Annotated in this window: 55 protein-coding genes and 2 pseudogenes (1 of these 57 cut by a window edge); 16 read left to right on the top strand and 41 right to left on the bottom strand. The window is 67.3% G+C overall.

Annotation, left to right across the window (positions count from 1 at the left end; translation table 11 throughout):
* Window positions 1-37 carry the start of a 30S ribosomal protein S2 gene (gene rpsB / locus ABZX65_RS29340; protein WP_355346489.1) on the bottom strand. Its footprint begins 902 nt before the window's first position, so only the first 37 of its 939 coding nucleotides appear in the window; the start codon lies at window positions 35-37; its stop codon lies off the left edge, out of view.
* A 265-nt stretch (window positions 38-302) separates the two neighbouring features.
* On the opposite strand from rpsB, the gene ABZX65_RS29335 reads away from it, so the two are divergent.
* Window positions 303-974 carry a peptidoglycan DD-metalloendopeptidase family protein gene (locus ABZX65_RS29335; RefSeq protein WP_355346486.1) on the top strand — a complete coding sequence of 224 codons (672 nt, stop codon included), beginning with the start codon at window positions 303-305 and terminating at the stop codon, window positions 972-974.
* Here the strand turns inward: ABZX65_RS29335 and ABZX65_RS29330 are convergent.
* The 6 genes and pseudogenes from ABZX65_RS29330 to ABZX65_RS29305 all read right to left on the bottom strand — a co-directional run bounded on the left by ABZX65_RS29330 (window position 937) and on the right by ABZX65_RS29305 (window position 5,992).
* A complete protein-coding gene (locus ABZX65_RS29330; RefSeq protein WP_355346483.1) occupies window positions 937-1,524 on the bottom strand; it encodes a helix-turn-helix domain-containing protein in 588 nt (195 codons plus the stop codon). The two genes, ABZX65_RS29335 and ABZX65_RS29330, sit on opposite strands and share 38 nt — an antisense overlap.
* 30 nt (window positions 1,525-1,554) lie before the next feature.
* The gene (gene whiG / locus ABZX65_RS29325; protein WP_355346480.1) at window positions 1,555-2,391 is read right to left on the bottom strand and encodes an RNA polymerase sigma factor WhiG; all 837 of its coding nucleotides are present in this window, start codon (window positions 2,389-2,391) and stop codon (window positions 1,555-1,557) included.
* Window positions 2,392-2,672: 281 nt separating this feature from the next.
* Window positions 2,673-3,839, bottom strand: a complete 1,167-nt coding sequence (gene dprA, locus ABZX65_RS29320) for a DNA-processing protein DprA (RefSeq protein ID WP_355346477.1) — start codon at window positions 3,837-3,839, stop codon at window positions 2,673-2,675.
* A 194-nt stretch (window positions 3,840-4,033) separates the two neighbouring features.
* A pseudogene (locus ABZX65_RS29315) lies at window positions 4,034-4,669 on the bottom strand (ATP-binding protein); the annotation flags it as partial.
* Between the two features lie 229 nt (window positions 4,670-4,898).
* Complete coding sequence (locus ABZX65_RS29310) at window positions 4,899-5,108, bottom strand: DUF397 domain-containing protein (RefSeq protein ID WP_355346474.1); 210 nt, start codon at window positions 5,106-5,108, stop codon at window positions 4,899-4,901.
* The gene (locus tag ABZX65_RS29305; protein WP_355346471.1) at window positions 5,108-5,992 is read right to left on the bottom strand and encodes a helix-turn-helix transcriptional regulator; all 885 of its coding nucleotides are present in this window, start codon (window positions 5,990-5,992) and stop codon (window positions 5,108-5,110) included. The genes ABZX65_RS29310 and ABZX65_RS29305 overlap by 1 nt, the downstream gene beginning before the upstream one ends.
* A 252-nt stretch (window positions 5,993-6,244) precedes the next feature.
* Here ABZX65_RS29305 and ABZX65_RS29300 point away from each other — a divergent pair, with 252 nt between their 5' ends.
* From ABZX65_RS29300 to ABZX65_RS29290, 3 genes are read left to right on the top strand one after another with little or no spacing between them, the layout of a single operon-like run.
* The gene (locus tag ABZX65_RS29300; protein WP_355346468.1) at window positions 6,245-6,559 is read left to right on the top strand and encodes a hypothetical protein; all 315 of its coding nucleotides are present in this window, start codon (window positions 6,245-6,247) and stop codon (window positions 6,557-6,559) included.
* 23 nt (window positions 6,560-6,582) lie between these two features.
* Window positions 6,583-7,164: an ATP-binding protein gene (locus ABZX65_RS29295; RefSeq protein ID WP_355346465.1), complete on the top strand. Its 582-nt coding sequence runs from the start codon at window positions 6,583-6,585 to the stop codon at window positions 7,162-7,164.
* A complete protein-coding gene (locus tag ABZX65_RS29290) occupies window positions 7,161-7,439 on the top strand; it encodes a helix-turn-helix transcriptional regulator (RefSeq protein ID WP_355346462.1) in 279 nt (92 codons plus the stop codon). The genes ABZX65_RS29295 and ABZX65_RS29290 overlap by 4 nt, the downstream gene beginning before the upstream one ends.
* 94 nt (window positions 7,440-7,533) lie before the next feature.
* Here the strand turns inward: ABZX65_RS29290 and ABZX65_RS29285 are convergent, their stop codons facing one another.
* Window positions 7,534-8,136: a TetR/AcrR family transcriptional regulator gene (locus ABZX65_RS29285; RefSeq protein WP_355346459.1), complete on the bottom strand. Its 603-nt coding sequence runs from the start codon at window positions 8,134-8,136 to the stop codon at window positions 7,534-7,536.
* 177 nt (window positions 8,137-8,313) lie between these two features.
* Window positions 8,314-9,351: a TetR/AcrR family transcriptional regulator gene (locus tag ABZX65_RS29280; RefSeq protein WP_355346456.1), complete on the bottom strand. Its 1,038-nt coding sequence runs from the start codon at window positions 9,349-9,351 to the stop codon at window positions 8,314-8,316.
* 174 nt (window positions 9,352-9,525) lie between these two features.
* On the opposite strand from ABZX65_RS29280, the gene ABZX65_RS29275 reads away from it, so the two are divergent.
* From ABZX65_RS29275 to ABZX65_RS29250, 6 genes are all read left to right on the top strand, one after another.
* Window positions 9,526-9,864, top strand: a complete 339-nt coding sequence (locus ABZX65_RS29275) for a hypothetical protein (protein WP_355346453.1) — start codon at window positions 9,526-9,528, stop codon at window positions 9,862-9,864.
* Window positions 9,865-10,117: 253 nt separating this feature from the next.
* A complete protein-coding gene (locus ABZX65_RS29270) occupies window positions 10,118-10,321 on the top strand; it encodes a hypothetical protein (protein WP_355346450.1) in 204 nt (67 codons plus the stop codon).
* 201 nt (window positions 10,322-10,522) lie between these two features.
* Entirely contained in the window at window positions 10,523-10,681 is a 159-nt protein-coding gene (locus ABZX65_RS29265) for a hypothetical protein (RefSeq protein ID WP_355346447.1), read from the top strand.
* 5 nt (window positions 10,682-10,686) lie between these two features.
* Window positions 10,687-12,864: a hypothetical protein gene (locus ABZX65_RS29260; RefSeq protein ID WP_355346444.1), complete on the top strand. Its 2,178-nt coding sequence runs from the start codon at window positions 10,687-10,689 to the stop codon at window positions 12,862-12,864.
* Between the two features lie 76 nt (window positions 12,865-12,940).
* Window positions 12,941-13,594, top strand: coding sequence for a hypothetical protein (locus ABZX65_RS29255; protein ID WP_355346441.1), 654 nt, complete (start codon window positions 12,941-12,943; stop codon window positions 13,592-13,594).
* 105 nt (window positions 13,595-13,699) lie between these two features.
* Complete coding sequence (locus ABZX65_RS29250; RefSeq protein ID WP_355346438.1) at window positions 13,700-14,380, top strand: replication-relaxation family protein; 681 nt, start codon at window positions 13,700-13,702, stop codon at window positions 14,378-14,380.
* A 367-nt stretch (window positions 14,381-14,747) separates the two neighbouring features.
* Here ABZX65_RS29250 and ABZX65_RS29245 read toward each other — a convergent pair whose 3' ends face one another.
* The 5 genes from ABZX65_RS29245 to ABZX65_RS29225 all read right to left on the bottom strand — a co-directional run bounded on the left by ABZX65_RS29245 (window position 14,748) and on the right by ABZX65_RS29225 (window position 20,360).
* Window positions 14,748-15,446: a hypothetical protein gene (locus ABZX65_RS29245; protein WP_355346435.1), complete on the bottom strand. Its 699-nt coding sequence runs from the start codon at window positions 15,444-15,446 to the stop codon at window positions 14,748-14,750.
* Window positions 15,447-15,486: 40 nt separating this feature from the next.
* Entirely contained in the window at window positions 15,487-16,890 is a 1,404-nt protein-coding gene (locus ABZX65_RS29240; RefSeq protein WP_355346432.1) for a site-specific integrase, read from the bottom strand.
* Window positions 16,890-17,117, bottom strand: a complete 228-nt coding sequence (locus ABZX65_RS29235; protein WP_355346429.1) for a helix-turn-helix domain-containing protein — start codon at window positions 17,115-17,117, stop codon at window positions 16,890-16,892. Before ABZX65_RS29235 ends, ABZX65_RS29240 begins: the two co-directional genes overlap by 1 nt.
* Before the next feature lie 80 nt (window positions 17,118-17,197).
* Window positions 17,198-18,019 (bottom strand): replication-relaxation family protein, encoded by an 822-nt coding sequence (locus tag ABZX65_RS29230; protein ID WP_355346426.1) that lies wholly within the window; start codon window positions 18,017-18,019, stop codon window positions 17,198-17,200.
* A gap of 118 nt (window positions 18,020-18,137) precedes the next feature.
* Window positions 18,138-20,360 carry a TraM recognition domain-containing protein gene (locus ABZX65_RS29225; protein ID WP_355346423.1) on the bottom strand — a complete coding sequence of 741 codons (2,223 nt, stop codon included), beginning with the start codon at window positions 20,358-20,360 and terminating at the stop codon, window positions 18,138-18,140.
* Window positions 20,361-21,296: 936 nt separating this feature from the next.
* Between ABZX65_RS29225 and ABZX65_RS29220 the strand changes: the two genes are divergently transcribed.
* Complete coding sequence (locus tag ABZX65_RS29220; RefSeq protein WP_355346420.1) at window positions 21,297-21,653, top strand: hypothetical protein; 357 nt, start codon at window positions 21,297-21,299, stop codon at window positions 21,651-21,653.
* 97 nt (window positions 21,654-21,750) lie between these two features.
* Here ABZX65_RS29220 and ABZX65_RS29215 read toward each other — a convergent pair whose 3' ends face one another.
* The gene (locus ABZX65_RS29215) at window positions 21,751-24,027 is read right to left on the bottom strand and encodes an SGNH/GDSL hydrolase family protein (protein ID WP_355346417.1); all 2,277 of its coding nucleotides are present in this window, start codon (window positions 24,025-24,027) and stop codon (window positions 21,751-21,753) included.
* Window positions 24,028-24,312: 285 nt separating this feature from the next.
* Window positions 24,313-24,651: a hypothetical protein gene (locus ABZX65_RS29210; protein WP_355346414.1), complete on the bottom strand. Its 339-nt coding sequence runs from the start codon at window positions 24,649-24,651 to the stop codon at window positions 24,313-24,315.
* Between the two features lie 170 nt (window positions 24,652-24,821).
* Here ABZX65_RS29210 and ABZX65_RS29205 point away from each other — a divergent pair, with 170 nt between their 5' ends.
* Window positions 24,822-24,956 carry a hypothetical protein gene (locus tag ABZX65_RS29205; RefSeq protein ID WP_355346411.1) on the top strand — a complete coding sequence of 45 codons (135 nt, stop codon included), beginning with the start codon at window positions 24,822-24,824 and terminating at the stop codon, window positions 24,954-24,956.
* A 58-nt stretch (window positions 24,957-25,014) separates the two neighbouring features.
* Here ABZX65_RS29205 and ABZX65_RS29200 read toward each other — a convergent pair whose 3' ends face one another.
* From ABZX65_RS29200 to proS, 16 genes and pseudogenes are all read right to left on the bottom strand, one after another.
* Entirely contained in the window at window positions 25,015-26,511 is a 1,497-nt protein-coding gene (locus ABZX65_RS29200; RefSeq protein ID WP_355346408.1) for a recombinase family protein, read from the bottom strand.
* A gap of 55 nt (window positions 26,512-26,566) precedes the next feature.
* Window positions 26,567-27,571, bottom strand: a pseudogene (locus ABZX65_RS29195) (ATP-binding protein); the annotation flags it as partial.
* On the bottom strand, window positions 27,571-27,933 hold the full coding sequence (locus ABZX65_RS29190; RefSeq protein WP_188281212.1) for a YraN family protein: 363 nt from the start codon (window positions 27,931-27,933) through the stop codon (window positions 27,571-27,573). The gene ABZX65_RS29190 and the pseudogene ABZX65_RS29195, both read right to left, overlap by 1 nt.
* A gap of 247 nt (window positions 27,934-28,180) precedes the next feature.
* Window positions 28,181-28,507, bottom strand: coding sequence for a DUF2469 domain-containing protein (locus ABZX65_RS29185; RefSeq protein ID WP_188281213.1), 327 nt, complete (start codon window positions 28,505-28,507; stop codon window positions 28,181-28,183).
* Window positions 28,508-28,547: 40 nt separating this feature from the next.
* On the bottom strand, window positions 28,548-29,027 hold the full coding sequence (locus ABZX65_RS29180) for an NUDIX hydrolase (protein WP_355346595.1): 480 nt from the start codon (window positions 29,025-29,027) through the stop codon (window positions 28,548-28,550).
* A gap of 5 nt (window positions 29,028-29,032) precedes the next feature.
* On the bottom strand, window positions 29,033-29,797 hold the full coding sequence (gene lepB / locus ABZX65_RS29175) for a signal peptidase I (protein ID WP_355346404.1): 765 nt from the start codon (window positions 29,795-29,797) through the stop codon (window positions 29,033-29,035).
* A 97-nt stretch (window positions 29,798-29,894) separates the two neighbouring features.
* Window positions 29,895-30,821: a signal peptidase I gene (lepB, locus tag ABZX65_RS29170; RefSeq protein ID WP_355346401.1), complete on the bottom strand. Its 927-nt coding sequence runs from the start codon at window positions 30,819-30,821 to the stop codon at window positions 29,895-29,897.
* Window positions 30,766-32,052 (bottom strand): signal peptidase I, encoded by a 1,287-nt coding sequence (gene lepB, locus ABZX65_RS29165; RefSeq protein WP_355346398.1) that lies wholly within the window; start codon window positions 32,050-32,052, stop codon window positions 30,766-30,768. Before lepB (ABZX65_RS29165) ends, lepB (ABZX65_RS29170) begins: the two co-directional genes overlap by 56 nt.
* Complete coding sequence (gene lepB / locus ABZX65_RS29160) at window positions 32,045-32,806, bottom strand: signal peptidase I (protein WP_355346395.1); 762 nt, start codon at window positions 32,804-32,806, stop codon at window positions 32,045-32,047. Before lepB (ABZX65_RS29160) ends, lepB (ABZX65_RS29165) begins: the two co-directional genes overlap by 8 nt.
* A gap of 32 nt (window positions 32,807-32,838) precedes the next feature.
* Entirely contained in the window at window positions 32,839-33,189 is a 351-nt protein-coding gene (gene rplS, locus ABZX65_RS29155; protein WP_093716565.1) for a 50S ribosomal protein L19, read from the bottom strand.
* A gap of 140 nt (window positions 33,190-33,329) precedes the next feature.
* Entirely contained in the window at window positions 33,330-34,151 is an 822-nt protein-coding gene (trmD, locus tag ABZX65_RS29150; protein ID WP_355346392.1) for a tRNA (guanosine(37)-N1)-methyltransferase TrmD, read from the bottom strand.
* 1 nt (window position 34,152) lies between these two features.
* The gene (gene rimM, locus ABZX65_RS29145; protein WP_355346389.1) at window positions 34,153-34,824 is read right to left on the bottom strand and encodes a ribosome maturation factor RimM; all 672 of its coding nucleotides are present in this window, start codon (window positions 34,822-34,824) and stop codon (window positions 34,153-34,155) included.
* A gap of 114 nt (window positions 34,825-34,938) precedes the next feature.
* Window positions 34,939-35,178 (bottom strand): RNA-binding protein, encoded by a 240-nt coding sequence (locus tag ABZX65_RS29140; RefSeq protein ID WP_355346386.1) that lies wholly within the window; start codon window positions 35,176-35,178, stop codon window positions 34,939-34,941.
* Between the two features lie 2 nt (window positions 35,179-35,180).
* Entirely contained in the window at window positions 35,181-35,633 is a 453-nt protein-coding gene (gene rpsP, locus ABZX65_RS29135) for a 30S ribosomal protein S16 (RefSeq protein WP_355346383.1), read from the bottom strand.
* A gap of 149 nt (window positions 35,634-35,782) precedes the next feature.
* Window positions 35,783-36,373 carry a hypothetical protein gene (locus ABZX65_RS29130; RefSeq protein WP_188281222.1) on the bottom strand — a complete coding sequence of 197 codons (591 nt, stop codon included), beginning with the start codon at window positions 36,371-36,373 and terminating at the stop codon, window positions 35,783-35,785.
* A 198-nt stretch (window positions 36,374-36,571) separates the two neighbouring features.
* Window positions 36,572-37,984 carry a proline--tRNA ligase gene (proS, locus tag ABZX65_RS29125; protein ID WP_355346380.1) on the bottom strand — a complete coding sequence of 471 codons (1,413 nt, stop codon included), beginning with the start codon at window positions 37,982-37,984 and terminating at the stop codon, window positions 36,572-36,574.
* Window positions 37,985-38,196: 212 nt separating this feature from the next.
* Here proS and ABZX65_RS29120 point away from each other — a divergent pair, with 212 nt between their 5' ends.
* Window positions 38,197-39,072: an SAM-dependent methyltransferase gene (locus ABZX65_RS29120; protein ID WP_355346377.1), complete on the top strand. Its 876-nt coding sequence runs from the start codon at window positions 38,197-38,199 to the stop codon at window positions 39,070-39,072.
* Window positions 39,073-39,288: 216 nt separating this feature from the next.
* Entirely contained in the window at window positions 39,289-39,795 is a 507-nt protein-coding gene (locus ABZX65_RS29115; protein WP_355346374.1) for a DUF402 domain-containing protein, read from the top strand.
* A gap of 64 nt (window positions 39,796-39,859) precedes the next feature.
* Here the strand turns inward: ABZX65_RS29115 and ABZX65_RS29110 are convergent, their stop codons facing one another.
* From ABZX65_RS29110 to ABZX65_RS29085, 6 genes are all read right to left on the bottom strand, one after another.
* Entirely contained in the window at window positions 39,860-40,384 is a 525-nt protein-coding gene (locus ABZX65_RS29110; protein WP_355346371.1) for a GNAT family protein, read from the bottom strand.
* A gap of 72 nt (window positions 40,385-40,456) precedes the next feature.
* Window positions 40,457-42,025: a signal recognition particle protein gene (ffh, locus tag ABZX65_RS29105; RefSeq protein WP_355346368.1), complete on the bottom strand. Its 1,569-nt coding sequence runs from the start codon at window positions 42,023-42,025 to the stop codon at window positions 40,457-40,459.
* A 135-nt stretch (window positions 42,026-42,160) separates the two neighbouring features.
* Entirely contained in the window at window positions 42,161-44,596 is a 2,436-nt protein-coding gene (locus ABZX65_RS29100; RefSeq protein ID WP_355346365.1) for a [protein-PII] uridylyltransferase, read from the bottom strand.
* A gap of 70 nt (window positions 44,597-44,666) precedes the next feature.
* On the bottom strand, window positions 44,667-45,005 hold the full coding sequence (locus ABZX65_RS29095; protein WP_355346362.1) for a P-II family nitrogen regulator: 339 nt from the start codon (window positions 45,003-45,005) through the stop codon (window positions 44,667-44,669).
* Window positions 45,002-46,339, bottom strand: a complete 1,338-nt coding sequence (locus ABZX65_RS29090) for an ammonium transporter (protein ID WP_355346359.1) — start codon at window positions 46,337-46,339, stop codon at window positions 45,002-45,004. The genes ABZX65_RS29095 and ABZX65_RS29090 overlap by 4 nt, the downstream gene beginning before the upstream one ends.
* A gap of 373 nt (window positions 46,340-46,712) precedes the next feature.
* Window positions 46,713-48,197 carry a hypothetical protein gene (locus ABZX65_RS29085; protein ID WP_355346356.1) on the bottom strand — a complete coding sequence of 495 codons (1,485 nt, stop codon included), beginning with the start codon at window positions 48,195-48,197 and terminating at the stop codon, window positions 46,713-46,715.
* A gap of 311 nt (window positions 48,198-48,508) precedes the next feature.
* Here ABZX65_RS29085 and ABZX65_RS29080 point away from each other — a divergent pair, with 311 nt between their 5' ends.
* On the top strand, window positions 48,509-49,207 hold the full coding sequence (locus ABZX65_RS29080) for a bifunctional DNA primase/polymerase (RefSeq protein WP_355346353.1): 699 nt from the start codon (window positions 48,509-48,511) through the stop codon (window positions 49,205-49,207).
* A gap of 161 nt (window positions 49,208-49,368) precedes the next feature.
* Here the strand turns inward: ABZX65_RS29080 and ftsY are convergent, their stop codons facing one another.
* Window positions 49,369-50,577 carry a signal recognition particle-docking protein FtsY gene (ftsY, locus tag ABZX65_RS29075; RefSeq protein WP_355346350.1) on the bottom strand — a complete coding sequence of 403 codons (1,209 nt, stop codon included), beginning with the start codon at window positions 50,575-50,577 and terminating at the stop codon, window positions 49,369-49,371.
* Window positions 50,578-50,893: 316 nt separating this feature from the next.
* Here ftsY and ABZX65_RS29070 point away from each other — a divergent pair, with 316 nt between their 5' ends.
* Window positions 50,894-51,880 carry an LLM class flavin-dependent oxidoreductase gene (locus tag ABZX65_RS29070; protein WP_188281234.1) on the top strand — a complete coding sequence of 329 codons (987 nt, stop codon included), beginning with the start codon at window positions 50,894-50,896 and terminating at the stop codon, window positions 51,878-51,880.
* Between the two features lie 72 nt (window positions 51,881-51,952).
* On the opposite strand, the gene ABZX65_RS29065 is transcribed toward ABZX65_RS29070, so the two are convergent.
* Window positions 51,953-53,368 carry a sugar porter family MFS transporter gene (locus ABZX65_RS29065; RefSeq protein ID WP_355346347.1) on the bottom strand — a complete coding sequence of 472 codons (1,416 nt, stop codon included), beginning with the start codon at window positions 53,366-53,368 and terminating at the stop codon, window positions 51,953-51,955.
* 108 nt (window positions 53,369-53,476) lie between these two features.
* Window positions 53,477-55,900, bottom strand: a 2,424-nt coding sequence (locus tag ABZX65_RS29060; protein ID WP_355346344.1) for an AAA family ATPase, incomplete at its 5' end; no start/stop codon positions are given.

Raw genomic sequence — 55,900 nt, 5'->3', positions numbered from 1 at the left:
CGCTCTCCAGCAGCTCCCGCATCGTGACGACGGCCATGGCCGTACTCCTTGAGGTACTCGGTTATCGCGACCGCCGGACGGCGGTCGCGCCTGACGTCCCGACGCGCCGTGCCACGAGGGACCGAGGGGCGCGGCCACCGTCCCGATGAGGGGAGTGGGTGGCGGGGCGTGCGAAGTCGACCCGGTGACCCGGATCGCCAGAGAAAGTGTACGGGACCGGTGGAGTGCCGGGCGACACCCGAGTTATCCACAGGCCAGGACCATGATCATCTTTCGCCGCCCGGATCCGGGATGCTCGTGCCATGGCACTTCACACGTGGTTGACGGTGGTGATGACAGCTCTGCTGACGGCCCTCCCCGGCGGCACGGGGACGGCGGGCGGCACGGGGACGGCGAGCGGCGCCGGTACGGCGGGCGGCGCGGGGTGCGCGGGCGCCGGCTCGGACGCGCGCTGCTGGCCCGTGACAGGGCCGGGAGTACGGGGGCGGCCGGCGGTGCTGCGCGCCTTCGAGCCGCCCGCGACGCCCTATGCCGCGGGACACCGCGGGGTCGACTTACGCGCGGGGCCGGGGAGCGTGGTGCGGGCGGCGGCTCCCGGCGAGGTGACCTTCGCGGGGAAGGTGGCGGGCACCGATGTCGTCGTGCTGCGGCTCGACCGGCCGGACGCGAGCCTGCGCGTCACCTATGAGCCGGTACGGGGGACGGTCGCGGTCGGCACCCGGCTCGCCGCGGGCGGGCCGCTGGGAGTGGTGACCGACTCCGCCGTCCACCGCTCACCCGGTTGCCTCCACTGGGGCCTCCTGCGGGGTGACGTCTACCTCGACCCGTTGACCCTGCTGCCGCCGTGGCTGCTGCGCGCGGGGCCCTCCCGGCTGCTGCCGGTGTTCGGCGCGGCGGCGGACGGGACGGAACGGAAAGCGGAGGCGGCAGCCCGGGTCAGGGGCGGCCGGTCACCCCGTGCAGCGCCATCGTGACGGCCGACTCGGTGATGTGGACGGGGTCTTCTGCGGCGCCGAGTTCGATCCGGCGGACCGCGGCGTCGACCACGCCTTGCAGGAGCATGGCGGTCAGGCGGGGCTCGGCGTGGCCGAGGGCCGCGAGGGCGGCGCCGACCATCGTGACCAGGCCGCCGTGGGCGGCGCGGATCTTCTCGCGGGCGCCCGCGTCCAGTTCACCGGCGGAGATCGCGACGACGGCGCGGTGGCGGCGGTCGCCGACCAGCGCGAGCTGGCTGCGTACGTAGGCCTCGATCTGACCCTCGGCGGTGTCGGCGGCCTGCATGGCGGCCTCGACCTCGGCGGCCCAGACGGGGAAGTCCACGGCGCACAGCTCCTCGACCACCGCGGCGCGGGAGCGGAAGTACTCGTAGACCGAGGAGCGCGCCAGTCCGGTGCGCTCGGCCAGGGCGGGGAAGGTCAGCGCCTCCGTGCCGCCCTCGGACAGCAGCGAACGCGCGGCGTCCAGCAGGGCCTGGCGCTGCATCGTCCGGTGTTCGGCCACCGAGGCCGCTCGAATCCTGGGCATCCCACCACTGTAGACACTGTGCCGCGCCTGTCACCGCCCGACGTCGGCCAGCTTTGCCCGTAGTTGGAGGACGGACTTGGTGTGGATCTGGCTGACCCTGCTTTCGGTGACGCCGAGTACCTGGCCGATCTCGGCGAGTGTCAGGCCCTCGTAGTAGTAGAGGGTGACGACGGTCTTCTCGCGTTCGGGAAGGGTGTTGACCGCGCGGGCGAGCAGTCGGCGCAGCTCACGGTCCTCGGCGACCTCGACGGGGTTGTCGGCGCCGGTGTCCTCCAGGGTGTCGACGAGGCTGAGCCGGTCGCCGCCCTCGCCGCCCGCGTGCAGGAGGTCCTCCAGCGCGACGACGTTGGCCAGGGACAGCGCGCTGAACACCGCGTGCAGGTCTTCGATCCCGACGCCCATCTCCGCCGCCACCTCGGGCTCGCTCGGAGTGCGGCGCAGCTTGGCCTCAAGGGTGGCGTAGGCGCGTTCGACGGCGCGCGCCTTCTGCCGGACGGAGCGCGGGATCCAGTCGAGCGCGCGCAGTTCGTCGATCATGGCGCCGCGGATACGGGTGATCGCGTAGGTCTCGAATTTGATCGCGCGTTCCGGGTCGAACTTCTCGATCGCGTCGATGAGTCCGAACACCCCGGAGGAGACGAAGTCGGCCTGCTCGACGTTGGCCGGGAGTCCGACGCTGACCCGGCCCGCCACGTACTTCACCAGCGGCGAGTAGTGCAGGATCAACTGCTCCCGCAGCCGGGCGTCCCCCGTGGACTTATAGGTCCGCCACAGTTCGTCGAGCGACGTGGGGGCGGCTGGCCGAGGGGAGGTGCGGGGGGCGGTCGCCGCCGTCGCCCGCTCGGACCCGGGGGTGTACTGGGGCATGTGCCGTTTTGAGCCGTTCTGCCGAGACGTGGGCGGGAAATCGAGCCTCCGCGAGCGTAGCGTGACCATAGTGTCGCTTATTGCTACATCATCCGTATGGGACATGCGCAGATACGTTCCTCTACCGGTGCGCGCTCACCGGACCGGCTATACCGCCCGGTACGGGGCCCGCGCGGGAGCCCCTCGGGTCATCATGGTGGGCCGCCGGGCCGCCCACGGCCGGTCCTACGATCGTCCCAGGTCACGGCGGTTTCCTGTCACCTGATGGTGTGTCGATGGCGTCAACCCTCCCGACGCGGCGCGCCGTCGTGCGCGGTACGGACCAACTTCCACCGCCCGTCGTCGCGTTCGACGAAGCCGAGGGCCTGCAATTCGTAGAGCCGTCTCAGCGTGTCGTCGCTGGTGGACCCCACGGCGAGGGCGATCTCCTCTTCGCAGGCGTCCCCTTGACCGGGGAGCGCTTCCAGTACGCGGGCCGCCGCCGGGTCGAGCAGATCGCGCGGCAGTACGGGTCCGCGGCGGGCGGGTGCGAGGTCGGCGCCGATCTCCCCCACCATCTCGATGACTTCGGCCGCGTCGGTCACCACCACGGCGTCCCCGCGCAGCAGTTCGTGCACCCCTTCCGACAGACCGCTCGTGCAGGGCCCCGGCACCCCCATCGTCACCCGCCCCAACTGGGCGGCCCGCCGCGCGGTGACCAGGGAACCGCTGCGGTAGCGCGCCTCGACCACCACCGTGCCGCGGGTCAGGGCGGCGATCACCCGGTTCCGCAGCACGAATCTGCTGCGGGTGGGGTGGTCGCCCGGCGGCAGTTCGCCGACGAGCAGGCCGCGTTCGGCGATCTCGCCGATCAACTGGGCGTTGCCCGGCGGGTACGGCACATCGACGCCGCTGGCCACCACGCCGATGGTGGCGCCGCCCGCCCGCAGCGCACCCCGGTGCACCACACCATCCACCCCGTAGGCGGCTCCCGAGACCACCACCCAGCCCGCCCGTGCCAGTCCCCCGCCGAGCCGCGCCGCCATGTGGGCGCCGTAGTCGGTGCAGGCCCGTGCGCCGACCACGGCCACCGAGCGCAGTGCCCACAGCCGTAGCGACGGCTGCCCGCGTACCCACAGGCCGTACGGGCGCTGCGGCCCGAGGTCGTCCAACTGCCCCGGCCAGTCGGCGTCCTCGGGGCACACGAACCGTCCTCCGGCTCGGCGTGCGGCCTCCAGATCCCCCTCGGGGTCGGCCCGAACCGACCGCGTCCGGTATCCGTCGGTCCGCCGCGGACCGGCTCCGGGCAGCGCCTCCCCCTCCCGTAGCGCGCGCAGCACCTCTTCGGCTCCCCTCTCCCGCAGCGCCCGCCCCACCACCTCGTCCCCGGGATCCGCGATCCGCGTGATCGCCACCCGCGCCAACCGCTCCGCCTCCGGCACGGCAGCCGCCAAGGCAGGTACCGCCAAAGCGGGCACCGTCGGCGGGGGCACCGCCAGCGTCGGTGGACCGGCCCCACCGGCCGCGGGGCCGATCTGAGAGCCATCGGCGGCCTGCGAACCCCGGACCCTCCCTGCGCCACCCTCGGCGGCTGAACCAGTGGCCGTCTCCTCCCCCGGCGGCCCGGCCCCATCGGGGCCCGGCGACCCCCTCCGCCGCCGCATCACACGCCTCCCGCTACGGGCACCCCGCGGCTGACACCGGTCCTGAGGTGGAGCGCCTGGAAGACGTCGTCGACGTGGGGGCGGTCGTGGCCCGCGAGGTCGGCGAGGGACCAGGCGACGCGCAGGACGCGGTCGAGGCCGCGGGCGGTGAGCAGGCCGCGTTCCATGTCGCGCTCGGCGGGGTGCAGGGCGCCGGGGGCGACGTGCCAGCGGGTGCGCATCTCGTGGCCGGGGATCTCGCTGTTCAGCTTCCAGGGGGTGTCCCGGTAGCGGGTCGCGGCACGCTCGCGGGCGGCGACGACCCGGGCGGCGACGGTGGCGGTGGATTCGCCGGGGCCCTGGCCGAGGAGGTCGGATCTGCTGACGGATTCCACTTCGACGCGCAGGTCGACGCGGTCCAGCAGCGGCCCAGAAAGCCTGCCCTGGTAGCGGCGGACGGCGGTGGGCGAGCAGTCGCAGCCCTCGCCCAGCATCGAGTAGCGCCCGCAGGGGCAGGGGTTGGCGGCGAGCACCAGCATGAAGCGGGCAGGGAGCCGCATCACGCCCGCCGCGCGGGCGACCACGACATGGCCCGATTCGAGCGGTTGCCGCAGCGCCTCCAGCGCCCGCACGCTGAATTCCGGAGCCTCGTCAACAACGTGACTACGTATCCCTTGGGCACTGCCCAGTCTACCGACCCACGCCCCCTTGACCAGGCAAGACGACTACTACGGCGGCAACCGTGCCAGGGGGTAGCCAGATGCCCCCGTCCGCTCGTAGGCCACACAGGGAAGTACAGCCCATCAACGGACGATCGGTGAACGCTAGGAGCGCTCGACCTCCGAGCTAGGTCGAGCGCTCCTGTTGGCGGATACTTTCGCGCCGCTACTCAGGCTTGAACTCGCCGTCTGCGACGCCACCCTGGAACGCTGCCCATTCGCCCGGCGTGAAGACGAGCGCCGGGCCGTTGCCTTGATCCTTGCTGTCACGCAGGGCGACGCGACCATCGCCCAGGAAGGCGACCTCGACGCACTGACCGTTGTTCTGGGAACGGCTGGACTTACGCCACACCGCGCCCGTGAGGTCCGAACTCATCATTGCGCAAACTCCTTTGCCGCTTGTCGAAGCATGTTCTGAGTGTCCTTGGCGTCCAAGGCCGCGTCCCAGATCGACGTGAACGCCTGGTCGTACCGCTCGATCTCTTGCGGCTTGTCGAGGTACAGATCGCCGGTGAAGCCCTCCATGTAGACGGTGGGCGGCTCCGTTGGCTGTCCGTCACCGTTGACAGGGAAGCGCAGGGTTGTGAAGGGTCCGGACATGAGTCCGTGGTGCAAGCCCGCCGCGAACGGCACGACTCGCAGTGAGACGTTCGGCAGCTCCATCGTCTCTACCAAGCGGTGCAACTGGCGAGCCATTACTTCACCTCCGCCGACCGGTTGGCGGAGGACGGCTTCACCAAGCGCCAGTTCCAGGGTGGGCGGAGCCGTCACCCTGGTCAGCAGCTCCTGCCGTGCCATCCGGACATGTACTCGACGTTCGATCTCGTCGTCATCGACGTCGGGGTTGTCCTTCTGGATCAGCGCTCGGGCGTAGTCCTCTGTCTGGACGAGGCCAGGCACCAAGTCCTTGATGTACTGACGCAGGCTCGTCGCCGCTCCCTCCAGCCCGATGAAGAGGTCGAATCCTTCCGGGATCACGTCACCGTAGGAGTGCCACCAACCACGACCCTTCGTCTCCTTAGCCAGGCCCATCAGCGCCTCGGCCAACTCGGCGTCAGCGCCGTACACCCGACACATCGCCTCAACGTCCAGGCTGCGCATGGACGTTTGCCCCGTCTCGATGCGCCAGATCTTCTGATCCGACCACTCCAGGGCAGTTGATGCCGCGCGCACGGTCAGCCGCGCACGATTGCGCAGCTCACGTAGGTGTCGCCCCAGTTGACGGCGAGGCACGGTCGAACCGCTTGCCGCTTCCACCACTCGGTGTACCTCCGATCTGGAATCCAGCTTACATCCGAAATGGAAGCCTACATCTTCCCATTATGGAATGGGAGATGTGCGTTCGAAGATATGGCTTCCAGATTTCCAATCTGGAGTGTTGCATATCCGAGTAGTCCAATGCTTCACTCGGATCATCACGCAGGGCGCAGGTGGATTGACCCCTCGTGATCGAGGGCGGGATGCACGTGACACCGACCGTTGCCGCCCCTCCACCCACCATGAGGAGGCGGGATGAAGCAACCCATCTATGGCTACATGCGGGCATATGAGGGCACGCCCGAAGAAGAGATCATGAAGGACGAGTTACGGCTCTTCCGCTGGGCGCAGGTCGAGGGGTACGACCTGGCGGTCATCTACCAGGAAGAGCAAGAGGGCAGCATCGCCGTGCTGACCGACCTGATCCGAGAACTCAAGCTCAACGGTGACGCAGCCGTGGTGGTGCCGTCCATGGAGCACTTCGGCACTAGCCGAGTTCTTCAGGAGCATCTGTCGGCCCACCTCGTCCACTGTGCCGACGTAGACGTGCATGAAGCGAGCGACCAATGATGCCGCCTACTTCGAGACTCCAGTTGGTCTCCAGCACCCGCCTCGGAGCGGTACTCACGGCAGTGGGCTTGTCGCGGGGCTTCATCCGACAGACGCTCACCGCTTGGCAGCTCACCGATCAGATCGACAGCGCCGAGCTGATCGTCTCCGAGCTGGTCACCAACGCGGTTAAGGAGACGCGCGTTCCTCACTCCTCGCCAATGTGGGAGAGAGTCACGACTCACCCCGTCATCGGGGTGCAGCTTCGCTTGGTCGACACGAGCTTGTACGTCGAGGTGTGGGACCAAGGCGACGGTTCACCCCAGATCCCCGAGCAGTCGCTTGACGCGGAGGGTGGTCGAGGACTCTTTCTCGTGGAGTCCTTGAGCAAGCAGTGGGACATCTACCGCCCCGCGGTCGGAGGCAAAGTCGTCTGGGCTGAGCTGCTGCTCGACAAGCCGGTGAACCCGTCGCTTCTCGTGGAGGCACTGCCGCTTCGTGATCCCGGGACTCATGGCCCCGTGGCCGGCGAGGCGTTGGAGCTGGTGGACATGGCGCTCATGCAGCGCGTCTTGGATGGGCTGCGATTAGCAGTACGGCGCGACATGGAAGCAGTCACCGTATGACAACGGCTTACAAGCAGAAGCGTCGTCGCCCGAGCAAGCTCAACCAGGAACCAGCGGCGGTCACGTGGGCACGCGAAAAGGTTGGCCTCACGAAACGGGCACTGGCCAGAGCGGTTGGGATCTCCGAACAACTCATGAACGAGATCGAGTCTGGGTGGCGTAGTGCTACCCCTGCCAACCTGAATAAGATTGCCGACGTTCTCAACTGTCCGGTGGTGGTGCTGGAACGCAAGCGATGCACTGAGGGGATGCCGTGTAGCAGCGCTCCAACTTGAGAGGTTCCGAGACATACCCCGCAACGAAGAACACCCCGCTGTCCACAACGGACACGGGGTGTTCTTCGTTGTGGGGCGGGGTGGTGGGGGATGTCTACAGAAGGTGGTCGATCAGCAGCTTGGCTGAACTGTAGCCGGACTGTTCGGGGTGCTTCACGATCCGCGACAGCAGACCGAGAAGCAGGAACTCAGCCACATCCGACGCAGAGCTGAGTCGTGCGTCGTCGGCCCTCCAGTGTGCCACGAGCAGCCTGCCGAGGAGGTCGGCGAGCTGGTCGAAGTCGACGATGACGATCTCGCCACTCTCCACGGTTGCCTTGGTGGACCTGATGTCACGGCCCGCAGGCAGAAGTGCGACCGCGAGAGCGGGGCCTATCGACAGCACGTCGGCCAGCTTGAGGATGAAATATGTCATCTCGTCTGCGGCCGATCCCTGTGCGAGGGCCGTCTCGGCCGTGTCCACGATGGGAAGCAGCCGCGAGGCATACGCCCCGAGGACGACAGCTTGTTTGGTGGGGAAATAGCTGTCGATCGTCGCAGTGCTGACACCCGAGTCACGGGCGATGTCACCACCGACCACGCCATACCAGCCGTGTGCATCGAACAGCACCAGTGCGGCAGTAGTAATGCGGCTGATAGAACGCCTCCGCTTGGTGGCGGCGGCGCGCTGCTGCGAGGTAAGTTCTTCTGTTGACATTGCAACTCTCCGAGGTGTCGATTTGGACGAAGCACCCCGGCAACTAATGGAATAGTTGACGTAGCGCTTCCCCCAAAGACAGCGGAGAGGGCTATTGCTTATGCAGCAATCTGTGTATATTTATAACACATTTTAGCAATCAAAGCAATATCTACCCCTGGTGCTAACGAGTCGGCATTATCTATCCGACCATGCGTGCACCCGTTGCATCCAGCCCACTGGATCAAGTCCAGCATCGAGAAATTGCAAGGTCGCTTCGGCTTTTCCATCATCGGCTCTGTTTGACTTCTCGATCCCTACGAGCCCCCGATCTTCCACCGTGAACCTGGTAGTAAAGCGGCTGACTGTCACCTCTAGAATCGGCTCCCCGTCTTCCTCGTAAGTCTGCCACTCTCCACCCCAGGCGTCTGATTCATCGTCTTCTTGCCATTCGCGTGTGCGGCCGTCTCCGAACAACACCATACGAAAGACTCTGCCTGCGATGGTCTTAACGATCTGCTGCTGAAGGTCTGCTTTCTCTCGAAGCTGATCGAGATGAATTTGCAGCGTCGACAGGTCCGTCTCGGGAGAAGTGGCGCACAGCAGCTCGCTGCACACGTCATACGTGACATCGATGGGCGTACTAGGCCATGCTGAATGGTGAAGACTTAGCAGGAAGGCGTTTGCGTGGTAGAGGGCTGTCTGCGCGGGGATTCCCGTATCGAAAGCGCCTCTAACGAATCGGCCACTACCGGACAGGAACGGCTCACCGTCGAGGATGGCGAGTAGGCCAGTCATGATCCACCCGGCGGGCTCGTCGGTGATGTTGAAGCGTTCACTCCTCTCGGGGGTCGTCTCGAAGAAGGCTCGCACCATGGCCATGGTCAGGGCGCGGTGGTGGTGACTCACCTTGGCGACGGCGTGGACGTAGCGCACCAACTCGGCCACCCGATCCGGCGGGTCATAGGTGTGCTCGATGAAGGCAGTTGTGATCGGGTCGATGACCGGCGAGAGCAGCCGTTGATAGGCGATGTGCAAGACGTCGTACTTCGTTGGGTAGTGGTTGGAGATCGTGGCAGCACTGACACCAGCAGCTTCGGCGATCTGCTCAAGTGTGTAGTCGCCGCGTTCTTGCTCCCCGTACAGGTCGAGCGTGCCGTTCACGATCGCCTCGCGTGTACGCCTGCGCTTCGTCTCCGCCGCGCGCTGCCTAGGTCCTAGCTCCTCTTCGCCCATGCAGCCAGGCTACTCCAACCTGTAACCCACCCCAACTTTGGGCAACCCTAGGTTGGGGTTGACTTAAATTGGGGTCGGCCCTAGCTTGAAGAGGCGGAGCTGCCAGCAGGCCGGCTCGCCGTAGACGTGGACGTTCCAACGGCGCCTGCGTCACACCTAGATGGAGGGGAACCAATGGGCAGCGACCTGGTTCGTAGGGGCTACGACTTGCCGGAACGGCGTCCGCGCCGCGAAGCAGCCCGGCAGGCACGAGAGTTCGGGGAGATCCAGCACCGAGGAGAGCTGGACATTGCTCAGCTCGTCAACACCGGCAAACACGAAGAAGTGCGGGCGATCCTGCGCAAGCGGATCACCGAGGACGGCATCCAGGACGTCACGGACATCGCTCACCTCACGGTGGAACTGGCGGGTAACGACCCGTTCCTTGCCAGCCTGCTCGTTCCCATCGCCCAGGAGTTCGCTCGTACGACGGCACGTGACATCCGGGACTTCGGCCGTCGCAGGTCGCTCTGATGTCGTGGGTTGACGTGCTCTATGCGGGGATCGGGCCCGGCTTGTACTTCGGCGTCATCGGCATTTCGGCCTTGGTCTGTTGGATCGAGGATCTGGGCCGGGAGCGTAGGAGGCGACCGCTCACAGCCGCCCAGCAGTACCGCGTGATGCGCGACCGCAAGGAAGACACCATCCGTCGCCTGCACGAGGTGGTGCGGGAAACCCGTGGGCCATCTCGCCGGGACACGCGGCGACGGTAACGAGAAGGGTGTTCATGCATAGAGACACAGACACCGCTGACGGCATCTTCTACGTCTTCGGCGGCACGGTCAGGCTCTTCCGACTCTCCTGGTGGCTCAACCGCAAGTTCGGTTGGCACGTTCGGAACAACCACCCCGCCGTGATGCTCACTCGCTACGACCGAGGTCACACCTGGCGGATGTTGCCCGGCTTCTGCGGTGGACGGCAGCTCAGGTAAGGCGCGACCACAACGTAGTGCGGCGGCCCCTGTCGGCGAAGCCATGTGGTGGCGTCCATAGAGGAAGACAGCCGACCGCTGGCCATAGTCACCTCTACAGGGCACGACTTCGAGACGCGGGGCCGCAGCGTTGATCCCTCCGTTCCAACTCGCCGCCGGCCACGAGCCGTGGTCGGCGGGTTTCACCGGGGAGGTGCTGCTGTGAAGAAGGCTCGGAGCTACTTGCTACTGCTCTTGCTGGCCGCGTTCACGATCCACATGCTCTGGCTGGCCATCGCGCCGTTGGTGCCGTACCTCGTGAGTGGACTCGCCATCGTGCTGGTGCTCGGCTTCATCTACTACCGCATGACCAAGTGGTGACGGCCGTGTCCAAGAAGCGCGAGACCTACGACCTGACGTTCCCCACCGACATGAACGCCGACCAGGTCGCCACGTGGCTGCGTGCGATGAGCGGCACACTCACCAGCGGCCCCCGTCGACTCCTGGGCGTGTCGTGCATCGGGTTCGAGGTGGAGGCGACAGAGCACGGCATCTCGTACCGGCTCCAGGTACCCGAGAAAACGGCGCACTTCGTCGTCAGCCAGTTCCGCTCTATGTTGCCCGGCTCTACCGCTCAGCCGGCGGTGACCCTTGAACCTCGCTACCAGTGGACGACCGCGGTGGAGCTGGGACAGACGAACCCACGCCGCACGCTCGGCACCGTGAACCCCGACGCCACGGCGACGAGCATCCTGACGAACATGCAGGGGCTCGGCCAGGGTGAAGCACTGCTTCTCCAGTGGGTGGTGTCCCCAGCAATTCGGGAGCGTCTACCGCAGGCGCCGGCGGAGGGGATGACCCACGGTTCCACGGGGCGGCTCCTCGGTGGTCGGGTTGACCGGGACTTGGTCGCCGACCGTAGGGCGAAGCTCGCTGAACCCAACTTCCTCGGCGTGCTGCGAGTGGCCGTGAAGGCTCCTTCCTCTGCGCGCGGAGACCAGTTGCTTGCCCAGCTTCGTTCCAGCCTCGCCAGTGTCGGAGGAGCCGACAACCGCTTGAAGCGACGACTCGTGTCGTCCCGCCGGGTGGTCGAGCGCGTCCACCAGGCCGCCGTGCCCACGGTGTTTCCGGCCGTCCTCGCGGCCTCCGAGTTGGTTGGTCTGCTGGCCTGGCCGATCGGGAACCCGTACGTTGCAGGGTTGCCCGCGAGCCGCACGCGTCAGTTGGTCGCTACTGGTGCCATCCCTCGATCTGGCCGGGTGATCGCACGGAGCAACTTCCCAGGGAACGAGCGGTTGTTGGCGCTCTCGCCCGAAGAGTCCACCTGGCACCTGCAAGTCGTCGGCCCGACCGGCAGCGGGAAGACGGCGCTTCTTACCAACCTCATCGCCCAGGACATGAACGCCGGGCGTGGAGTGGTGCTCATCGAGAGCAAGGGGGACTTGTTCAAGGCGGTACTCGACCGTGTGCCTAAACACCGCGTTCACGACGTCGTGCTCCTGGACGTGGGAGACACGGACTATCCGGTTGGCTTCAACATCTTGCAGGGGTCGCCCTTTGTGGTAGCCGCCGATATCCAACGGCTCTTCGACCACCTGTACCCGCAGGACGCCCGAGGGGTACGCGTCCGGCAGGGCTTCTACCACCTGATCCTGACACTCATGATGTCGGCAGGGTTCTCCGAGCCGCTGACGTTCGCGGACATCGGGTCGCTGGCAGTGCCGAGACCGAACGAGGTCGAGTTCGCCCGCCGCCTGGTGGCCGGTGTCGGACACGTGGAAGAGCTGACTCAGTGGTGGGCCGGGGTAGATGACCGCAGCAGGGCCGCCCACTTCCAGCCGGTTATGGACCGGATCTGGCAGCTCAACAACCGGCGGTCGCTGCGGAACATCATCGGGCAGAGCGTCAGCACGATCGACCTACGCGACGTGATCCGAGAGAACAAGATTCTGCTCGTCAACCTCGGTCGTGCCACGGAAGGAAAGGAGACGGCTGGTCTCCTTGGAAGCCTGCTGCTGAACTCGCTCTGGAGCGCGGTCCAGGGAGGGGCAGCCAACCCGGCTCGACCTACGATGCTCTACCTCGATGAGTTTCAGGACTTCCTGAACCTCCCGATTGCACCGGCCGATATGTTCGCCCAGGCGCGTTCTCTGGGACTGGCAATGACCGTGGCGCACCAGTTCCTCGGTCAGCTCAGCCGGGAACTCCAGGACGCCACAGCCAACAATGCCCGCTCGACAGTCGTCTTCCAAACGTCTGCCGACGAGGCCAGAACATTTGCTCGCGGGTTCGGTGGCACTGTGACCGAAGCCGACTTCATGAACCAACGGCGCTTCGAGGTGATCGCCCGGCTCGCCACCAGCGATGGCGTCAGTCGTCCGGTTACCGGGGTCACACTGCCGCCGGGAGATCCGACGGGTCTTGCGGACGAGGTGCGGCGGTTGTCCCGAGCGACCTACGGCAGGCCGGCGGGCAAGGTGGAAGTGGAGATTCAACGGCGCCGCGGCGGTCAGCCAGCCCCGAAGGCTTCTACGCGACCACGCCGGTTCGGTGGACCACGGTAACCACCTGACTGGAACGAGGGCAGAGGTGTACCCTGCTCGGTTCGACACTCGGCGGCGCACAATCGGAGGTAGGGCGTTGGCAGACATCAAGAAGTTGGCGGAACAGTTGGACCAGTTGGTCGGCGAGTACGCCAGCCTCGTGCAAAAGAGTCAGTACGACGATGCTTCAGATTTCCCCGCTGAGATTCGGGTCATAATGAACCGCTTGGAATCTGCAATCGAGCGCATCACCGTACCGGGAAGTGTGTACAGGAGACAGCTAGAGCACTACAAGGATTTCGGCAACTCCTTCAAGCTACAGGAGTTCGTCGGCATCGCGGCTGCGCTGAGGGATGACCTCAAGGCTGGTCTGATTGAGTCTGTCGTGGAGCTGGTACACGCCGACACCTACAGTGATTACTTGGAGATGGCTGACGGGCTGCTGGACACCGGTCACAAAGACGCGGCGGCGGTCATTACTGGCACTTCTCTTGAGGTTCACGTGCGTGCGCTCTGCGTCAAGCACAGCATCGATATCGCCCTTCCCAGCGGAGCGCCGAAGAAGGCTGACGTCATGAACTCCGACCTAAAGAAAGAGGGTGTCTACGACACCCTCCAACAGAAGCAGATTACGTTCTGGATGGATCTCCGGAACAAGGCGGCTCATGGTGACTACGCATCGTATGACGCACAGCAAGTGCGCCTGTTCATTGATGGCGTCCGGGCCTTCATGTTGAAGTATCCGGCGTAGGCCAACCCCGTAGGGCAGGGGTGGGCTGGCCGTAGGTCTACCCCTGTACTAATAGTCGGTCTGACCAGCAAGAACGCCGTGGCCTATCAGGGCGGGAGGACGATCGTGGAACTGACCAACCGGGACTATGACGTTCTCAAGCTCACCCGCACCTTTTCTCAGCTCGCTTCTACGCACATCACGGAGCTGTTGTTCGCGGATAGGTCGCACTCGGTGCCGGACAAGGTGCTCGGTCGGTTGATGCGACTCGGCTACCTGTCGCGGGTGGGGCGCCGTGCCACTGGCGACAAGGGCGGAGCCGGAGCGTTCGTGTACCAGCTCGGCCGTGCTGGTCGTCTTCTCCTGGATGTGGAAGGGCGGCCCTCCCCAAACGTCAGCAACCACGCCCTCATGATTGCGGACACCTACCTTGAACTGCGGCGAGCGGAGAAGGCCGGCGTCCTCACCGTGAAGCACTGGGCCGTTGAACTCCCTGTTCCTCCGGTGGTACGGGCTGACCTCTTTGTGTCGCTGGACTTCCCAGGGCAGCAGCGCAGTAGTAGCTACTTCCTAGAGATCGACCTTGGGACAGAGGCCCCTGTGCGTATCCGGGAGAAGGTAGCGGGGTACTGGCGGGCAGTAGAGGCGAGCACAGAGGACTTCTTCCCGTACGTGGTGTTTGTTGTGCGTCAGCAGGTACGCAAGAACGAGATTGGACGCATCCTCCGAGGGTTGCCGGAGGAGCACCGGGAGATGGTGAGGGTCCTCCTGATCGGGGAGCTTATCCCGCAACTGATGCAGCTTTAGGATTGTTGTATTTAGTACAGTATTAACAGAGGTGAAGCGCATTGAATAACAGGGGTAGAAGGAGGATAATGGAAGGAGGGATAAATGAGGGATGTAACCATGAGGCGACGGGCAAGGAATCCACTACTTCCACAACTTTTATGGGGACCACAAAAACGAAAACATCGCGGCATCACCAACGTGGCAGTCCTGCGTGTTCCAGCACAACCAGCGATTTACGGTCGAACGATCGAGGATCTTTTGCTGGCGGCAGGCCTTACATGCGGAATTTGCCTATATCTTCTTCTACTCTACTGAAAACTAGTCTGCATAGAGTGTCCACTGGCTGTGGTCTCAACAGCCTCTGCGCCTAGGAGTACACGGACGATTACCGGGACTGCGGTCTGATCCTACGCTTTCCTGGTGCGAAGGCCGCATAACCTCTGTCGTGATCTTCTGGCTCTAAAGGAATGGTGTCCCATAACTTTGGATCAAATGGATCACAGCTCAATACTACCCATATCATCCAATCGCCGTTGCGCCGCTGAAAGTCACCGATGACATAGGACACTTCCTGTTCGGGTGGAATAGTTCTTACACCATCACTGACAGGTGCCCAGATATCCATCTTTACACGACCTGACCTTATTGCATCAAGCATGTCATCTTGCGTGAACCATAAGGCTGCTTTGTAAACATACACCGTTACAAATGCTCGGACCTGATCATGCGGAATCTCAACTTTATCCTTATAAGCTGTGCGCGTGAAGGGGGTTGCGACGTTCCAGTCAAGCCCGGAAAGGTCGAGCCAACTATTGTAGAGCAGCGTATTTTTGTTGAGGTTGGGTACCTCTTGCCGCAGTAGCGTCTGATCGACGTTCGATGCGCTCGTCGACTCCCTAAGATGGATTACATCAGTTGAGAAGCCTCTCTCTGGGTCACTTGAGTGGTATGTATTATGCAGAGTGGGGAGTTGTAGGTGTTTCTTCACGGGTTGAGTGATTATGAGTTGCCCCTCCTTGTCCTTGAACTGCAAAAATACAAATTCCTTCCCTTCGCGTTTGAGGTTGACGTAATAGCGATCCATGCCTTCATTGTATAGGGTCAATCCAATTGGTGGTAGGTCTCTAGGTTTTGACGGCTAAGTTGACGGCTACAATGCCGACAATCAGCGTTCGACGACGCACTCGCCAGTACGCGTCCACCTCTGTTATTCGAGCCTGCCAAGGGTGATGCGGGAGTCCAGATTCTAATTTTGGTACTGGCATTCGGGGGTTCGAATCCCTCCATCCCAGCCATGAAAAGTCACTGAATAACCTCGGTGATTTTTTTGTTGGCTCTGAAAACTGATCACTCAAACTCGTCATTTTTGAGGTTTGACGGCTAAGTTGACGGCTACCGTTGCCGTCGCCCTCAACGGCCGCAGGGAAGTAAGCACCTTCCATACTTTTCAACGCATCACGCCTGGAGTCCATCGTGTCGTGCTGATAGATCTGCTGAGTTATCGATACATGTGAGTGCCCGAGGATGAGCTGAGCGTCACGTGCAGGAACGCCGAGGTTCTTAAGGACAGTCGCGGCGGTATGGCGAACGTGGTGGAGCTTAATTCGTCGGAGCTTGTGACGAGCGCAGATGAACTGAAACGCTCGCGTGAAGTTATACGGCTCAATAGGGCGTCCGGACGACGACGTGAATATCAGGTCCGCGTCTGATATCGAGGACTGCTCTTCTCGGTGCAACGCCAGCGCTTCGGCAACGACAGTGACTAAGGGAAGGTCTCGCCGTCCCGCTTGAGTCTTGACCGGCCCCTGCTGAACTTCGCCACCAGCGCGGAAGACTTGCTGCCGGATGTGTAGTTCACGGCGAACTAGGTCGATATCTCCCCATCGAAGGCCGATAGCTTCTCCGCGACGGAGCCCGTAGAGAGCAATAAGGAGAAAGGCCGGATACCATTTGTGACCCTTGGCCACTTCCAAGAAGCGGCTTACCTCGCTAGGGGTCCACGGCTGGATCTCTGCACGCTGGAACGGCCGTACCTCCACCAAGCGCGCAACATTGCGAGTGATGAGTTCTTCGCGCATAGCTCGGGTAAGGGCCGAGCTTAGTATGTCTCGAAGTGTCTGCACCTTGCGAACGGAGTGTCCCTCTGTCGAGTGCTGATTGAGGAACCGCTGTAGGACCGCGACGGATAGTCTGGAAAAACTGAGGTGTCCTAGATGCGGCTTCAAATAGAGACGAACATTAGACTCATACAAGTCGTAGGTCGTGCCGCGACGATTTGGCTTCACGACCTCGGCAAGCCAGTAGTCCAAGTAGTCGCCCAGCAGCCACTTCTTGTCCGCAACAAGGATGCCTTGCTGGTTCTTCGCCTTAGCTTCGGTGAGCTTGCCGTGCACCTCGGCGCGGGTGACGCCATAAAGGCGCACCCGCTTTCGTGTTCCACTGGAGGTCTGGACGTAGACGGCACCTTCATACCGTCCATCCTTGCGTCGGTAAATCGTGCCTTCGCCGTTTGCACTACGGCGAGCCATCAGGCAAATGACTCCCGCGAGATCCGCTGTAGGTAGGTGCTCAGGGCTTCAGCCGGGATGAAACGTCTCCTTCCAATCCGCACACTGTCGAGGACACGCGATCGGATCAAGTCATAGAGCTTCCATTTAGAGATCCGCAGTCGCAAGTACGCCTCGCGCACCGTGAGAAGGAGCGGTGTATCGATGTCGCCGCGGAGGCCGTTGGGCTGGGTGTTTTCTTCGTTCATATAAGTTCCTCCTTTAGTTGTAACTCAAGTTGCTTTGCTTGTTAAGGCTCTCGGTGGACTTCGGCATTGTGGTTTCGTCATCATGCGGCGGCTCCTTGACTGCCGCCACTGAGCAGTTGCGCGCCGGTAGCAAGAAGACCGACTTCAAAGAGGGCTTGAGCATCGCTCGCCAGCTTGCGTATCAGGCCACCTATACGGTCTTGGCGCTGTTCGTTCTGCACCAGCCATACAACTTTCGGGAAGACTCCCCGAAGCTGCTGTTCTATGCCGGATCGCCAGTAGTCGATGTAGCGATCGTTCTTCCGTTGGATGGTTGGGAGGGTTTCGGTCGTGAGGTCAACCTCAACGAATGCGCTTCTCTCGACGGCGACTACGCCCAGACGCACAAACGCGTCCGGCTTGAGAATGACCAACTCACCGCCGAGCCCGGTGAAGTGTCGCCAGGCGGCCGGTTCAGCGTCGAATGTCAGGAGGTCGCCACCACCTTGACGGTGCTGTTCGACGGCTTGAACGTAGAGTTCAGCGACCGCGAGCATGTGGTCTTGGAAGTAGGGCTTGGTCTCCCAGACACGGCGTCGGCGACCACCAGCCGGGCCGTCTGCGTCGATGACCGCTTGTCCAAGACCACTCAGACCGTAGACGTAGCCGGATGATCCTGCCCGCAAGCCTCCGATGACGCGAGAGAGTCGCACCACCAGGCCGTGCTTCGTGAGTCGACTCATGAAGAGCTGAGCCCGCCTGGTTCTGGCACTGGGCGACCCATCGACGACGAGCAGCCGTTGGACCTGGCGCAGACTCAGAAGACGGACGCGCTGTAAGGCGGTGAGAAGCGAGAGATCCCGCTGACTGAGCCGCTGACGCAGCCGGGCCACCTGCGCGCCGGATGATCGTGACGATCTCATCCTGAGACACCTCGTAGTGATGAGAGATCCTTTGGTGCTAGCACGGGCTCAACAGAGAGGGACCGTCCACCGCGACCAACGCGATGAGAACGCCGATACGAACCATGGAGGCGATCCATTACGCAGCCCTCCGAGGGACCTGGCCGATCGGAGCGTCGGGCGTTGAAGACCGTCCCTGCCAGCGCTGGCGTAGCTCCTTGTCGAGGGCCTGGCCGTCCGCGCCGAACCGTGACGCGCTCCCGCGTCGTAGGTCGATGGGATCAACCAGCGCCGCGGCAGCCGGTGCAAGTGTCCGGATCAGAAACGGCCGGCTGGGTGTCTGGGAGACGAGGACTTCGGCGTACGCCTCGTGTGCTTGAAGCAGGGCGAGATCCTGCGCAGCAAGCCCGCCACCGAGCACGGCGGCCAGCGGTGCTCCGTCTTCGACGCTTGGCCGGAAGACCACGCGATTGCGAGCGTTGGCGAGGAGACCGGCCTTCATCTTGGGTGGGAGCTGCGCGAGGTGCTGATGGGCCACCGTGAGCGAGACACCAAGTCCGCGCGCCTGGGCGAACATGTCCCCGAGGTCTACCGGTAGCCGCAGGTAGTTCTGAACCTCGTCGATCACGACCATCACCGGGCGTCGCATGCTTGCCGGGATCAGCGCCTGCCGCTGCATCGTCTGCCAGAGCTGCGTCACCAGGAGCGCGCCGATCAGATCGGCCGTCTCCTCCCCGATGACGCCAGTGTTCAGGTTCACCAGCACGATGCGAGGACGTTGGAACAGCTCGTTCATGTCGAATCGAGGGGTCGTTTGACCGACGAGCCTTCTGATCGGGGTCCTGGTGAGAAAGGTCCTCGTCTTGTTGAGGACCGGCGCGATTACCTGTTGTCGCTCCGCTTCCGAGAGTGCGTCGTACCAGGCGAAGAACGGCGCCAACACCAGCGGGTCACTGACGACTGCGAGGGTCCGACGACGGAACGCCGCGTTGGTCAGCAGGACCGGAACGTCAGCGAGCGTGCCGTGGTTGCTCCGAGCCAGCGCAATGAAAGCGTGCAGGAGAACGTCACTACTTCGCGGGCCGATGCTGCGGCCGTACAGCTCGTGGAACAGATGCAACAGGGTGTCGGCTCGTTGCTCGGCATCTTCCGCTCGGCCGCGGAGCGGGTTGAAGCCGACGACCTCTTCGCCCTGGCCCGGTTCGATGATGACGACGTCCTCACGCCGCGCCGGCGGTACGCGTTGAAGGATGTCTTCTACGAGGTCCCCGCGGGGCTCAATGACCAGCACACTTCTTCCCGCCTGGATGTCGGCAGAGATGAGCTGACCGAGCAGCGTTGATTTGCCGCTTCCTGTCGGCCCGACGACGTGGAGATGGTGCAGGGCACTCTCCGTCGGCAGCGTGACGAGTTGATCCGGCTGACTTGGGTGCAGGCCGGCGCCGAGCACCCGCTCGGAGGGTGGAACCGTCGTACTCACCGGCACGAGGAGTTCCGTAGGTGCCGGGTACTGACGCCCCCGCGGACTGCGTAGTGAACCCGTACCTTCTACCGGCCAGCCGAGAACGGCGGCCAGCTCGGCGGCGTTGAGAACGCCAGACCACCGGGCGGTCGTCACATGGTCGAGGCTACGAACAGTGCGCATCGTCGGCCGGGTGATCTGTAGCTCTGCATGGGTGGCGCTCGTGAGTTGAAGTGCTTCACCAAGCATCCGCACGATGGCACTGGCGGTTCCAGCCTTCGGGGACCTCGCCCCGATCCGACCACGTACGGCAAACAGAGGCTCGGCGGCCTTCTTCCGCCACTGCCTCTCGTCGTCTGCCGTGATCTGAGCGGTAGCGACCAACCCGAGGGCGCGCGTCACGCTGAACTCGTCCGGTCGATTCCTTCGCTGCTGCGCTGGTCCGATGACCCACTGGACGACGGCCGATTCGTTCTTGGACAGACCGCTCATGACTTCGAGCAGACCCGCCGTGACGCCAGCGGCCATCTCGGTTCGGAGTGGTTGCGCGAGGCCAGACGGTTGAACGTTGGCAGCAAGCGCCGGGACCGGTCGGGACGCTTGGCCCTTGGGGGTGAGTACCAGGTCGGGAAGCTGTGCCTGGAGCTGGAGAGGAAGTTCTCCGCTGATGAGCGGATCGACTCCAATGAGCCAACGAACACTGTCGCCACGAGCGCGCAGTTCAAAGACGGCGGTCGGTGTCTTCCTGCGCCAGCCAACGAGAGGCCGATAGGCAAGCGGTTGGAGTGCTCTGACCACCTCGGCTGGTGTCAGCTCGTGAGGGAAGTACACCTCGAACCAGTGCAGCGCTCCGGAAAGCGGTCCACCTCCTGTTTTAGGGTTGCTATTGAGTAGAGGCATAGGCCCTCCTTTCGGTGTTTACATAACGTCCGAAAGTTCAGGCATCACAGAACAGACCTCACGTCACAATCGTGGGTTCGTATGCTCGTGCTGCACGCAACTTATCGCGGAAACCAGGGCGCTCGATCGCTGGCATCTTCTGCTAGCTACGATCGCTCTTACATTCCACTATGGGGAGCCACGAGAGGTGGTTCAATGACTTTGGCTGCAAGCACAACACCGAGGCGAACACTACCAACAGAGGTTGGATGACAGCGGAACGCGCGTCGGCTGGACTTGCTAAAGCCCCTATTTAATGGTGTCAGAAATAGTTGAGAGGTTCAAGTATTGAGATTTCAGACTACCTGTGTACCAAGATGGACCAGCCGAAGCTGGTCTCTTTGTTATCGCTTGACGGACGACTTACTAGCTAAAATGTAAGCGTGTGATGGAGTTCGTATAAGCCCCAGGCGAGTAGCAGTACTGAAGCTGCTCCCAGAATGTTAAACAAGGTGATAATCCGCCGAAGGGTCTCAGATTGAATCTTTCCTTGAAGGCGAAGCCAAGATAATGCCAAAAGAACCGCGTAGGGTAACACGTAGAGAAGGAGCAATATTTGTCCAGTACTTAAGGCCGCAAAGCTCATATACAATACAGGTATCGCCATAATGCACATGCTCACAATTAATGCTACTCGTCTGTTTTTCTCTGCTTCTAATTTCTTTTTATTGACCATAGGGTGAAGTATATATGACTGGAAACAAATGCGAAAGATTCTGAGGATGGAACGGGGGCTAGTCTCGTACCACTGTAACTACTTATTCAGTGAGCATGACGGGAAGGCAGAACGGCCACTTGTGAAATAATCGAGGCGCAACGTAGGATATTCTCGCCCTCCTTTTCCGAGAAACTCGTTTTGGTGTATATCGTTTCCGTTAAATACGTTAAAATAGCTTCATGACAACTACACGAAAGACCCAAACGAAGACATTAAACAAAAAGAAGATTCTGCTGATCACGGGAACTTTACTCGCTCTCGTCTGGCCATTTATTGCTGCCCCGTTTTCTGGCCATTTATTCTTTTGCAACATTGCATCTCCCGTTCCATGTGCTGATCACGGTAACTTAGCTGATACCCTGGCGCTTGGCCCAACCGTCATAGGTTGGTTTCTCATCATGCTCGGCATATTCTATGACTCGAAATTGGATCGCTCACTTAAAACGCTCATTATCATTGCGACAACCGCCGTTAGTTTCTTTGTTGCCTACGTATATGTAGGAATTGCAGGCTTCGTAGAGCTATGGTTTCGCTAGTAAATAATTGATTCATCTGGACATGAAGAAGCCCCCAATCCCGTACCGCTATTACGCAGTTCGATGGATTGAGGGCGTGGCTCTTCAGTTGCGCCATCTACCCGGCGTTGATCACCGGCCCGACAAGCGTGGCGTATCCCTGCTGCCCGAGGGCATTAGGGTGAAAGACGTACGCCTTGTTGCTGGCTATCTGGTCGATGTTCTGGAACCAGGAGGTGGTGTCAGTGCCGCATACCTCATGACCGACGAACGGTGAAGTGCTCCCGTCTGCGGGGATGTAGTGCAGTCGAGTGTTGCCGACTGCACCCACCGTCGTTGAGATCTTCTGGTCGAGCTGTCCCACGATGTAGCGAGCTGCCCGTGCGTTGCCGTACCGGGTAGTGCCCTGGGACAAGGTTGGACACCGGGTGTCGATGGGATCGGTGACCAACTTATTGGCCACGACCTGCGGGTACCCGATCACGTAGACCTTGGCATTCGGTGCCATGGCCAGAATGTTCTGATAGGCCGCAGTGAGCTTGGCCGCCAGGTCGCCGTTGATGTGGTTCAGCGCATTGGTGTATGCGGGAGTTCCAACATCGCACGAGCTATTGAGCGACGCGCAAGCGCTGGCGAAATCCGAGAACCCGATGTCGTTTCCCCCGATTGTGAGGGTTACGAGCGTCGTCGTGGTGTCCGGGAACCGGTCGAGCTGAGTCCCTTCGTTCCACTGTGCAACATCCCAGAGGTTGTCTGCGATCGCACCCGAGCACGCTCGGAATCCGTTCGCACCTAGGGATGGGATCTTGGCGCTGCTTCCGGAGAGTATCTCCGAATAGGCAACGCTGCTTCGGTGGCAAGTGTTCACGCCCGGGATGTCGGTACCCGCCAGGAACGGCGGGTTGCCTTCACCCGAGGAGAACGAGTCACCGATAGCCACGTAGGCAGAGTGGGCTGAAGTTCGCGGATAGGCCGCGAGAACTGCCCCTCGCGGGTAGTCGATCGCGGCGCTCGACACCTTGAGCGCGTACACCTTGATGGCAGTGTCCGAGTTCGGGCAATTCCCCTGGCAGTCTGCTTCCAGGAAGATGGTGCCGTTTGCCAGTCGCGGTCCGTCCATCAGGTTGTAGCCATCAGGACCACCGGACTTACTCAGGTCACCACTCATGACCTGCCCGTAGCTCACCGTGCCGCTAACGGCGTCCAACAGAGTGACGCCGATTGCGGGTACGGTCGCAGGGTTGCTTATGCCCGTAGCCACCGTCATCGGTCGAACGAGCGCAAGCTGTCCACTTCCATCCACGGATATCCACGTGCCGCCGTAGGTCGTTGCAGGACCACCAGTGCCGAGTGTGCCCGTGTTGGAGAGCTGGTGTGGTGATGCTAGTACGGTGCCACCCGCACTGAGCGTGACCCAGCTATCGACGTATTCGGTCGGAACAGCCGGAACACCCTGAACCATCTTCTGCTCCTTGAGCAGAGCGACAACCCCACCGTTTGGCAACGGATAGACCGATGCGTCATGGACGTTCGCTCCCGGTGTGGAAGCCGAGGTTGTCCAAGCGACTGCACCCGTGTGAGGGTCGTACATGGACACACTCAGGCTCGTGTAGCTGCCGCTGACGAAGTTGTAGCTGAACAACTGTCCGTCAGCATTCAACTTCTCGGAGCCAAAGAGTCCGATCGTCGCTTGACCGAGGAATTTACCTCCGTAGCTGTAGTAGCGAGCGTTCCCGCTGCTCTGACCGTGTATCACCAGGCCGTCCTTGTACGCGTACAGCATGGTGCTGGCGTCGGTCGTGGTGGTCACGTCCAATACCGTGGCCGGCTGCGTTTGACCAGCCACAACCTCCGGCGCGATCCCGATGATGTGGATGTATCCATCCGACTCGCGCAGGGCGGCGTAGATGTTGCCGTTTGCGCCGACAACAAGGGGGACCGTCCTGCTCGGGCTCGGGAGCGGATACTTCCACTTCAAGGTGTTGTTGGCGTAAGCCAACAGGTTCGGACCGTTGACGTACGTGCTGGTGCTCGCCGGGATTCCGTAGACCGTACCGTTTTTGTCAACGACCGGGTGAGCGATGCAGTTCGTCACGCCGTCGATCGTGGCGGTACGCGAGATGTCCTGGACAAGCTGTCCAGTCGCATCGTACGTCCGCAGATCGTTGCCGGTGGTGCCCGTCGTGCAGGGAATCGTGATACTGCCCGTAGGGCTCGTCACGAGGCTCTGCGTGAAGCCGGTGGCTGTGGGCGGCGACCACTGAAGCAGCGGTACCGACTCAGCAGCACTGGCAATCCCCGAGGGGACAACCACCAAGAGCGGGATGAACACACTCAGCAGTGCGAGCATGATTCTGGTGCGCAGGGAGCGCATGTAGCGCATGTAGCGTTTCACCATCTCTCATTGCTTGATTGAACCGAGTTCTTAACGTGCGGAAACGAAAGAGGGTGGGTGCGCCTTGCGGCGTACCCACCCTCAATGATGTTTCTTTTTCGACTGAAGAGCCTCGGTATTTATAACACAATTCAATGTATTTGCATATATCCGTGATGCAATAGAACTTGATTAACGGGGGTCATGGAATTGAAAAACCCCGTCCCGATATCTCTTTCGAGACACCAGAACGGGGCGGTTCCGCCTCAACCGCCGGGAGCGGTGGCAGGAGGCGGAGTAGAGAGGTTAGGCGTTGCCGTTCCCATTGCCGTTGCTGACCTTGGTTCCGGGGACGCGACCACGGGTACCACGGGCGTTCTTCAAGACCTCGGCCATGTTCGGTGCGGCCTTGTTGAACTCTTCCAGGGGGACGTACATGTCCTGCCTGCTGCCGTTGGGCAGTGAGACCTCCAGGATTACGAGGCCATCACTGATGTCCGCGAACTGCTTGAGTTCGGGCACCAACACGTCCAATGCCTTCGGCTGGTCGATGTCCGGGTGCTGCCTGACGACAACCCCGGCGAAGTCCACGTCCTTGCCTTGCTTGCCGGTGAGGTCTGAGACCTTCTGGCTCACGATGGCCATTTCTGCTCCACTGGTTGTGTAGGTTCCGGGCCGGATTATTCCTGGCCCTACATCCAGTTATGCGCCACCTGAGAAGGGTTTTCTATAGAGTTTGACCGAACTACAACACCGATGCGAACACAATTAGCAGAGGATGGCGTACAATGGAAATATAAGCGGAGAACGAGCGAATGGGCGAAGATTCAGACATCAACAAATGGTTAGAACATTCAACCCGGGCGAGTGGCGTGCCGTTGAAGATTGAAGACCCCGGCGTCATCGCCCAGGTCGCACAACTCATCAAGGCGCAGCAGCCCGAGGAGTAGAAACCAAAAAAGAGTCGCACCCAAGTATCTGGGTACGACTCTTTTTATTGGGCGAACGCTAGACCCGCCAGAGTATCTCGATGCGGCTCGGGTCGAAGCGGTGGCCCCTCCACGTGTGACTGCCGGGACTACCGGGGTGCACGATGATGCGCTCAATCACCAGTTTCAGGATGTCCCTCTGCCACTCGATCGTTGCCGTGGCCCATGCTGCTCGCATCGGCTGCTCGGTAGGGAGCAGTGTCTTCGCGCTACCGACGTGCAGCTTGCTCAGCTTCTTCTCGGTCTCGCCGATCGCGCTCATGATCGTGGCGCGCATGATGTCGTAGTCCGCGTAGGGCTTGAGGGCGTGTTCAGCGGCGAGCTGCTGCCGTCGTAGATTGAAGCCGGCCAGTTCCTTGACCAGCTCGTCCACCTTGTCGGCGTCCTCCTTCGGCGTGAGCGCCCGCGCGATGTCCGGCGAGTCAAAGCGGGTCAGGACTGCTTCCGTGACGAACTCGTCCAAGGCTGCCGCGTCGCGGAACACCTTCCCGCACCCGACGATGCGAGCGAAGTTGTCTCGGCCCTTGCAGCGGTAGCGTCGTTGGTGAGTGCCGTTCTCGCGCTTCCGGGCTTGCCCGATCATCGAGGCCGTACATGGCTCACCAGACGCCTGGCAGCCGCCGCACCGCAGCAGACCACTCAGCAGGTACCGGCGACCGTTGGTGAGGCCGTGGGCCCACGGTTGAGCCGCCTTGTTGAGCTGGGCCATCATCAGCCCGTGCTCGGTGCGGGTGACGAAGCCCTCCCACTCCGCGCGGTAGATGCCAGAGCTGTGTTCGCGGGTACCTCGGCGCTCTGGGTCAGTGTCGTCGAAGATGACGTACCGGAGCTTCGTGATCGTCCGCTTGAAGTTGCCGACGTTCCACATGCCGCCGTCGGCCGTCTTCGTGCCCCGGTCGTTGTAGCTGCGGATGATCGAGGCTTGGCTCTCTCCGGCTCCGAGGCGTCGCACGGCTTCGATGACGACCTTGATCTCGCAGAGACGCGGTGTCTTGCCGTCCTTCTCGTAGCCGTACGGGCGACCGCCGCCGTGGAACTTGCCGTCTTGGGCGCGCTCCAGCTTCTTGCGGATGATCAGCTCTGCGGTTGTCTCTGCTTGGCCCGCGTCGCTGGCAGCAAGGATGCGGGCGACCATCCGGCCGTTGGCGGTGTTCAGGTCGAAGGCAGGTGACGCGACGTACTGAAAGACCGTCCCGTGCTGTTCACCAAGGTCGATCAGGTCTTCGTTCTCGCGCGGCCGACGAGTGATGCGAGCACTCGTGTAGGCGATGATGACCTTGATGCGGCCCATCTCGGCGTCGCGCAGCATCCGGCGGTAGTCAGGACGCTTCTTCTTCGTGCGGGTGCTGGCGGAGATGTCGTTGTCCTTGTAGACCTCGACAACGTTCACGCCCAGCCTGTCAGCGAGACGGCGGTCATCTTCCTCCTGACGAGCGACACCAAGCTCACGACCTTCTTTGTCGTCGCTGATGCGGAGGTAGATTCCGGCCGGTAGTCCCTTCAGTTCGTTTCGCACGCTTGTTCGTATCCCTTATGTACGTATTGTACGGGATACGTAATAATGTTGTCAACTCGTCCAAAAAGAGAACTCCGCGATGGGCGAGCGAGACCGCACCCGGTCGGGGCAGTCCGCTGCCGCCGCCGACCAGCGAGGGCATGGTGGCCGAGTGGTGCGGCGCGCAGTACGGCGGGGCGTCGACCATGGGCCGTCCTGGCGGGAGGATGCCCGCCACCGAGTGGACGGCGGTGACCTCCAGGGACTCCTGGCGGGTGAGCGGCGGCAGGATGCCGGGCAGCCGCTCGGCGAGCATCGTCTTGCCCGCGCCCGGCGGGCCCTTCAGATACAAATGGTGTCCGCCGGCGGCGGCGACCTCCAGCGCGGTGCGGGCGGTCCGCTGTCCGGCGACGTCGGCCAGGTCGGGGCCGTGCCCGGTGAGCGAGGCGTCACCGAGGCCGCCGGCCAGTCCGGTCCCGACGCCGCCGCCCGGCACGGTCAGCCCGGCCAGTATCGGGTCGGGGCGGCCGTCCGCCCGCGCCGGGTCCAGGTCCTCCTCGGGGGCCAGCTCGTCGTTGAGGAGGGCGACGAGCTGCCGCAGGGTGCGGATGCCGAGGACGGAGACGCCGGGGACCAGGGATGCCTCGGCCGTGGTGCGCTCCGGCACCACGACCTGCCGGTATCCGGCGTCGGCCGCCGCCAGGACGGCGGGCAGCACCCCGCGGACCGGGCGGACCCGTCCGTCGAGTCCCAGTTCGCCGATCATCATGAGGTCGGCGATGGATCCGGGGGCGATGCGGTCGTTGGCGGCGAGGATCGCACACGCCACGGCGAGATCGAACCCCGAACCGCCCTTGGGCACCGAGGCCGGGCTGAGGCCGACGGTGAGCTTCTTCTGCGGCCAGACCTCGCCGCTGTTCACGATCGCGGCGCGCACCCGGTCGCGGCTCTCGGTGAGGCTCTTGTCGGGCAGTCCGACCAGGGCGAAGGCCGCCACGCCGGGTTCGAGGTCGGCCTGGACCTCGACCACGACGCCTTCGACGCCGATCAGCGCGACCGAGCACGTACGGGCGAAGCCCATCACGCCACCCCCCGCACATGCTCGACGCGGGCCGCACCGCGGGCGGGCAGCAGGACGCCGACCAGGTCGATTCTCACGCCGCCCGGTGGCGCGCCGCCGTGTTCCGCCGCCCAGCGGTCGGCGAGCGACCGCAGCCGGTGGATCTGCCGCGGCCCGAGCGCCGCCATGGGGTGTTGGAAGCCGCCGTCACGGCGGGTCTTCACCTCGCACACCACCAGGGCGTCCCCCTCGGACGCCAGAATGTCGATCTCCCCGTCGCGCCCGCACCGCCAATTCCGGTCGAGCACGGTCAGTCCCGCGTCCTCCAGCCTGCGGGCCGCCAGCCCCTCGCCGTACCGCCCCAGCGCACCTCGTGCGTTCATGCGTACCACCTCCGTCACTCACTGTGACAGAGTTCGACCGCCGAAGATGATCTTGGTCCCAGTCTGTGGATAACTCCCCGCGACCCGCGCCGCGACCCCGCACCGCAGCCCGCACCGCGCCCATGCACCGGGGCCCGCGCCGCGACCCCGCGCCGCGATCCCCCACCGCGCCCCGCACCACCACCCGGCCCCCGCCCCACCAAGAGCGCACCGGCACCCCCGAAGCCCCCTCAAAAGGGCCTCAGCTTCAACTATTGAAGCCCGACTCGTCCGACGGCAGATCCAGATCCGCCTTGTTCAGCTCCTCGATGTTCACGTCCTTGAACGTGAGGACACGGACCTGCTTGACGAAGCGGGCGGGCCTGTACATGTCCCAGACCCAGGCATCGGCCATCGAGACCTCGAAGAAGACCTCACCCTGGACCGAGTGCACCTGCATCTCGTAGTCGTTGGTGAGGTAGAAGCGTCGCTCGGTCTCGATCACGTACTTGAACAGGCCAACGACATCGCGGTACTCCCGGTAGAGCTTCAGCTCCATCTCGGTCTCGTACTTTTCGAGGTCCTCGGCGCTCATGGCATGTTCCCCTTCAGCCGTACGTGCCCCCCATTGTGCGTCAGTCGCGCTCCGTCCCCAGGGGGATCGGGGATTGCGGGGGGCCTTCGCCGAGCAGCGTACGCAGCAGCTCAGCGAGTCTGATGGGGTACACCGTCTCACGAGTGCGCAAAAGTTCCTCGCAGGTCCACCAGCGCAACGACGAGACACTTCTGCGTTCCAGGTCCGTCTGGCCGCTGGTGTCGACGTCGACCGTGTCGGTACGGCCCAGGTGATACCACTCGTCCTGCTCCCAGCGCCGCCCGTCGAAGCTGAAGGAGCTGGTCCGCTCCCACAGCACCGGGCCGAGCCGTACATCGGTGATGCCGGTCTCCTCGGCGAGCTCGCGCAGCGCCGTCTCCTCCAGGCTCTCACCGCCCTCGACCCCGCCGCCCGGCGTGAACCACGAGCCCACCGCCGGATCGGCCGGATCGACGCCGTTCAGCAGCAGGATCCGGTCCGCCGGGTCGAGCAGCACCACACGGGCGACGCGCCGACGCACCACGGTCACCTGCGCCGCCTCAGCAGCCCGGCCACCGGTCCGTACGCCGCGCCGCCGAGAATCAGCACGGCGCCCACGACCACCATGACGACGATCCAGCGCAGCGGCCCCTCGGCGGACGTACCGCCGCCCGGCACGGCCTTGAAGGCGGTCGTGGGCGACAGCGTCCCCATCCGCCCCATGGGCCACACCGTGCCGTCCACGCGGCCCTTGACGGCGCTCACGGGGACCGCGCCGTGCTGGGCGTCGCTGAGGCGGATACGGGAGTCCTGGGAGACCGCGCGGTTGTCACCGAGCAGGAAGAGCGAGCCGCGCGGCACCGTGGTGCTGAACTTCGTCACGGAGGCGGGAACGCCGGGAAGGCCGGAGCCACCGGGCGCGGCGGAGGCGTCGGAGCCGTCGAGGTAGCCCTCTTCGTCGACCGCCGTGCCGTTCACCGTGAGGCGGCTCTGGGTGTCGCAGCACTTGACGACGTCGCCGCCGACGCCGACGACCCGCTTGACCTCGGGCAGGTCGCCCCAGAGCTTGTCCTGGAAGACCACCACGTCGCCGCGGCGCACATCGGAGCCGGAGACCTTCTGGGCCAGCACCCGGTCGCCCGGCTGCACGGTCGGCTGCATGGAATTGGTGGGCACTGTGTACGGCCGGTACTCGACCGCTCCCCAGGCGAAGCCGCCGAGGAACAGGGCACAGCCAAGAGCGATGGCCAGCCCGGACACCGTACGTCCGAACCGGCCCTCACCCTTGCGTATCGCACTGCTGCTGCTCATGGACCGGAACCCTACCCGGCGGTACGCCCCGGACCGTAGGCCCGGACGCCCGTCGGTGCTCGATCGGGCGCCCGCCGCCGCGGGCCGGGTACGTCCGTCAGTCCTCTTCCGTCTCCGCAGTGACCGGCGGCTGTGCGCGCAGCAGCTTGCGGCGGCGCATCAGCACCAGCGGCGCGGCACCGAGGAGGCCCACCGCGGCCGGGCCCGCGGTGCCCGCCGCGTTGATGCCCGGCTGGCTGAAGGTGCTGGGGATGGAGAGCCAGTCCCAGCGGTTGACCGGCCAGGCCACCGTCACGGCGCGGCCGACGACCTCGTTGTCGGACACGGTGCCGCCGCCGGGCAGCGTCATGTGGTACCGGGAGTCGAGGGAGTCCTGGCGGTGGTCGCCCATGACCCAGATCCGGCCCTTGGGCACGGTGACCTTGAACGGCCGGTCGGGGGTGCAGGGGGTGTTGCCCGCGAAGACGTACGGCTCGTCCAGCGCCTTGCCGTTGACCTTCACCGGTCCCGTGCCGTTGCACTCGACCGTGTCACCGCCGACGCCGATGACCCGCTTGATCAGGTCCTTCTCCTCGGCGGACGGCATCAGGCCGATGAAGCTGAGGCCCTTTTGCACGCCCCTGGTCACCGCGTTGCCGCTGGCGGGCGGATTCTCGCCGAGCCAGCCGCCCGGGTCGTGGAAGACGACGACCTCGCCGCGGCTCGGCTTGGAGCCGAACCAGGGGGTGAGCTTGTCGACCAGGACACGGTCGCCGCGCTCCAGCGTGTGCTGCATGGAGTCGGACGGGATGGAGAACGCCTGCACCAGGAAGGTCTTGATCAGCAGCGCCAGGACCAGCGCGATGCCGATCAGAAGCGGCAGTTCCTTCCAGAACGACCGGTTCTTGCTCGCGGAGCCGCCCGAGGAGTGGGACGGCGGCTCGTCACCCGAGCCGGGGTCCCCGGGGCCGCCGGGACCCTGGGGGCGGTCAGCGGGACCGCCCCCCGCGGGGTCCCGCGGGTCCGTGCCGTCCGCCGGCCCCACGGGGGCCTCCGGAGCCTGGCCGGGAACCTGACCCGCATCGGCGTGGCTGCCGGGGTACGACCCGCCGCCCGGGTACTGCCCGCCGCCGTACTCCGTACTGTCCGCGGGCTCGGGGACTCGGCCATCGGCCTCCGACTTGTCGACAGACGGCACCGTGACATCCCCTTTTTCGGGCTCGCCGGATCCAGACCGTGCGCCGACCACCAGGTCCCCCACATCCACTCCTCACTCCAGTCCGCCGCCTGCCCCGTTTCCGGCGCAGGCCCGCCACTCCCATAACGAGCGGGAGTTCCGCAGGAGTCGGTGTCTGGCTCGTTCCTTGGCCGTTGTTGGCCTGGGCCACCCTAGCCGTCCCGGCTGTGGCCGCGGTCGCCGCCACCTGCGCGTCGGGGACGGACGCGAACGTGCCGGGTTCCTTCAGTCGCTCCCAGTGACCGAACGGCCAGGCGATGACGAAGGCCCTTCCCACCACCAGATTCAGCGGAATCGTGCCGCCTCCGGGCTTGTCCGTGTGGTACCGCGAGTCGGCCGAATCCGACCGGTGGTCGCCCATCACCCACAGCCTGCCCTGCGGTACGTGCACGGTGAATTTCATCATTGAGGGTGGATTACCGGCGTAAAGATACGGCTCACTGAGGGGCACACCGTTGACGGTGATGCGCCCGTCGGCGTCGCAGCACTTCACGGTGTCGCCGCCGACGCCGATGACCCGCTTGATCAGGTCCTGCTCGTCGGCGGACGGCAGCAGGCCGATGTAGGTGAAGAACTGCTTCACCTGCTTGATCACCACGGGGTCGGGCTTCTTCTGCTCCTCGGGCGGCAGCCAGCCGCCGGGGTCCTTGAAGACCACGACGTCACCGCGGTGCGGCTCGGCGCCGAACCACGGGGTGAGCTTGTCGACCAGCACCCGGTCGCCGATCTTGATGGTCTGCTCCATCGACCCGGACGGGATGACGAACGCCTGGAGCAGGAACGTCTTGAGCACCAGCGCGATCAGCAGGGCCACCATGACCAGCAGCGGCACCTCCCTGGCGAGCGAGCGGCGGCGCTTGCGCTTGACCTTGCGGGCCAGTTTGCGGCGCTCGATACGAGTGCTGCCGCCGCCGGGCGGTCCGCCGTACGCGCCGTCGCCCGTGCCGCTTCCCGGGGCGCCGCCCGCGCCGGAGCCCGCCGCGCCCGTCACCGGGGCGGCGCGGTGGTGGCCGTAGCGGGGCCGCCCGCGGTTACCCATGGTGACCCGCGGCGGGTGCGGGGACGGCGGCGAAGGTCGCGGGGCGGTTGAGCCGGGTCCAGTGGCCGAACGGCCAGCCGATCCACTCGGCCCGGCCGATCACCTTGCCGAGCGGTACGGTGCCGCCGCCCGGTTCCCCGAGGTGGTCCCGTGAGTCGCGGGAGTCGTCGCGGTGGTCGCCCATCACCCACAGCCTTCCGTCCGGCACCACGATGTCGAAAGGTACCCGCGAGGGGGCGTCGCCGGGGAAGAGGTAGCCCTCGTCCAGCGGGCGGCCGTTGACCAGCAGCCTGCCCTGCTTGTCGCAGCAGGTGACGCGGTCGCCGCCGATGCCGATGACGCGCTTCACGTAGTCCGTCCCACCCTGCTGAGTGAACGATCCGTCGCCGTCGAAGACGATCACGTCCCCGCGCCGCGGATGGCCGCCGAAACGGTACGCCAGCTTGTTGACCAGCACCCGGTCGCCGACCCGCAGCGTGTTCTCCATGGAGCCGCTGGGCACTTGGAAGGGCTGCACGACATACGTGCTCACCAGCAGCAGCGCGACGACGCAGCCGACCGCGAGCAGCACCGTACGCCGCCACTCCGCCCACCAGCGCGGCACGGCCTCGCGCACGAGGACCCGCATCGGGGACCGGGATCCAGGACCCGCCGCATCGCGTCCTGACACGACGAAACGCGACCGCTCCTCCGTATCCGCCTCGTCGGCGGGAGAGGAACGGTCGCGTTCCGGAAGTGTCGCTTCGCTGTCCATCGAGGCCAGAGCTTATCCGGCCTTCCCATGGATCAGTTGTCGCGCTTCTCCTTGATCTTCGCGGCCTTGCCGCGCAGCTCACGGAGGTAGTACAGCTTCGCGCGACGGACGTCACCGCGGGTGACGACCTCGATCTTCTCGACGATCGGGGTGTGCACGGGGAACGTGCGCTCGACGCCGACGGAGAAGCTGACCTTGCGGACCGTGAAGGTCTCGCTGATGCCCGCGCCCTGGCGGCGGATGACAACACCCTTGAACTGCTGCACACGGGAGCGGTTGCCCTCGATGACGCGCACGTGGACGTTGACGGTGTCGCCGGGGCGGAAGGCCGGGACGTCGGTGCGCAGCGAGGCGCTGTTGACGCTGTCGATCAGGTTGGGCATGAGATTCTGCTTCCTCGCCGATGCCACAGGTCATCGACGGAATGTCGCGATGCGGATTTGCCAAAAAATGGGGTGCCGCCGCGTCGGACGGACGTCGTTCCCCCTGTGGCAGGGGCGCGCGCCGGACGGACAGCAGCGGCTCATTCTTCCACGGCCTCCGGGCTGGGCCCAAATCGGCCGTCGGGGCCGGGGCCCCAGCCGAGGATGGAGAGCATCTCGCGGTCCTTCTTGTCGAAGGCCGCGGGGTCGCAACGCTCCACCAGGTCGGGCCGGTTGGCGACGGTACGGCGCAGCGCCTCGTCCCGCCGCCAGCGCGCGACCTTGCCGTGGTGGCCGCTGAGCAGCACGTCGGGGATGCCGCGCCCGCGCCACTGCGGCGGCTTGGTGTAGACCGGGCCCTCCAGCAGATTGGCCATCGGTCCCGGCGCGAAGGAGTCGTCGCGGTGCGACTCGGCGTTGCCGAGGACGCCGGGCAGCAGCCGGGCCACCGCCTCGGTGATCACCAGGACCGCCGCCTCGCCGCCGGCCAGCACGTAGTCGCCGATGGAGACCTCGTGGACCGGCAGCCGGGTCGCGTACTCGTCGGTGACGCGGGTGTCGATGCCCTCGTAGCGGGCGGGTGTGAAGATCAGCCAGGGGCTGGCGGAGAGTTCGACGGCGAGCGCCTGGCTGAAGGGCCGGCCGCTGGGGGTGGGGACGACGAGCGCGGGGCGGCGGGCGCCCGCCTCGTAGCCGTCGGCGAGGGTCTGGTCGAGCGCCTCGCCCCAGGGGCCGGTCTTCATGACCATGCCGGGTCCGCCGCCGTACGGGGTGTCGTCCACCGTGTTGTGCCGGTCGTACGCCCACCCGCGCAGGTCGTGCACCCGCACGTCGAGCCGCCCGCTCGCCCGCGCCTTGCCGACCAGCGAGACGTTCAGCGGCTCCAGGTACTCGGGGAAGATCGTGACGACGTCGATCCGCATGTCACACGCCGTCCGCGTCGTCGCCGGACGTGGCGTCGGCATCAGTGGCGCCGTCATCCGTGGCGTCGTCATCAGTGACGTCGGCATCAGTGACGTCGGCATCAGTGACGTCGGCATCAGTGGCGCCGCCCGCGCCCTCGCCGGACGTCGCCACTTCCGCGTCGGCCTCGTCCAGCAGCCCCGGCGGCGGGTCGATCACCGCGCGCTGCTCCTCCAGGTCGATCTCCGGCACGATCTCGCCGACGAACGGGATGAGCACCTCGGTGCCGTCAGGCCGCCGGACGATCAGCAGGTCCTGGTACGGGAGATGGCTGATCTCGGCGATCCGGCCGACCTCGCGGCCGTCGACCGTCACCACGTCGAGGTCGATGAGCTGATGGTCGTAGAACTCCTCGGGGTCCTCCGGCGTCTGCTCCGGGTCGACCTCGGCGATCAGCAGCGTATTGCGCAGCGCTTCGGCGGCGGTGCGGTCGGCGACGCCCTCGAAGCGCAGCATCAGCCGGCCGCTGTGCACGCGTCCGGTGGCGATGGTCAGCGGGCCCGTGGCGGCCGGGTCGGTGGCGAGGACGGCTCCGGGCGCGAGCCGCAACTCCGGCTCGTCGGTCCGCACCTCGACGCTGACCTCGCCCTTGATGCCGTGGGCGCGGCCGATCCTGCCGACTACCAACTGCATGTACGGCTCACTCTCCGACTCCGGAACAGGGATGAAAAGGGTACGAACGCGGCGCGGGCCGGGAGCGGCGACTGCCACCCCCGGCCCGCGCCGGTGTTCTCTGTGTCGGCCCGCTCAGCGAACCTGGTCCACGTCGACGAGGTCGACACGGACACCACGGCCGCCGAGGGCGCCCACGACGGTACGCAGCGCGCGGGCGGTACGGCCGTTGCGGCCGATCACCTTGCCGAGGTCGTCGGGGTGCACCCGGACCTCGAGCACGCTGCCGCGACGCAGGGTGCGCATACCCACGTGCACATCGTCAGGATTGTCGACGATGCCCTTCACGAGGTGCTCAAGGGCCTCCTCGAGCATGCTCAGGCCTCGGTCGACTCGGCCGCGGCCGGAGCCTCGGCGGTGTCATCGGCCTTCTTCTCGGACTTCTCGGACTTCTTCGCCTTCGGGGTGATCGCCTCACCCTTGGGCTCGTCCGCGCTGTCCTTGGCGGCGGCCTCGAAGAGGGCGCGCTTGTCGGCCTTCGGCTCGGCGACGAGCAGCGGTGCCGGGGCATCGAGGCCCTTGTACTTCTGCCAGTCGCCGGTGAGCTTCAGGATGGCGAGCACGGGCTCGGTCGGCTGAGCGCCGACGGAGAGCCAGTACTGCGCGCGGTCCGAGTCGACCTCGATGCGCGAGGGGTTCTGCACCGGGTGGTACAGGCCGATCTCCTCGATGGCCCGGCCGTCACGGCGGGTACGGGAGTCGGCGACGACGATGCGGTAGTGAGGCGAACGGATCTTGCCCAGACGCTTCAGCTTGATCTTGACTGCCACGGGAGTGGGTTCTCCTGGAATTGACGTGTTTGGGCACAGCGGACTTCCACGTGGGGTTGTGGGAGTCGTCGCGCCCGGTGGACGCGTCAGCCGAAGGAGAGAGGGTTCCTGCACGGCTGTCGAGTTCTCGACTGGACATTCTGCCACACTCAGCCGACCCCGACGACCTCCGGGATCCGGAACGGCTGCCCGCAGGCCCCGCACATGATGGGCGCCTGGGCCAGCACCGACGGGACGACCCGGACATTGCGCCCGCAGTCGCACACGGCCTTGACCCGTACCCCGCCGCCCGACGAGCCGTGCCTGGCGGCCGGCCCGCGGAAGGAGCGTGCGGTGTCGGCGGTGGTGGCCACGGTGTGCGCCTTGAGGGCGCGCTGTAGCCGGTCGATGGTGACCCGGTAACGCTTCCGGGTGTCCGGGCGCATCACCACGAGGGAGAAGCCGCTGCTCGGGTGCGGCTCCTCCGCGTGATCGAGGCCCATTTCGTCGGCGATGGCCAGGAATCGGCGGTTGTGGTAGCGGCCGGCACGCGAGGTGTCACGGATTCCGCGGGCAGCGGCGATCCCGTGCACGGCCTCGTGCAGCAGCCTTTCGAAGGAGAGCTCGTTGCCGCAGGCGGACGACGACTCTCCGATCAGGGACTCGGGCGCGGCCAGGTCGGGCAGCTCGGGATGGTGCCGTTGAATATCGGCCCAGGCGACTGCCAGCTCGGCGGCGAGAACAGGTGGTGTCGTGCTCACGCCGTGACAACGAGCCGGGCGCTCCCGGTGTTCCGATACCGGGCTACCGTAAATAATTTGCACTGATCGGTCAGTTCCGGATGATGCGCATGACGAAGGGCGGGTGTGCAGGTCTGTGGAGAACCCGCGCACCCGCCCCATCGACGGACGATTCACATATAACGCACGCCGCTTTTCGGTCAGCGGACGCGAGCGGCCTCAGTAGGCGCGCGCGACGATCGCCAGCGTGCCCGGAGTGTCGTCGGCGTCCGGCACCGAACCGTCGGGCGCGACCAGGCAGCGTACGGAAACGCCCTGCTCAGCCAGCTTGGCCTCACCCTCGGGACCGAGGTCGGCCCAGGGGATGCGGGCCCAGCCGGTGGCGGCGGCCTCGGCGGCCTCCTCGATCGTCGTGACGTCCACGGTGCGGGACGTCCGGCGCTCGCGGGACTCGCGCAGCAGCGTCGCCTGGTCCTCTTCGAGCACCTTGGGCAGCAGGTCGGCCAGGGTGTCGATCGCGACCGGCTCCTTGCCGCCGGGAATCCGGCGGGCCAGCATCGCGGTGCCCGCCTCCAGGTCGCGCGGCCCGATCTCGACGCGGACGGGCACGCCCTTCAGCTCCCAGTCGACCGCGCGGCGGCCGAAGGGGGTGTCGGTGCGGTCGTCCACGTGCACGCGCAGCCCGGCCGCGCGCAGCGTCTCGCCGATCTCGCGCACCTTGGCGACGACCGCCTCGTCGCCCTTGATCGCCAGCACCACGACCTGGGTCTGCGCGAGCCTCGGCGGCACCCGCAGCCCGTTGTCGTCGCCGTGCGTCATCACCAGGGCGCCGATCATCCGCGTCGTGCTGCCCCAGGACGTCTGCCAGACGTGCTCCTGCGTGCCGTCCTTCGACAGGTACTGCGTGTGGAACGCCTTGGCGAAGTTCTGCCCCAGTTCGTGGCTGGTGCCGAGCTGGAGCGCCTTGCCGTCACCCATCATCCCTTCCAGGGTGAGGGTGTTGATCGCGCCCGCGAACCGCTCCTTGGCGGTCTTGCGGCCGAGGACGACGTCCATCGCCAGCACGTTCTCCATGAAGTCCGCGTAGACGTCCTTCTGGATCCGGGCGGCGTAGGCGCGCGCGTCCTCGTACGTGGCGTGGGCGGTGTGGCCCTCCTGCCAGAGGAATTCGGTGGTGCGCAGGAACAGCCGCGGGCGCAGCTCCCAACGGACCACGTTCGCCCACTGGTTGATCAGCAGCGGCAGGTCGCGGTAGCTCTGCACCCACTTGGAGAAGTACTCGTTGATGATCGTCTCGGACGTGGGCCGGACGACGATCGGCTCTTCCAGCTCCTTGCCGCCGGCGTGCGTGACGACCGCGAGCTCGGGCGCGAAGCCCTCGACGTGCTCGGCCTCGCGCGTCAGGTACGACTGCGGGATGAAGAGCGGGAAGTACGCGTTCTGCGCGCCCGCTTCCTTGATCCGCGCGTCCATGTCCTGCTGCATCCGCTCCCACAGGCCGTAGCCGTAAGGCCGGATGACCATGGTGCCGCGCACCGGGCCGTTGTCGGCCAACTCGGCCTTGCTGATCAGGTCCTGGTACCAGCGCGGGAAATCGTCCGCCTGGGGGGTGAGAACGGGAGCCTTTGCCATGACGCAGATGTTACGGCCCCGCCCGCCCCGAGCGTGAATCGGTCCGGTCGGCCCCGGGACCGGTGCGGCGCCTGGGCGGGTAGTTCCAAAAATGGGCACTCCGGACCCTGGACGGCGTCGGGATTCAGCAGTTGTCTGGCTTTCGGGGACGCAAGCGGCAGGTACGGCACCACGGGGGCAAAACGACGGCGCACATCTGATTGGGGCGGTCGATGGCTTCTACGCTCTATCGCGGAACCAGGTCCGACGCGGAGAGCAGGGCGCGGGACTGGGCGGAGATCCAGGAACGGATGCTCGTCCCGCTGTACGAGAGCGTGTACGACCGGCTGGAGGTCGGCGCGGACACCCGGTTACTGGGCCTCGGCTGCGGCGCGGGGCTCGCGCTGCTGCTGGCGGCGGACCGGGGCGCGGCCGTCACCGGCTTCGAGACGGACGAGCAGCGGCTGGCGCTGGCCCGCGAGCGGCTGCTTCCCGCGCATCCCTGGGGCGGACCGGCGCGCGCCCGGGGCAGGACGCGGCTGACGGCGGGTGTTCCGCACCGGCTCACCGGCGGCTTCGACCTGGTCACGGCCTTCGACCCGGCGGCTCCCGCGGCCGAGTTGCTGCCGTCGCTGTGCGCCGCCGCGGCCACGGCGGACCCGGACACCGCGATCGTCCTGGCGGGCTGGGGTCCGCCCGAGCGGTGCGCGACCTCGCGGGTCCTGCGGGTGGCGACCCGGCTGGCGGAGCCGCGCGGGCCCGCCGCCCGGGAGGTACGGCTCAGCGGCCGGGACGACCTGGAGAATCTGGCGCTCGCCGCGGGGCTGCGCCCTGACGGCTCGGGGCGGGTGTCCTGCCCCTTCGGCTACCCGGATCTGCCGAGCGCGGTGCGCGGTCTGCTCTCCACCGGGCTCTTCGACGCGGCGGTCGAGGCCACCGACCGGCAGCAGGTCGACAAGGAGATCGCCGAGGCGCTGCACCCGTACCGGCGGCCGGACGGCTCGGTGCGGATGGAGAACGTCTTCCGGTATCTGATCGTCCGCACGCCGGACGCGGGTGATCCCGGCGGAGACCGGCCCGGCGGGCAGGCCGCGCGGAGGCGGGCGTAGGTAAAATCTTGCCCCGCTCCGATAACGGGTCCGCGTCCGAACCCGCGCCGGCGTCGTATACGAAGAGGCGCACGCGGTCCGGCCGGCCCACCCGCCGAAACCGCGCGGGGCCATAGGAATCCGATGGTCCGCGGGTATCCGGTGGCTCGCGCAGAACCTGGCGGTCCGCGGAAATTCGGTGGCCCGCCCCGCCGCGCGTCGGACAGGGTCGGCGGCATGCCCGACACTCCCCCGCCGCTCCCGGCCGCCGCCCCGACCACGGTCCGTCTGACGAAGGCCGGCCGCGAGAAGCGCCGCTATCCCGCGACCGTGCTGCACGACGACGGCGTACGCGTGACCGTACGCGCCGACTGGGCGGCGCCCGAGGCCAGGGACTTCGGCTTCGTCCGCTTCGAGCCCGGCGACGTGTTCACCGAGACCTACTGGCGCGACCGCTGGTACGCCGTGAAGGAGGTGCGCGACGGGCGCGGCTGCCTCAAGGGCTGGTACTGCGACATCGCCAGGCCCGCGCTCGTGGCCGCCGACGGCCTCACCGTCGAGGATCTGGACCTCGACCTGTGGGTGTCCGCCGACGGCACGGCCGTACTGCGCCTGGACGAGGACGAGTTCGCGGCGAGCGGCCTGCCGGGCACCGACCCCGAGGCCGCGGGGCGGGCCGTCCGCGCGCTGGACGAACTGGAGGCGCTGGCACGGGCCGGAGGGCTGCGCGGGCTGCTGGCCTGAGCGCCGGGCCCAGCGACCGCACCCCCGCGGATACGGATACGGGTACGCGTACGGCGGCCGGTCGTCAGTCGGACGGCAGGCCCGGCCACTCCTCGGCGGTGAGCGCGAACCGCTCGTGGTCGCGCCACGCGTCGTTGATGAAGAGCATGCGCGGCGAGAAGCCCTCGTGGCGGAAACCGAGCCGCTTGGCCATCGCGACCGAACGGCTGTTGTCCGGCTGGACGTTGATCTCCAGGCGGTGCAGCCCGAGCCCGTTCGGATAGCTGGTGAAGCAGCGGTCCACCACCAGCCGCAGCCCCTCGCTCATCCGGCCGGTGCCGTTGTACGGCAGGTAACTGTCGTAGCCCAGCGCGGCGTTGCGGAAGCGGGCCCGCACGATGTTGGCGACATTGCACTTGCCGACCAGGCCGCCGTCCTCGTCGTTGAAGATGAGGAAGGTCCGCAGCTCGCCGCCCTGCTGCCGCAGCAGCTCGTGGAAGCCGTCCGGGTCCACCGGATTCCACGGTCTGAGGTGTTCCGCCGAGCGCAGCACCGCCGCGCGGTGGGCTTCGGCGTCTGCGGGCCTGGGCTCTCGAATGGAAACGCGCATGCGCCCATCATCGCCTCCCGTACGGCGTGCGCGCCTCCGGGATGCGCACGCCGCCGGGTCCCGTCGCCGGGCTCAGCCCATGAACTTCTTGAACTCGTCGGGCAGTTCGAAGTTCTCGCCGCCCGGGGGCAGACCGAACGGGCTGTCGCCCTCCTGCCCCTGGCCCTGCTGCTCGCGGCGGGCGGCGGCGGCCGCGGCCTCCGCCTTGCGCTTCATCGGGTTGCCCGACTGCCGCTTGCCCTTGGCCTGCTTCTGCTGCTTCTTCTGCCGGCCCGGACCGCCGCCCATGCCCGGCATCCCCGGCATCCCCGGCATTCCGGGCATGCCGCCGCCCTGGGCCATCCGCGACATCATCTTGCGCGCCTCGAAGAACCGCTCCACCAGGCCCTTGACCGCGCTGACCTCGACGCCGGAGCCCTTGGCGATACGGGCGCGGCGCGAGCCGTTGATGATGTGCGGGTCCTGCCGCTCGCCGGGCGTCATCGACTTGATGATCGCGGCGGTGCGGTCGACGTCCTTCTCGTCCAGATTGTTGATCTGGTCCTTGATCTGGCCCATGCCCGGCAGCATGCCGAGCAGCTTGGAGATGGAGCCCATCTTGCGGACCTGCTCCATCTGGGCCAGGAAGTCGTCGAGCGTGAAGTCCTTGCCGCCCTTGCTGCTCTGCAGCTTGGCGGCCATCTTCTCGGCCTCGGCCTGGCTGAAGGTCTGCTCGGCCTTCTCGATCAGCGACAGCATGTCGCCCATGCCCAGGATCCGGGAGGCCATCCGGTCCGGGTGGAACGCGTCGAAGTCGTCCAGCTTCTCGCCGTTCGACGCGAACATGATCTGCTTGCCGGTGACGTGCGCGATCGACAGCGCGGCGCCGCCTCGGGCGTCGCCGTCCAGCTTGGACAGCACCACGCCGTCGAAGCCGACGCCGTCGCGGAACGCCTCCGCGGTGTTGACCGCGTCCTGGCCGATCATCGCGTCGACGACGAAGAGGATCTCGTCGGGGCGTACGGCGTCGCGGATGTCCGCGGCCTGCCGCATCAGCTCCTCGTCGACACCGAGGCGGCCCGCGGTGTCGATCACGACGATGTCGTACTGCTGGGTCTTCGCGAACTCGATGGAGTCCCCGGCGACCTTGACGGGGTCGCCCACCCCGTTGCCCGGCTCGGGCGCGTAGACGGCGACGCCCGCGCGCTCGGCGACGACGCTGAGCTGGTTGACGGCGTTGGGGCGCTGGAGGTCGCAGGCGACCAGCAGCGGGGTGTGTCCCTGGCCCTGGAGCCACTTGCCGAGCTTTCCTGCGAGCGTCGTCTTACCGGCGCCCTGGAGGCCCGCGAGCATGATCACGGTCGGCGGCTGCTTGGCGAACCTCAGGCGGCGGGTCTCGCCGCCGAGGATGCCGACCAGTTCCTCGTTGACGATCTTGACGATCTGCTGCGCGGGATTGAGCGCCTTGGAGACCTCCGCGCCCAGGGCGCGCTCCTTGACGTTCGCGATGAAGGAGCGCACCGCGGGGAGGGCGACGTCGGCTTCGAGCAGCGCGATCCGGATCTCGCGCGCGGTGGCATCGATATCCGCCTCGGACAGACGGCCTTTGCCCCGGAGGTTTTTGAAGGTTGCTGCAAGGCGGTCGGAGAGGGTATCGAACACGTCGGTCGTGGATCCTCGCGTCGGGGGTGGGCGGTGGTCGTCCTCAAGGGTACTTGGCCGACCCCCGTTCGGTTCGCCCCGGATTCATTGTCGCCGCCGCGACCGCGATTCATCGCCGCCGCCGCGACCGCCCCGTCACCGCAGCGCCTTCTCGACCTGGCGGGCCACCTCGGCCGCGCGGGCGGGCGGCAGCGGCTCGCCGTCCTTGCCGACGACGTAGAAGGCGTCGACCGCGTTCGCGCCCAGGGTGGAGATGCGCGCGGAGCGGACGGTGACGGCGGTGGCGGTCAGGGCGAGGCCGATGCGGTGCAGCAGGCCGGGGGCGTCGTGGGCGCGGACTTCGAGGACGGTGGCGGTCTGCGAGGTGCCGCCGGGGGCGACGCTGACGCGGGGCGGCGGCGGGGTGATGCCGCGCCGCCGCGGATAGGCGGCCTCCCGCTCGGCGAGCCTGGCCTCGATGTCCAGGGTGCCCTCGACGGCGCGGGCGAGGTCGGCGCGGAGCCTGGCGGCCTCGGGCAGCGCGCCGTACTCGGCGGAGACCCGCCAGGTCAGCAGCGCGATCGGGCCCTCGCCGAGGGGGTCGACGGCGCGCAGGTCGGCGGCCCTGACGGTGAGCCGGTGCAGGGCGAGGACGCCCGCGGCCTGGGCGACCAGGCCGGGCCGGTCGGGGACGGCGAGGACGAGTTCCACGCCCAGCGCCTCGTCCTGGGCGTCGCCCTCGGCCTCGGGCTCGGTGTGGGCGTGCAGCGCCAGCACCGGGCCGCCGGTGCGGGCGGCCTCGATGACCAGGCGTTCCTCCTCGGCGGTGGGCTCACGGTCGGCGACCTGCGGCAGCGCTCCGCTGTCGAGCGCCCCGGCGACCCGGTCGACCAGGTCGGCCAGGAGCGAGGCCCGCCAGGTGCTCCAGGCGGCGGGCCCGGTGGCCAGCGCGTCGGCCTCGGTGAGGGCGGCGAGCAGTTCCAGCGTGGAGGTGTCCCGTACGGTCTCGGCGACCGACCGGATGGTCTCGGGGTCGTCGAGGTCGCGGCGGGTCGCGGTGTCGATGAGCAGCAGGTGGTGGCGGACCAGCAGGGCGAGGGTGTCGACGTCGGCCTCGTGGAAGCCGATCCGGGTGGCGACGTCGCGGGCGATGACCTCGCCCGCCTCGCTGTGGTCGCCGGGCCAGCCCTTGCCGATGTCGTGCAGCAGCGCGGCGGTCAGCAGCAGGTCGGGGCGGCCGACGCGGCGGGTCAGCTCGGCGGCCTGCACGGCGGTCTCCACCAGGTGCCGGTCGACGGTGAAGCGGTGCACGGCGTTGCGCTGCGGGCGGCAGCGGACCCGCTCCCAGTCGGGCAGGAGCCGGGTGATCAGCCCTTCGGCCTCCAGCGCCTCCCAGACCTGGACGGTGGACTCACCGGCGCCCAGCAGCGTCACGAGCTGTTCGCGGGCCTCCCCCGGCCACGGCACGGGCAGCGGCTTGGCCGACGCGGCGAGCCTGCGGACGGCGTGCAGCGACAGCGGCAGCCCGGCCTGGGCCGCGGCCGCCGCGGCGCGCAGCGCCAGGACGGGGTCGCGGTCGGGTCTGGCGGCCAGCGCCAGCACGGCCTCGCCCTCCTGCTCCACGACGCCGTCGGCCAGCGGTACGCGCTCGGGGGTGTGGACGGCGGCGGGGGTCGTACGGCCGCGGCCGAGCAGTCCGCGGCGGCGGGGGCGCTGCTGGCGTGAGCGCAGGACGCGGCCGACCTCGCGCCAGGTGACGTCGGAGGCGTACGCGATCCGCCGGGCGGCCTCGTAGACCTGGCGCAGCAGCGCGTCGGCGTCGAGCAGGCCGAGCGCGTCGGCGACCTGGTCCTGCTCCTGGAGGGCGAGCCGGTCGGTGGCGCGGCCGGTGGCCAGGTGCAGGGCGTCGCGGGTGTCCAGCAGGGTGGTGCGGGCCTCTTCGAGGCCCTCGCGGGGCGCGTCGGCGAGCCAGGAGGCGGCGACGGCCCGCAGGGCGGTGGCGTCGCGCAGGCCGCCGCGGGCCTCCTTGAGGTCGGGTTCCAGCAGGTACGACAGCTCGCCCTGGCGTTCGGCGCGCTCCTGGCACATCTCGTGCAGCGCGGGCAGCCGCTTGGGCGCCTGATTGCGCCAGTCGGCCAGGACGCTGCTGCGCAGGGCCGCGGTGAGCGCGGAGTCGCCCGCGATGTGCCGGGCGTCGAGCAGGCCGAGCTGGACCTTGAGGTCCTCCCCTGCGGTCTGCCGGGCCTCCGCCGGGGTGCGTACCGAGTGGTCCAGGGCCAGGCCGAGGTCCCAGACCGGGTACCAGATGCGGTCGGCGAGGGCCGCGACGGTCTTCTGCGAGTCGTGCAGCAGCACCAGGTCGAGGTCGCTGCGCGGTGACAGCTCGCCGCGCCCGTAGCCGCCGACGGCCAGCAGGGCGAAGCCCGTGGTGCCGGTGGCCGCCGCGGCCTCGGTGGCGAGCTGCGCGAGCCACTGGTCGGTGAGGGCGGCCAGGGCCGCACGGCGCGGCGGCCCGGACCGCGCCTCCTCGTTGAGGAGACGCAGCCGGGCCGCCGCGTAACTGCTGTCCTGCGCTTCGACGCTGTCGGTCACTCGTTCTCCACGCTGGGGGCCAATGGTGTGGTCCTGATGCCCCTCCCGGCGAACACCGCCGGTCACGGCACTAAAGCGCGTCGGGGCCGCGCTCGCCGGTGCGGACCCTGACGGCCGTGTCGACCGGCAGACTCCACACCTTGCCGTCACCGATCTTGCCGGTTCTGGCCGCTTTCACGATCACTTCGATGAGCTGTTCGGCGTCCGCGTCCTCCGCCAGTACCTCTATGCGGATCTTCGGCACCAGGTCGACGGTGTACTCCGCGCCCCGGTAGACCTCGGTGTGTCCACGCTGCCGACCGTAGCCGCTGGCCTCGGTGACCGTGAGGCCGTGGACGCCGAACGCCTGGAGTGCTTCCTTGATCTCGTCGAGCCGGTGGGGCTTCACGACGGCGGTGATGAGCTTCACGCGTCCACCTTCTTGCTGGAGGCGTCCGCCTCGCTGTTCGCACCGGGCACGGGGACGGAGGACCGGCCGCCGACACCCGCGAAGTCGTACGCGGTCTCGGCGTGCAGGACCTGGTCGACGCCGGTGACCTCTTCGTCATCGGTGACCCGGAAGCCCATGGTGACATCGATGAGCTTGGCGAGGATCGTGGCGCACACCAGGGAGTAGCCGAGGACCGCGCCGACACCGATGAACTGGAGGCCGAGCTGGTGCCAGCCGCCCCCGTAGAAGACGCCCTTGGCGGTCTGGCCGACGCCGCCGGTGGCGAAGAAGCCGATGAGCAGGGAGCCGACGATGCCGCCGACCATGTGGACGCCGACGACGTCGAGCGAGTCGTCGTAGTTGAAGCGGTACTTCAGGCCGACGGCCGCGGCGCAGGCGACACCGGCGATCAGACCGACGGCGATGGCGCCGAGCGGGGAGACCGAGCCGCAGGCCGGGGTGATGGCGACCAGACCGGAGACCGCGCCGGACGCGGCGCCCAGGGTGGTGAAGGAGCCGTGCCTGATCCGCTCGTAGATCAGCCAGCCGAGCATCGCGGCGGCGGTGGCGACCTGGGTGTTGGTGAAGGCCACGGCGGCGACGCCGTCGGAACCGAGCCAGGAGCCCGCGTTGAAGCCGAACCAGCCGAACCACAGCAGGCCGCAGCCGAGCATGACCAGCGGGAGGCTGTGCGGGCGCATCGGGTCCTTCTTGAACCCGTTGCGCTTGCCGATCACGAGGATGACTCCGAGGGCCGCGGCGCCGGCGTTGATGTGCACCGCGGTACCACCGGCGAAGTCGATGACACCCTTCTTGAACAGCCAGCCGTCGGAGGCCCACACCCAGTGCGCGACCGGGAAGTAGACGACCGTGGCCCACAGGGTGATGAACAGCGCCCAGGCGGTGAACTTGACGCGGTCGGCGAGGGCGCCGCTGATCAGCGCCGGGGTGATGATCGCGAACATGAGCTGGAAGACGGCGAAGACATAGACCGGGATGCCGTATCCGGGCCAGAGCTCCGAGATACCGATACCGCGCATGCCCAGCCAGTCGGTGCCGCCCATGAAGCCGCTACCGCTGTCGAAGGCGAAACTGAATCCGTACAGCGTCCAGAGAATGGTGATGATGCCCAGACTGATAAAACTCATCATCAACATGTTCAGGGCGCTCTTGACGCGCACCATGCCGCCGTAGAAGAAGGCGAGACCTGGGGTCATCACCATCACTAGGGCGGCGCTGATCAGCATGAACGCCGTACTTCCGGTATCGAGCTTGGGCGCATCCGCGGCCAGCGTGATGATGGCTGGTGCCATCGGCGTCTCCTCGTCATCCGAACGGCCCGTGCGGGCGGTGCAAGGGTTGGGCCGGTTTTCGCCAAGAGATTCGCTCAGGCGGGTTTCCGACGATGCCGCACGGTGTTTCGGCGCCGTGACGAAGAAGTCGCGCGTGTTACGTGAAGGTGAACCGGCCGTACGTGACCGGAAGGCTGTATACGCGTGTGACGTGGGATGGGATACGAAGCGGATACGGACCGGCCACGAGTCGGGGAAGCCGGTCGGATACCCGTCGGTATACGGGACGGCCGGGACAGGCGTGACAGTAATGCCGCGTTACGCGGAGGGCCGAGCCACAGCGGACGCGGCGGCGTTCACGCGGGCGCGTTGACGTTTACGGACGCGGTGACGGTCACGCGGACGCGGCGACTTCCGGGAGTTCCGCCGAGAGCCGGTCGGAGAGCGCGACGACCTCGGCGACATCGCCGTAGTCGCGTACCGCGGACTGGGTGGTCTTGCGGATACGGGTGTTGACGCGCTCGGAGCGGACCCGCTTGGCGACGGTGATGGCGTGCTCGGTGAAGTGCGCGGCCTGCTCGGGGTTCTGCTGGAGCAGGTGCACGGTGGCCATGCCCACCAGATTGAGCGCGTACGCGCGTTGGTGCACCGGGTCGTCGCTGAACAGCTCGACGGCGCGCTCCATGACGGGGTGCGCGAGGGAGGCGTACGTGGGGCTGCGGCCCGCGATGTAGGCGAGGTCGCGGTAGGAGTGCGCGTTTTCCGCGTTCAGTTCGGCCTCGTTGAAGAAGCTGATCCAGGACGGGTCCTCGGCCGGGCGGGAGTCGCTCCAGGTGTCCTCGGCCATCCGGACGGCGCGGTGGCACTTGTTGACCTGGCCCATGTTGGCGTACGCGCGGGCCTCCAGCGAGTGCAGCATCGCCTGGGTGGTGGCGGTGGCCGAATCCCGACTGCCGTACTGCGCGAGGTGGATGAGCTCCAGGGCGTCGTCCGGCCGGTCCAGGTGGATCATCTGACGGCTCATCGAGGACAGGATGAAGGCGCCGAGCGGCCGGTCGCCCGCTTCCTTGGCCGCGTGCAGCGCGAGGACCAGGTACTTCTGGGCGGTGGGCTGGAGTCCGACGTCGTAGCTCATCCATCCGGCGAGCGCGGCGAGGTCGGCGGTGATCCGGTACAGCCTGCGGGCCACGGCCTCGGGCTGCGGTTCCTGGAGCAGGTCGGTGACCTCGTGGAGCTGGCCGACGACGGCTTTGCGGCGCAGGCCGCCGCCGCACTGATTGTCCCACTCGCGGAACATCACGGTGGTGGACTCCAGGAGCTGCAACTCCTGTTCCGACAGCCGCGAGGGGCGTCCCGCGGTGTCGCGGGGCGCGGTGAGCAGCGGGCCGTCGGCCCCCGATGGGCCCTGCGGGCCGCCGGCGGCGGAGCCGGTGGGCACCAGCCAGCGCTGCATGGGCTCGATGAGCGCGGGGCCCGCGGACAGCGCGAGCGAGGCGCCGAGGAAGCCGCGGCGGCCGAGCATCAGGTCGCTGCGGGAGAACTCGTTGATCAACTGGACGGTCTGCGGGCCCGCCCACGGCAGGTCGACGTCGCCGCCCGCGGCGGGCTGGTGCGCGGAGCGCAGCCCCAGGTCCTCGACGGGCACCACGCAGCCGAAGCGCTCGGAGAACAGCTCGGACAGGATGCGCGGGATGGGCTCGCGGGGCTGCTCGCCGTCGAGCCAGCGGCGCACGCGTGAGGTGTCGGTGCTGACGTGGTGGGCGCCCAACTGGCGTGCCCTGCGGTTCACCTGACGGGCCAGCTCGCCCTTGGACCAGCCGCTGCGCACGAACCAGGAGGTCAACTGCGCGTTGGGCTGCTTCTCTTGTGTGCCGCCCACGGTCAAGCCCCCATCCGAACTAGCTCAACCCTTTGGATACCAGGGCTGGTTGAGTCCTGTCGACACCGCACGCACCGCCGTAGGCATGCCTGCGGCACAACCGAGCAGGCGTGCGGACGGCCCTCGTCGGCCTACGAACCGAAAGTAATCCTACGATCACCCGTCCGCGACCGTTGTTGCGGAAACGCCACCATTCGCCACCCCTTCGAATGAACTCGACTATGGCGACAGGCGATTCACTTGACACATGCCGGTCGGACGAGGTCAGGCGGGTGCGTAACCATCGGGCGCGGCGATCCGTTGGAGGTGTCATGGTGTTCACGATCGGCAGCATGCGGGAGATCCGGCAGCAGCGGACCGGAGGGCGGTCCGGGGTTCGGCCCGGCGCGCGCCGGCGAACGCGCGCCGCCGTGTGCACCACTGTCGCGGAGTACACGGGGTTGTGCGGCTGGGCCGTGGTGCCCGGCGCGCGGGCCTCGCGCGGCGGCGGTTCGTGCTCGTGCGGCGCGGACGACTGCAAGGAGCCGGGCGCGCATCCGCTGCCCTTCGCCGACGAGATCCCTGCGGGCACCACGCTTGAGCGGGCCGCCCATGCCTGGTCACAGGTGCCGGGGGCCGCGGTGCTGCTGCCCGCGGGGCGGTCCTTCGACGTGCTCGACGTGGCCGAGGCGTCCGGGCGCCGGGCGTTGGTACGGCTGGAGCGGATGGGACTGCGGCTCGGTCCGGTCCTGCTGACGCCGACGGGGCGCGCGCAGTTCTTCGTCGCGCCGGGCGCCGCCGCCGAGCTGCCGCACCTGCTCTACCGGATGGGCTGGGACGACGCGCGCCTCGACCTGCGCTGCCTGGGCCCCGGCGACCACGTGACGGCTCCCCCGTCCGACCTCGGCGGCCACGGCCCGGTCCGCTGGCTGCGCGAGCCGGTCCTCGACTCGGCCGCCCAGCCCCCCGAGGCCCGCCTCCTGCTCGGCACTCTGGCGTACGTCAGCCACCGCGACAGCGCCTTCGCCTGAGCCCTGCCGTCCCGCTCGGCGCTTGCCGCTCGCTCCTCGCCGCCCGCCGCCCGCCGCCCGCCGCCTGCCGCCTGCCGCCTGCCGCCTGCCGTACACAACCAGGTACGAGTAAGGGACGCCCACCTGGGTGAGCGCCCCTTACCGCAGCCGTACGACAGGCCCTAGTCCCCGATGAGCGCGTCCACGAAGGCGCCCGGCTCGAACGGGGCCAGGTCGTCGGCGCCCTCGCCGAGGCCGATGAGCTTGACCGGGACGCCCAGCTCGCGCTGGACGGCGACGACGATGCCGCCCTTGGCGGTGCCGTCGAGCTTGGTGAGGACGATGCCGGTGATGTCGACGACCTCGGCGAAGACGCGGGCCTGGACGAGGCCGTTCTGGCCGGTGGTGGCGTCGAGGACGAGCAGCACCTCGTCGACCGGGCCGTGCTTCTCCACGACGCGCTTGACCTTGCCCAGCTCGTCCATCAGGCCGGTCTTGGTGTGCAGGCGGCCCGCGGTGTCGATGAGCACCGCGTCGGCGCCCTCGGCGATGCCTTCCTTGACCGCGTCGAAGGCGATGGAGGCGGGGTCGCCGCCCTCGGGGCCGCGTACCGTACGCGCCCCGACGCGCTCGCCCCAGGTCTGGAGCTGGTCGGCGGCGGCGGCGCGGAAGGTGTCGGCCGCGCCGAGCACGACGCTGTGGCCGTCGGCGACCAGCACGCGGGCGAGCTTGCCCGTGGTGGTGGTCTTGCCGGTGCCGTTGACGCCGACGACCATCAGGACGGCCGGGGACGTCTCGTGGCTCTCGGTGCGCAGGGTGCGGTCCAGCTCCGGGTCGAGGAGCGTGATCAGCTCCTCGCGGAGCAGCCCGCGCAGCTCGTCCGGGGTCCGGGTGCCGAGCACCCGCACGCGGGTGCGCAGCCGCTCCACCAGTTCCTGGGTGGGCGCGACGCCGACGTCCGCGGTGAGCAGGATCTCTTCGATCTCCTCCCACGTGTCCTCGTCGAGGCGTTCGCGGGAGAGCAGCGTGAGCAGGCCCTTGCCCAGCGAGTTCTGCGAGCGCGACAGGCGTGAGCGCAGCCGGACGAGGCGTCCCGCCGTGGGCTCCGGCTGTTCGAGCACCGGCGCCTGGGGGACCTGCACCTCCTCCACCGCGTCGGGCGCGGCGGTCGCGCCGGGCAGGGCGACCTCTTCGATGGTCCTGCGGGGCTCCTCCCGCGGGGCCTCGGCCTCGTCACCGACGTGCGGTTCCGCGGGAGGCGCGGTGACGGACGGGCTGCTCGGCGGCGTCGGCGGGAGCTGCCGCTTCTTGCGGCGGCTGCCGACGACCAGTCCACCGGCGCCGAGGATCACGACCAGGGCGATGACTACGGCAAGGACGACGATTTCCATGGTTTCTTTCGGAGCCTTTCACCAGGTCAGGGCGTGTGCATGCTAGCCCACCGACGCTCGGGACCACCGAGGCGTCACGGCTCGGTCAGGCACACGCGCACGTCAACCGTACGGGAAACCCCTCGCCCGCCCAGGACCCGCGCCCGTATCCGCGCCGCGCGGGCGGCGCGCGGGCGGCGAGCGAGCGGCGAGCGAGCGGCGGACCGCGGCCTTCCCGGCCCGCCCCAGCCGTCCCCGGACCGTCGCGGCCCTGTGAATCTGACGCTGCGTCAGCTAATCTCCGGTCGCCCGCATCCGGCGAAGGGGGCCGTCCGCCATGACCGTGACCGTCGTGCGCATGAATCTGATCGATCCGGGGGCCGAGCCGAAGGCACTCGGCGCACGGTACCGGGCGGCCCTGGAGATGGCCAGGTACGCCGACGAGCACGGCGTCACCACCGTGCAGACCGAGGAGCACCACGGCGCGGAGAACAACTGGCTCTCGGCGCCGCTGGCCTTCGCGGGAGCCGTGCTCGGCGCCACCAGCCGGATCTCGGTGACGGTGTCCGCGCTGATCGGGCCGCTGCACGACCCGCTGCGGCTGGCGGAGGACCTGGCCGTACTGGACCTGGTCAGCGGCGGGCGGCTGGTCACGGTGGCCGGGATCGGCTACCGCCCGGAGGAGTACGCGGCCTTCGGCCAGGACTGGCACCGGCGCGGCGCCCTCCAGGACGAGGTGCTCGACACGCTGATCGCGGCCTGGACCGGCGAGCCCTTCGACTACCGCGGCCGTACCGTACGCGTCACGCCCCGTCCGTACTCCCGGCCGCATCCGCCGCTGCTGATCGGCGGCAGCTCACGGGCCGCGGCCCGCAGGGCGGCCCGGCTCGGCCTGCCGTTCTTCCCCAGCGCGCACCTGCCGGAGCTGGCGGCGTACTACGAGGAGCGGCTGGCCGCGTACGGCACGGAGGGCTGGTGCCTGATGCCCCCTGCCGACGTGCCGCTGCTGCACATCGCGGAGGACCCGGACCGGGCCTGGGCCGAGTACGGCGGGCACCTGCTGCACGAGGCGCGTACCTACGCGTCCTGGCAGTCGGGCGACATCCACTCGGCGGTCCGCTCGGCCGCGTCGGGAGTGGCGGAGCTGCGCGCGGAGGGCGTCTACCGGATCGTCACACCGGCGCAGTGCGTCGCCCTCGCCGAGGCGGGCGGTGACCAGGCGAGCCTGGTGCTGCACCCGCTGTGCGGGGGCATGCCCGTCGACGAGGGCTGGCGGAGCCTGCGGCTGCTCGCGGAGCAGGTGCTCCCCAAGCTCGCCGCGTAGCCTCCGGGGCCCGCGGCCCGGCACCCGGCACCCGGCACCCGGCACCCGGCACCCGGCGAGCTTGGCGCCCGGCTATCCCATCTCCTCCAGCGTCTTGCCCTTCGTCTCCTTCACGAACACCAGCACGAACGGGATGGAGAGCGTCGCGAAGCACGCGTAGATGACGTACGTGCCCGACAGATTCCAGTCCGCCAGGCTCGGGAAACTCGCGGTGATGGCCCAGTTGGCGATCCACTGCGCGGAGGCGGCGACGCCGAGCGCCGCGGCCCGGATCTTGTTGGGGAACATCTCGCCGAGGAAGACCCAGACGATGACGCCCCACGACAGGGCGAAGAAGAGCACGAAGCAGTGGGCGGCGATCAGGGCGACCGTGCCCTCGGTGTTCGGCAGGGTGGCACCGGACTTGGACGAGAAGGCCCACGCCTCCAGGGCGAGCGCGACGGCCATGCCGGTGGAGCCGATCAGCGCCAGCGGCTTGCGGCCGATCCGGTCCACGAAGATCATCGCGATCACCGTGCCGATGATGTTCACGATCGACGTGGTGAAGGAGTAGAAGAACGAGCTGCTGGGGTTGATGCCGACCGACTGCCAGAGCGTGGACGAGTAGTAGAAGGCCACGTTGATGCCGACGAGCTGCTGGAAGACCGACAGGCCGATACCGATCCAGACGATCGGCAGGAAACCGCCGCGGGAGCCGAGCAGGTCCTTGAAGGTCGACTTGTGCTCGCGCCGCATGGCGGTCTCGATCTCGGCGACACGGGCGTCCAGGTCGGTGTCCGAGCCCTCGACATCGGCGAGTACGGCCTTGGCGTCCTGCTCGCGCCCCACGGAGATCAGGAAGCGCGGCGATTCGGGGATCGCGAACGACAGCAGCCCGTAGACCACCGCGGGGATGACCATCACACCGAGCATGACCTGCCACGCCTCCAGGCCGACGATGTGGCCGCGCTGGTCGCCGTGGGCGCCCTTGAGGATGGCGTAGTTGACGAGCTGTGAGACCGCGATGCCGAGCACGATGGCGGCCTGCTGGAACGAGGCGAGCCTGCCGCGGTAGGCGGGCGGCGAGACCTCGGCGATGTAGGCCGGGCCGATGACCGAGGCCATGCCGATCGCGAAGCCGCCGATGATCCGCCACAGGGCCAGGTCCCACAGCGCGAAGGGCAGTGCCGAGCCGACGGCGCTGACGGTGAACATGACGGCGGCGATCTGCATGCAGCGGATACGGCCGATCCGGTCGGCGATCCGGCCCGCGGTCGCGGCGCCGATGGCACAGCCGATCAGGGCGATGGCGATGACCTGGGCGAGCGTGCCGGAGCCGATGTTGTACTTGTCACGGATGGCCTCGACGGCGCCGTTGATGACGGAGCTGTCGTAGCCGAAGAGAAAGCCGCCCATGGCGGCGGCGGCCGTGATGAAGATGATGTGGCCGATGTGCTCCGGCAGCGGGTTGTGATCTGCCGAGGCGGAGGCTCGTGCGGTGCTGGTCAAGATGGCTCCTCGGGCTCGGCGGTGAGCCCTCACATGAGGGTCTGGATCTTCGAGTGTCAGCCGACGCGTCGGTCACCACCACTCGGGAACCGGGCCTGACCCGGAGCCCTACGCGGCCGGCTGCTTGCCGTTCCGCAGCCGTTGGCTGATCACCTTGGAGACACCGTCGCCCTGCATCGATACGCCGTACAGGGCATCGGCGACCTCCATCGTCCGCTTCTGGTGCGTGATCACGATGAGCTGCGAGCTCTCCTGAAGCTCCTCCATGATCCGGATGAGCCGCTGGAGATTGGTGTCGTCCAGCGCGGCCTCGACCTCGTCCATCACATAGAACGGACTCGGCCGTGCCTTGAAGATCGACACCAGCATCGCCACCGCGGTCAGCGAGCGCTCACCGCCCGACAGGAGCGACAACCGCTTGACCTTCTTCCCGGGCGGACGCGCCTCAACCTCCACACCTGTGGTCAGCATGTTGTCCGGGTCGGTGAGCAGCAGCCGACCCTCCCCACCTGGGAAAAGCCGCGAGAAGACACCCTCGAACTCGCGGGCGGTGTCATGGAAGGCGGCGGTGAAGACCTGCTCCACCCGCTCGTCCACGTCCTTGATCACCTGGAGCAGGTCGGCCCGCGTCCTGCGCAGGTCCTCCAGCTGCTCGGTGAGGAATTTGTGCCGCTCCTCCAGCGCCGCGAACTCCTCAAGCGCCAGCGGGTTGACCTTGCCGAGCTGCGCGTACGCCTTCTCCGCCGCCTTCAGCCGCTTCTCCTGCTCGGGGCGGTGGTACGGGCGCAACTGGTTGCGCGGGTCCTCCGGGTCCTCGGGCAGGATCTCGCCCTCGGCGGGCGGCGACGGCGGCACGAGCTGGTCGGGGCCGTACTCCGCGACGAGCCCCGCGGGCTCCATGCCGTGCTCCTCCAGCGCCTTGGCCTCCAGCTGCTCGATCCGCATGCGCTTCTCCGCGCCCAGCACCTCGCCCTTGTGGACGTCGCCGGTCAGCCGGTCCAGCTCGCTCTTCAAGTCCCGGCCACGCCGCCGCTCCTGGCCCAGCTCCGCCTCGCGCTCCGCCCTCGCCTGCTCGGCGGCGGCCCGCTCCTCCTCGGCGCGGCCCAGCGAGATCTGGACGCAGTCCAGCAGCGCCCGGGCGCCCTCCACCACGGCCGCCGCGACGGACGCCTCGTAGGCGAGCCGGGCCCTGCGCTGCTGGGCGCGGGCCCGGGTCTCGCGCTCGGCGCGCGCCGCCCGGTCCAGGCCGTCGGCCCGGCCCGCCAGGCCCTTGACCCGCTCCTCGTGCGTACGGACCTGGAGCCGCGCCTCCATCTCGGTCTGCCGGGCGTTCGCGCCGTCGGCGGACAGCCGGTCCCGTACGGAGGTGTCCGGCTCCTCCTCGCCGGGCTCCTCCTCGGCCTCGCTCAGCCGGTACGACAGCTCCTCGAACTCCTCGCGGGCCGCCGCCAGCGCCTCCTCGGAGCGGCCCACGGCCGCGGCGGCCCGGTCCGCCTCCCCCGCCGCCGCCCTAGCCTGGCCGCCGAACCGGCCCAGCTGCTGCGCGACCGACGACTTCTCCTTCTCCGCCGCGCGGCGCAGCTGCGTCAGCGCCTCGACCTCGCGCGTCGCCACCGCCCGGCGCTCCTTGGCGTCCTGCTGCTCGGCCGCCAGGGCCGCACAGCGCGCGTCGAGCTGTTCCAGCTCGGCCGTCGCCTCGTCCACCTGCGCCTGCACTTCCAGCAGGCTGGGCGCCTTCGCCGAGCCGCCCTGCGCGAGATGCGCGGACAGCACATCGCCCTCCGCGGTCACCGCGGTCAGCTCGGGACGCCGTCCGACCAGCGCCTCGGCCTCCTCCAGCGACTCCACGACGACGATCCCGTCCAGCAGCCGCCGCACCGCGGGCAGCAGCTCCCCGTCCGCGGCGACCAGTTCCACGGCCCACCGCGCCTGCCCGGGCAGCCCTGCGGCCTCCGGCCTCGGACCCGGCACACCGGCGCCCGCCGTCGCCGCCGGACGACCCCCGTCACCGGCCCCGGCGGAGCCGCCGCCCGCCTGCCCCGGCAGCGCGGCACGCCGCCCGCCCGCTTCGGCCGCGTCCGGCCCCGGGTCGCCGGAAACGCCCGCGTCTGCCGGGCCCGGGCCCGACCCGCCGGACCCCGCGCCGCCCCCGGAAACGCCCCCGCTCGCGAGACTCTGACCGTCCCCGTCGGCCGCGTCGCGCGCGGCCTCCGTCGGCGGGCGGTGGTCGCGGGCGACGACGGGCTCGGCGGCCGGGGCCGCGAGGAGGAGGGCCGCGCGGCCCGCGTCCTCTTTGCGGAGCAGGCGCAGCGCGTCCGCGGCGGCGGAGGGGCCGGTGACCGCGACGGCGTCGGCGGCGGCGCCGAGCGCGGCGGCGAGCGGGATCTCGTAGCCGGGGGTGACGCGGAGCAGCGCGGCGGCCGAGCCCAGGATGCCGGGCAGGGCGTCGCGCCCCTCGCCCGCGCTGAGCAGCGCGCCGGTGCCGTCCTTGCGGCGGAGCGACGGCGCGAGCGCGTCCCGGCGGGCGGCGAC

This window comes from Streptomyces sp. NPDC003300 (genome assembly GCF_040610915.1).
Taxonomy (GTDB): domain Bacteria; phylum Actinomycetota; class Actinomycetes; order Streptomycetales; family Streptomycetaceae; genus Actinacidiphila.
The sequence above is the reverse complement of the archived record's forward strand: the minus strand, read 5'-3'. Positions and strand labels throughout refer to the sequence as shown.

What these genes read in the sequence shown, in the direction of transcription:
- ABZX65_RS29235 (WP_355346429.1), bottom strand. Translation starts at nt 17,117, where the DNA reads ATGAACGAAGAAAACACCCAGCCCAACGGCCTCCGCGGCGACATCGAT.
- ABZX65_RS29190 (WP_188281212.1), bottom strand. Translation starts at nt 27,933, where the DNA reads ATGAACGCACGAGGTGCGCTGGGGCGGTACGGCGAGGGGCTGGCGGCC.
- ABZX65_RS29280 (WP_355346456.1), bottom strand. Translation starts at nt 9,351, where the DNA reads ATGGGCGAAGAGGAGCTAGGACCTAGGCAGCGCGCGGCGGAGACGAAG.
- ABZX65_RS29310 (WP_355346474.1), bottom strand. Translation starts at nt 5,108, where the DNA reads ATGAGTTCGGACCTCACGGGCGCGGTGTGGCGTAAGTCCAGCCGTTCC.
- ABZX65_RS29205 (WP_355346411.1), top strand. Translation starts at nt 24,822, where the DNA reads ATGGGCGAAGATTCAGACATCAACAAATGGTTAGAACATTCAACCCGG.
- lepB (WP_355346404.1), bottom strand. Translation starts at nt 29,797, where the DNA reads ATGAGCAGCAGCAGTGCGATACGCAAGGGTGAGGGCCGGTTCGGACGT.
- ABZX65_RS29185 (WP_188281213.1), bottom strand. Translation starts at nt 28,507, where the DNA reads ATGAGCGCCGAGGACCTCGAAAAGTACGAGACCGAGATGGAGCTGAAG.
- lepB (WP_355346398.1), bottom strand. Translation starts at nt 32,052, where the DNA reads ATGGGTAACCGCGGGCGGCCCCGCTACGGCCACCACCGCGCCGCCCCG.
- ABZX65_RS29285 (WP_355346459.1), bottom strand. Translation starts at nt 8,136, where the DNA reads ATGTCAACAGAAGAACTTACCTCGCAGCAGCGCGCCGCCGCCACCAAG.
- ABZX65_RS29120 (WP_355346377.1), top strand. Translation starts at nt 38,197, where the DNA reads ATGGCTTCTACGCTCTATCGCGGAACCAGGTCCGACGCGGAGAGCAGG.
- ABZX65_RS29290 (WP_355346462.1), top strand. Translation starts at nt 7,161, where the DNA reads ATGACAACGGCTTACAAGCAGAAGCGTCGTCGCCCGAGCAAGCTCAAC.
- ABZX65_RS29330 (WP_355346483.1), bottom strand. Translation starts at nt 1,524, where the DNA reads ATGCCCAGGATTCGAGCGGCCTCGGTGGCCGAACACCGGACGATGCAG.
- ABZX65_RS29070 (WP_188281234.1), top strand. Translation starts at nt 50,894, where the DNA reads ATGACCGTGACCGTCGTGCGCATGAATCTGATCGATCCGGGGGCCGAG.
- ABZX65_RS29240 (WP_355346432.1), bottom strand. Translation starts at nt 16,890, where the DNA reads ATGGCTCGCCGTAGTGCAAACGGCGAAGGCACGATTTACCGACGCAAG.
- ABZX65_RS29335 (WP_355346486.1), top strand. Translation starts at nt 303, where the DNA reads ATGGCACTTCACACGTGGTTGACGGTGGTGATGACAGCTCTGCTGACG.
- ABZX65_RS29270 (WP_355346450.1), top strand. Translation starts at nt 10,118, where the DNA reads ATGCATAGAGACACAGACACCGCTGACGGCATCTTCTACGTCTTCGGC.
- whiG (WP_355346480.1), bottom strand. Translation starts at nt 2,391, where the DNA reads ATGCCCCAGTACACCCCCGGGTCCGAGCGGGCGACGGCGGCGACCGCC.
- ABZX65_RS29230 (WP_355346426.1), bottom strand. Translation starts at nt 18,019, where the DNA reads ATGAGATCGTCACGATCATCCGGCGCGCAGGTGGCCCGGCTGCGTCAG.
- trmD (WP_355346392.1), bottom strand. Translation starts at nt 34,151, where the DNA reads ATGCGGATCGACGTCGTCACGATCTTCCCCGAGTACCTGGAGCCGCTG.
- proS (WP_355346380.1), bottom strand. Translation starts at nt 37,984, where the DNA reads ATGGCAAAGGCTCCCGTTCTCACCCCCCAGGCGGACGATTTCCCGCGC.
- lepB (WP_355346395.1), bottom strand. Translation starts at nt 32,806, where the DNA reads ATGGACAGCGAAGCGACACTTCCGGAACGCGACCGTTCCTCTCCCGCC.
- ABZX65_RS29210 (WP_355346414.1), bottom strand. Translation starts at nt 24,651, where the DNA reads ATGGCCATCGTGAGCCAGAAGGTCTCAGACCTCACCGGCAAGCAAGGC.
- ABZX65_RS29300 (WP_355346468.1), top strand. Translation starts at nt 6,245, where the DNA reads ATGAAGCAACCCATCTATGGCTACATGCGGGCATATGAGGGCACGCCC.
- ABZX65_RS29110 (WP_355346371.1), bottom strand. Translation starts at nt 40,384, where the DNA reads ATGCGCGTTTCCATTCGAGAGCCCAGGCCCGCAGACGCCGAAGCCCAC.
- ABZX65_RS29115 (WP_355346374.1), top strand. Translation starts at nt 39,289, where the DNA reads ATGCCCGACACTCCCCCGCCGCTCCCGGCCGCCGCCCCGACCACGGTC.
- ABZX65_RS29245 (WP_355346435.1), bottom strand. Translation starts at nt 15,446, where the DNA reads ATGGATCGCTATTACGTCAACCTCAAACGCGAAGGGAAGGAATTTGTA.
- ABZX65_RS29220 (WP_355346420.1), top strand. Translation starts at nt 21,297, where the DNA reads ATGACAACTACACGAAAGACCCAAACGAAGACATTAAACAAAAAGAAG.
- ABZX65_RS29140 (WP_355346386.1), bottom strand. Translation starts at nt 35,178, where the DNA reads ATGCTCGAGGAGGCCCTTGAGCACCTCGTGAAGGGCATCGTCGACAAT.
- rplS (WP_093716565.1), bottom strand. Translation starts at nt 33,189, where the DNA reads ATGCCCAACCTGATCGACAGCGTCAACAGCGCCTCGCTGCGCACCGAC.
- rimM (WP_355346389.1), bottom strand. Translation starts at nt 34,824, where the DNA reads ATGCAGTTGGTAGTCGGCAGGATCGGCCGCGCCCACGGCATCAAGGGC.
- ftsY (WP_355346350.1), bottom strand. Translation starts at nt 50,577, where the DNA reads ATGGAAATCGTCGTCCTTGCCGTAGTCATCGCCCTGGTCGTGATCCTC.
- ABZX65_RS29080 (WP_355346353.1), top strand. Translation starts at nt 48,509, where the DNA reads ATGGTGTTCACGATCGGCAGCATGCGGGAGATCCGGCAGCAGCGGACC.
- ABZX65_RS29275 (WP_355346453.1), top strand. Translation starts at nt 9,526, where the DNA reads ATGGGCAGCGACCTGGTTCGTAGGGGCTACGACTTGCCGGAACGGCGT.
- ABZX65_RS29225 (WP_355346423.1), bottom strand. Translation starts at nt 20,360, where the DNA reads ATGCCTCTACTCAATAGCAACCCTAAAACAGGAGGTGGACCGCTTTCC.
- ABZX65_RS29090 (WP_355346359.1), bottom strand. Translation starts at nt 46,339, where the DNA reads ATGGCACCAGCCATCATCACGCTGGCCGCGGATGCGCCCAAGCTCGAT.